The sequence below is a fragment of the Leucobacter luti genome (assembly GCF_004217175.1).
Classification (GTDB): domain Bacteria; phylum Actinomycetota; class Actinomycetes; order Actinomycetales; family Microbacteriaceae; genus Leucobacter; species Leucobacter luti.
The window spans coordinates 56,748-113,444 of sequence record NZ_SHKI01000005.1 but is presented as its reverse complement, the minus strand read 5'-3'; the positions used below and the strand labels follow the sequence as shown (position 1 = coordinate 113,444).

51 protein-coding genes (2 of these 51 running past the window's edge) are annotated in these 56,697 nt (G+C 70.5%); 21 read left to right on the top strand and 30 right to left on the bottom strand.

The window, feature by feature from the left end:
- The 3 genes in view from aroA to bcp are tightly spaced (at most 39 nt apart) and all read left to right on the top strand, a layout consistent with a single transcriptional unit that may run on beyond the window.
- A protein-coding gene (aroA, locus tag EV139_RS09645; protein ID WP_130454132.1) for a 3-phosphoshikimate 1-carboxyvinyltransferase crosses the window boundary here: on the top strand, positions 1-1,314 show its 3' portion. The gene continues 123 nt to the left of window position 1, outside the view; only the last 1,314 of its 1,437 coding nucleotides appear in the window; the start codon falls outside the window, past its left edge; the stop codon is at positions 1,312-1,314.
- On the top strand, positions 1,311-2,372 hold the full coding sequence (rsgA, locus tag EV139_RS09640) for a ribosome small subunit-dependent GTPase A (protein ID WP_130454131.1): 1,062 nt from the start codon (positions 1,311-1,313) through the stop codon (positions 2,370-2,372). The genes aroA and rsgA overlap by 4 nt, the downstream gene beginning before the upstream one ends.
- A 39-nt stretch (positions 2,373-2,411) precedes the next feature.
- Positions 2,412-2,894 carry a thioredoxin-dependent thiol peroxidase gene (bcp, locus tag EV139_RS09635; protein ID WP_130454130.1) on the top strand — a complete coding sequence of 161 codons (483 nt, stop codon included), beginning with the start codon at positions 2,412-2,414 and terminating at the stop codon, positions 2,892-2,894.
- A 93-nt stretch (positions 2,895-2,987) separates the two neighbouring features.
- On the opposite strand, the gene EV139_RS09630 is transcribed toward bcp, so the two are convergent.
- A complete protein-coding gene (locus EV139_RS09630) occupies positions 2,988-3,401 on the bottom strand; it encodes a hypothetical protein (RefSeq protein WP_130454129.1) in 414 nt (137 codons plus the stop codon).
- Positions 3,402-3,595: 194 nt separating this feature from the next.
- Between EV139_RS09630 and EV139_RS09625 the strand changes: the two genes are divergently transcribed.
- Positions 3,596-3,844 carry a WhiB family transcriptional regulator gene (locus EV139_RS09625; protein ID WP_010156721.1) on the top strand — a complete coding sequence of 83 codons (249 nt, stop codon included), beginning with the start codon at positions 3,596-3,598 and terminating at the stop codon, positions 3,842-3,844.
- A gap of 154 nt (positions 3,845-3,998) precedes the next feature.
- Here EV139_RS09625 and argG read toward each other — a convergent pair whose 3' ends face one another.
- From argG to EV139_RS09610, 3 genes are all read right to left on the bottom strand, one after another.
- Positions 3,999-5,420 (bottom strand): argininosuccinate synthase, encoded by a 1,422-nt coding sequence (gene argG / locus EV139_RS09620; RefSeq protein WP_130454128.1) that lies wholly within the window; start codon positions 5,418-5,420, stop codon positions 3,999-4,001.
- Positions 5,421-5,584: 164 nt separating this feature from the next.
- The gene (locus EV139_RS09615; protein ID WP_130454127.1) at positions 5,585-6,610 is read right to left on the bottom strand and encodes a malate dehydrogenase; all 1,026 of its coding nucleotides are present in this window, start codon (positions 6,608-6,610) and stop codon (positions 5,585-5,587) included.
- Entirely contained in the window at positions 6,610-7,449 is an 840-nt protein-coding gene (locus EV139_RS09610) for an aldo/keto reductase (RefSeq protein WP_130454126.1), read from the bottom strand. The genes EV139_RS09615 and EV139_RS09610 overlap by 1 nt, the downstream gene beginning before the upstream one ends.
- Before the next feature lie 86 nt (positions 7,450-7,535).
- Here EV139_RS09610 and hrpA point away from each other — a divergent pair, with 86 nt between their 5' ends.
- Positions 7,536-11,537, top strand: a complete 4,002-nt coding sequence (hrpA, locus tag EV139_RS09605) for an ATP-dependent RNA helicase HrpA (RefSeq protein WP_130454125.1) — start codon at positions 7,536-7,538, stop codon at positions 11,535-11,537.
- On the opposite strand, the gene EV139_RS09600 is transcribed toward hrpA, so the two are convergent.
- Entirely contained in the window at positions 11,534-12,517 is a 984-nt protein-coding gene (locus tag EV139_RS09600; protein WP_198677528.1) for an AsnC family transcriptional regulator, read from the bottom strand. The two genes, hrpA and EV139_RS09600, sit on opposite strands and share 4 nt — an antisense overlap.
- A gap of 111 nt (positions 12,518-12,628) precedes the next feature.
- Between EV139_RS09600 and EV139_RS09595 the strand changes: the two genes are divergently transcribed.
- From EV139_RS09595 to EV139_RS09570, 6 genes are all read left to right on the top strand, one after another.
- Positions 12,629-14,101, top strand: coding sequence for an MFS transporter (locus tag EV139_RS09595; protein ID WP_130454123.1), 1,473 nt, complete (start codon positions 12,629-12,631; stop codon positions 14,099-14,101).
- Positions 14,102-14,205: 104 nt separating this feature from the next.
- The gene (locus EV139_RS09590; protein ID WP_130454122.1) at positions 14,206-15,561 is read left to right on the top strand and encodes an amidohydrolase; all 1,356 of its coding nucleotides are present in this window, start codon (positions 14,206-14,208) and stop codon (positions 15,559-15,561) included.
- 224 nt (positions 15,562-15,785) lie between these two features.
- Positions 15,786-16,172 carry a hypothetical protein gene (locus tag EV139_RS09585; RefSeq protein ID WP_130454121.1) on the top strand — a complete coding sequence of 129 codons (387 nt, stop codon included), beginning with the start codon at positions 15,786-15,788 and terminating at the stop codon, positions 16,170-16,172.
- A 107-nt stretch (positions 16,173-16,279) separates the two neighbouring features.
- Positions 16,280-16,576 (top strand): hypothetical protein, encoded by a 297-nt coding sequence (locus EV139_RS09580; protein WP_130454120.1) that lies wholly within the window; start codon positions 16,280-16,282, stop codon positions 16,574-16,576.
- Positions 16,577-16,701: 125 nt separating this feature from the next.
- Positions 16,702-17,115 carry a methyltransferase family protein gene (locus tag EV139_RS09575; RefSeq protein ID WP_198677527.1) on the top strand — a complete coding sequence of 138 codons (414 nt, stop codon included), beginning with the start codon at positions 16,702-16,704 and terminating at the stop codon, positions 17,113-17,115.
- 132 nt (positions 17,116-17,247) lie between these two features.
- Complete coding sequence (locus EV139_RS09570) at positions 17,248-17,610, top strand: cupin domain-containing protein (protein WP_130454118.1); 363 nt, start codon at positions 17,248-17,250, stop codon at positions 17,608-17,610.
- 232 nt (positions 17,611-17,842) lie between these two features.
- On the opposite strand, the gene EV139_RS09565 is transcribed toward EV139_RS09570, so the two are convergent.
- On the bottom strand, positions 17,843-18,343 hold the full coding sequence (locus EV139_RS09565) for a YflT domain-containing protein (RefSeq protein WP_237464374.1): 501 nt from the start codon (positions 18,341-18,343) through the stop codon (positions 17,843-17,845).
- Positions 18,344-18,400: 57 nt separating this feature from the next.
- The gene (locus EV139_RS09560) at positions 18,401-19,612 is read right to left on the bottom strand and encodes a YncE family protein (protein WP_237464377.1); all 1,212 of its coding nucleotides are present in this window, start codon (positions 19,610-19,612) and stop codon (positions 18,401-18,403) included.
- A gap of 132 nt (positions 19,613-19,744) precedes the next feature.
- Between EV139_RS09560 and EV139_RS09555 the strand changes: the two genes are divergently transcribed.
- Genes EV139_RS09555 through EV139_RS09545 form a run of 3 tightly spaced genes read left to right on the top strand, consistent with a single transcriptional unit; the run spans position 19,745 to position 22,886 of the window.
- Positions 19,745-21,004 carry a magnesium transporter MgtE N-terminal domain-containing protein gene (locus EV139_RS09555; RefSeq protein WP_130454117.1) on the top strand — a complete coding sequence of 420 codons (1,260 nt, stop codon included), beginning with the start codon at positions 19,745-19,747 and terminating at the stop codon, positions 21,002-21,004.
- The gene (locus tag EV139_RS09550; RefSeq protein WP_237464381.1) at positions 21,001-21,726 is read left to right on the top strand and encodes a DUF1003 domain-containing protein; all 726 of its coding nucleotides are present in this window, start codon (positions 21,001-21,003) and stop codon (positions 21,724-21,726) included. Before EV139_RS09555 ends, EV139_RS09550 begins: the two co-directional genes overlap by 4 nt.
- Complete coding sequence (locus tag EV139_RS09545) at positions 21,723-22,886, top strand: P-loop NTPase (RefSeq protein ID WP_130454116.1); 1,164 nt, start codon at positions 21,723-21,725, stop codon at positions 22,884-22,886. Before EV139_RS09550 ends, EV139_RS09545 begins: the two co-directional genes overlap by 4 nt.
- A gap of 74 nt (positions 22,887-22,960) precedes the next feature.
- On the opposite strand, the gene EV139_RS09540 is transcribed toward EV139_RS09545, so the two are convergent.
- Positions 22,961-24,682 (bottom strand): putative bifunctional diguanylate cyclase/phosphodiesterase, encoded by a 1,722-nt coding sequence (locus EV139_RS09540; RefSeq protein ID WP_241989012.1) that lies wholly within the window; start codon positions 24,680-24,682, stop codon positions 22,961-22,963.
- Positions 24,683-24,776: 94 nt separating this feature from the next.
- The gene (locus EV139_RS09535) at positions 24,777-25,151 is read right to left on the bottom strand and encodes a twin-arginine translocase TatA/TatE family subunit (RefSeq protein ID WP_130454115.1); all 375 of its coding nucleotides are present in this window, start codon (positions 25,149-25,151) and stop codon (positions 24,777-24,779) included.
- 182 nt (positions 25,152-25,333) lie between these two features.
- Between EV139_RS09535 and EV139_RS09530 the strand changes: the two genes are divergently transcribed.
- A complete protein-coding gene (locus tag EV139_RS09530; RefSeq protein WP_130454114.1) occupies positions 25,334-25,966 on the top strand; it encodes an O-methyltransferase in 633 nt (210 codons plus the stop codon).
- A 67-nt stretch (positions 25,967-26,033) separates the two neighbouring features.
- Here the strand turns inward: EV139_RS09530 and EV139_RS09525 are convergent, their stop codons facing one another.
- The 3 genes from EV139_RS09525 to dapE all read right to left on the bottom strand — a co-directional run bounded on the left by EV139_RS09525 (position 26,034) and on the right by dapE (position 29,901).
- Entirely contained in the window at positions 26,034-28,145 is a 2,112-nt protein-coding gene (locus tag EV139_RS09525) for an alkaline phosphatase family protein (protein WP_130454113.1), read from the bottom strand.
- Between the two features lie 361 nt (positions 28,146-28,506).
- Entirely contained in the window at positions 28,507-28,680 is a 174-nt protein-coding gene (locus tag EV139_RS09520; RefSeq protein ID WP_130454112.1) for a DUF3117 domain-containing protein, read from the bottom strand.
- An 81-nt stretch (positions 28,681-28,761) separates the two neighbouring features.
- A complete protein-coding gene (gene dapE, locus EV139_RS09515) occupies positions 28,762-29,901 on the bottom strand; it encodes a succinyl-diaminopimelate desuccinylase (RefSeq protein WP_420029110.1) in 1,140 nt (379 codons plus the stop codon).
- 61 nt (positions 29,902-29,962) lie between these two features.
- Here dapE and dapD point away from each other — a divergent pair, with 61 nt between their 5' ends.
- Complete coding sequence (gene dapD, locus EV139_RS09510) at positions 29,963-30,919, top strand: 2,3,4,5-tetrahydropyridine-2,6-dicarboxylate N-succinyltransferase (RefSeq protein WP_130454111.1); 957 nt, start codon at positions 29,963-29,965, stop codon at positions 30,917-30,919.
- A gap of 70 nt (positions 30,920-30,989) precedes the next feature.
- On the opposite strand, the gene EV139_RS15980 is transcribed toward dapD, so the two are convergent.
- The 16 genes from EV139_RS15980 to EV139_RS09430 all read right to left on the bottom strand — a co-directional run bounded on the left by EV139_RS15980 (position 30,990) and on the right by EV139_RS09430 (position 49,412).
- Entirely contained in the window at positions 30,990-33,278 is a 2,289-nt protein-coding gene (locus EV139_RS15980) for a lamin tail domain-containing protein (RefSeq protein WP_130454110.1), read from the bottom strand.
- 92 nt (positions 33,279-33,370) lie between these two features.
- On the bottom strand, positions 33,371-35,041 hold the full coding sequence (locus EV139_RS09500) for a hypothetical protein (RefSeq protein WP_130454109.1): 1,671 nt from the start codon (positions 35,039-35,041) through the stop codon (positions 33,371-33,373).
- Entirely contained in the window at positions 35,023-35,793 is a 771-nt protein-coding gene (locus EV139_RS09495; RefSeq protein ID WP_130454108.1) for an ABC transporter ATP-binding protein, read from the bottom strand. The genes EV139_RS09500 and EV139_RS09495 overlap by 19 nt, the downstream gene beginning before the upstream one ends.
- Before the next feature lie 152 nt (positions 35,794-35,945).
- Positions 35,946-37,244 (bottom strand): citrate synthase, encoded by a 1,299-nt coding sequence (locus tag EV139_RS09490; RefSeq protein ID WP_130454107.1) that lies wholly within the window; start codon positions 37,242-37,244, stop codon positions 35,946-35,948.
- 215 nt (positions 37,245-37,459) lie between these two features.
- Positions 37,460-38,560 (bottom strand): succinyldiaminopimelate transaminase, encoded by a 1,101-nt coding sequence (dapC, locus tag EV139_RS09485; protein ID WP_130454106.1) that lies wholly within the window; start codon positions 38,558-38,560, stop codon positions 37,460-37,462.
- Between the two features lie 5 nt (positions 38,561-38,565).
- The gene (fdxA, locus tag EV139_RS09480; protein ID WP_130454105.1) at positions 38,566-38,886 is read right to left on the bottom strand and encodes a ferredoxin; all 321 of its coding nucleotides are present in this window, start codon (positions 38,884-38,886) and stop codon (positions 38,566-38,568) included.
- A 73-nt stretch (positions 38,887-38,959) separates the two neighbouring features.
- On the bottom strand, positions 38,960-39,619 hold the full coding sequence (locus EV139_RS09475; protein ID WP_130454104.1) for a prepilin peptidase: 660 nt from the start codon (positions 39,617-39,619) through the stop codon (positions 38,960-38,962).
- Entirely contained in the window at positions 39,616-40,518 is a 903-nt protein-coding gene (gene argB / locus EV139_RS09470; protein WP_130454103.1) for an acetylglutamate kinase, read from the bottom strand. Before argB ends, EV139_RS09475 begins: the two co-directional genes overlap by 4 nt.
- 9 nt (positions 40,519-40,527) lie before the next feature.
- The gene (gene argJ / locus EV139_RS09465; protein WP_130454102.1) at positions 40,528-41,700 is read right to left on the bottom strand and encodes a bifunctional glutamate N-acetyltransferase/amino-acid acetyltransferase ArgJ; all 1,173 of its coding nucleotides are present in this window, start codon (positions 41,698-41,700) and stop codon (positions 40,528-40,530) included.
- 59 nt (positions 41,701-41,759) lie between these two features.
- Positions 41,760-42,812: an N-acetyl-gamma-glutamyl-phosphate reductase gene (argC, locus tag EV139_RS09460; protein ID WP_130454101.1), complete on the bottom strand. Its 1,053-nt coding sequence runs from the start codon at positions 42,810-42,812 to the stop codon at positions 41,760-41,762.
- 385 nt (positions 42,813-43,197) lie between these two features.
- Complete coding sequence (locus tag EV139_RS09455; RefSeq protein WP_130454100.1) at positions 43,198-43,989, bottom strand: enoyl-CoA hydratase; 792 nt, start codon at positions 43,987-43,989, stop codon at positions 43,198-43,200.
- A 63-nt stretch (positions 43,990-44,052) separates the two neighbouring features.
- The gene (locus EV139_RS09450) at positions 44,053-45,183 is read right to left on the bottom strand and encodes a bifunctional 2-methylcitrate synthase/citrate synthase (RefSeq protein WP_130454099.1); all 1,131 of its coding nucleotides are present in this window, start codon (positions 45,181-45,183) and stop codon (positions 44,053-44,055) included.
- 77 nt (positions 45,184-45,260) lie between these two features.
- Complete coding sequence (prpB, locus tag EV139_RS09445; protein ID WP_130454098.1) at positions 45,261-46,172, bottom strand: methylisocitrate lyase; 912 nt, start codon at positions 46,170-46,172, stop codon at positions 45,261-45,263.
- Positions 46,172-47,710, bottom strand: coding sequence for an MmgE/PrpD family protein (locus EV139_RS09440; RefSeq protein WP_130454097.1), 1,539 nt, complete (start codon positions 47,708-47,710; stop codon positions 46,172-46,174). The genes prpB and EV139_RS09440 overlap by 1 nt, the downstream gene beginning before the upstream one ends.
- Positions 47,707-48,363 carry a GntR family transcriptional regulator gene (locus tag EV139_RS09435; RefSeq protein ID WP_130454096.1) on the bottom strand — a complete coding sequence of 219 codons (657 nt, stop codon included), beginning with the start codon at positions 48,361-48,363 and terminating at the stop codon, positions 47,707-47,709. Before EV139_RS09435 ends, EV139_RS09440 begins: the two co-directional genes overlap by 4 nt.
- Before the next feature lie 140 nt (positions 48,364-48,503).
- On the bottom strand, positions 48,504-49,412 hold the full coding sequence (locus EV139_RS09430; protein WP_130454095.1) for a VOC family protein: 909 nt from the start codon (positions 49,410-49,412) through the stop codon (positions 48,504-48,506).
- 190 nt (positions 49,413-49,602) lie between these two features.
- Between EV139_RS09430 and EV139_RS09425 the strand changes: the two genes are divergently transcribed.
- Positions 49,603-50,028 (top strand): VOC family protein, encoded by a 426-nt coding sequence (locus EV139_RS09425; protein ID WP_130454094.1) that lies wholly within the window; start codon positions 49,603-49,605, stop codon positions 50,026-50,028.
- A gap of 92 nt (positions 50,029-50,120) precedes the next feature.
- On the opposite strand, the gene pheT is transcribed toward EV139_RS09425, so the two are convergent.
- Both pheT and pheS read right to left on the bottom strand, forming a co-directional pair.
- Positions 50,121-52,700 (bottom strand): phenylalanine--tRNA ligase subunit beta, encoded by a 2,580-nt coding sequence (gene pheT / locus EV139_RS09420; protein ID WP_130454093.1) that lies wholly within the window; start codon positions 52,698-52,700, stop codon positions 50,121-50,123.
- Positions 52,700-53,740: a phenylalanine--tRNA ligase subunit alpha gene (gene pheS / locus EV139_RS09415; protein WP_130454092.1), complete on the bottom strand. Its 1,041-nt coding sequence runs from the start codon at positions 53,738-53,740 to the stop codon at positions 52,700-52,702. Before pheS ends, pheT begins: the two co-directional genes overlap by 1 nt.
- A 100-nt stretch (positions 53,741-53,840) precedes the next feature.
- On the opposite strand from pheS, the gene EV139_RS09410 reads away from it, so the two are divergent.
- From EV139_RS09410 to EV139_RS09395, 4 genes are all read left to right on the top strand, one after another.
- Positions 53,841-54,437: a hypothetical protein gene (locus EV139_RS09410; RefSeq protein WP_237464386.1), complete on the top strand. Its 597-nt coding sequence runs from the start codon at positions 53,841-53,843 to the stop codon at positions 54,435-54,437.
- Between the two features lie 168 nt (positions 54,438-54,605).
- Positions 54,606-55,379, top strand: coding sequence for a copper resistance CopC family protein (locus tag EV139_RS09405; protein WP_130454090.1), 774 nt, complete (start codon positions 54,606-54,608; stop codon positions 55,377-55,379).
- On the top strand, positions 55,376-55,981 hold the full coding sequence (locus EV139_RS09400; protein ID WP_241989011.1) for a copper chaperone PCu(A)C: 606 nt from the start codon (positions 55,376-55,378) through the stop codon (positions 55,979-55,981). Before EV139_RS09405 ends, EV139_RS09400 begins: the two co-directional genes overlap by 4 nt.
- Positions 55,971-56,697: the 5' portion of a Dyp-type peroxidase gene (locus tag EV139_RS09395; protein WP_237464396.1), read on the top strand. It continues 536 nt past the right edge of the window; the window shows 727 of its 1,263 coding nt (coding positions 1-727); it begins with the start codon at positions 55,971-55,973; its stop codon lies beyond the right edge, outside the window. The genes EV139_RS09400 and EV139_RS09395 overlap by 11 nt, the downstream gene beginning before the upstream one ends.

The window sequence follows — 56,697 nt, the reverse complement described above, 5'->3', positions numbered from 1 at the left end:
GCCCTGCCCGGATCGAAGTCACTCACGGGGCGAGAGCTCATTCTCGCGGCCCTGGCCGACGGGCCCGGCACGCTCCGCGCCCCCCTCCACTCGCGCGACTCGGCCCTCATGATCGACGCGCTCCGCGCGCTCGGCACCGAGATCACGGAGCTCCCGAGCGACCGCGTGTTCGGCGGGGACCTGAGGATCACGCCGGCCGCGGAGCTGACGGGGTCCACCAGCATCGGCTGCGGGCTCGCGGGCACCGTTATGCGCTTCGTCCCGCCGCTCGCCGCACTCGCGCTCGGCCCCGTCGCGTTCGACGGCGATCCATATGCGCGCAAGCGCCCCATGCGCCCGCTGCTCGACGCACTGCGCGCCCTCGGCGCAGACATCGCCGACGAGGGGCGCGGCGCGCTCCCGTTCACGGTGCACGGCACGGGCAGCCTGCGCGGCGGCAGAGTCACGCTCGACGCATCGCTCTCCAGCCAGTTCGTGTCGGCGCTGCTGCTGGCAGCCCCCCGCTTCACCGAGGGCGTCCACGTGGTCCACACGGGCGAGCGGGTGCCGAGCGTGCCGCACATCGAGATGACGCTCGCCGCGCTGCGTGCGCGCGGCGTCGATGCCGATTCCCCCGCTCCGGGCGAGTGGCGCGTCGCCCCCGGCCCGATCCGCGCGCTCGACGCCACCATTGAGCCAGACCTCTCGAACGCCGCCCCGTTCCTCGCGGCGGCGCTCGCCGCAGGCGGTTCGGTGACCGTGCCGGAGTGGCCGGCGACGACCACGCAGGTCGGCGACCAGCTGCGCACTCTCCTCCCCGAGTTCGGCGCGCAGCTGACCGTCAGCGCGGATGGCGCAGTGACCGCCACCAGCGACGGCACGATCCGCGGTGTGCGACTCGATATCCCCGAGGCCGGCGAGCTCGCCCCCACCCTGATCGGGCTCGCGGCGCTCGCCGCGCACGGCACCGACGGCACCAACGGCGTAGCCAGCGAGATCACCGGGATCGGCCACATCCGCCACCACGAGACCGATCGGATCGCCGCGCTGGTCGCCGAGATCCGCGGCCTTGGCGGCAGCGCTGAGGAGCTCCCCGACGGCATCAGGATCGCTCCCGCGGCGCTGCACGGCGGTGTCTGGCACAGCTACGCCGACCACCGCATGGCGACCACCGGAGCGCTCATTGGCCTGCGTATCCCCGACGTCGAGGTTGAAGACGTGGCGAGCACCGGCAAGACGCTCCCGCAGTTCCCCGAGCTCTGGCAGCGCATGCTGGGCGGTTGGACGCCGGAGGCGCCCAGCGAGCGCTCGTTCATCCAGGGACTGACGCTGTGAGCTGGCTCACCCCCGACGACGATGACGAGGACGGCCCGTACGGCGAGTACGCGGATCACCGGGTGCGCGAGCGCCCAAACCCGAAGGCGAACCGGCCGCGCACGAAGCGGCGACCGGATCACGACGACGCCGTCATCGGCATGGTCACCGGAGTCGACCGCGGCCGCTACTCGGTCCTCGTCCCCGCCGGTGCGGATCCGGCCGACCCGACTGAGCGCGAGGTGGTCGCCGCGCGCGCTCGTGAGCTGCGCCGCACCCCCATCGTGATTGGCGACCGCGCGCAGCTCGTCGGCGACGCGAGCGGCGAGGAGGGCACCCTCGCCCGCATCGTCGGCATCGAGGAGCGCCGCACCCTGCTGCGCCGCAGTGCAGACGACAGCGACCAGGTCGAGCGGATCATGGTGGCGAACGCCGACCAGATGTTCATCGTGGTCGCCGCCGCGAACCCCGAGCCGCGCGTGCGCCTGGTAGACCGCTACCTCGTCGCCGCGTACGACGCGGGGATTCAGCCGATCATCTGCATCACCAAGGTGGACCTCGCGGACCCCGAGCCGTTTCTCGCGCACTTCGCGGCGCTCGAGGTGCCCGTGTTTCGCTCCGCCCAGGGAGACGAGCCGCTCGCGGATATCCGCGCCGCCCTCGCGGGGAAGACCAGTGTGTTCGTGGGGCACTCGGGGGTCGGCAAGTCGACACTCATCAACGCGCTCGTGCCCGAGGCCGGGCGCGCCACGGGCCACGTCAACGAGGTTACCGGCCGCGGGCGGCACACGTCATCCTCGTCCGTCGCGTTCCGCGCGGCCACCCCTGGCAACCCGGCGGGCGACTCCGGCTGGGTGATCGACACCCCCGGGGTGCGCTCCTTCGGCCTGGGGCACGTGACCAGCGACGGGATCCTGCGCGGCTTCACCGACCTCGCCGAGCTGATCGACCGCTGCCCGCGAGGCTGCACCCACCAGGACGACGCGCCAGACTGCGAGCTCGACGCGGCCATCGCCGACGGCCGGCTCGACGAGCTGGGCGCGATGCGGGTCGAGTCGCTGCGCCGCCTCCTGAAATAGCCCCGGCACCGTGTCGGCGGTGCTCGCTAGGCTGGGCGTATGACTGATCGCGTAATTCTCGAGCCCGGACAGCCCGCCCCCGACTTCGCCCTCCCCGACCAGGACGGCGTCACGCGCAAGCTCGCCGACTATCGCGGCGAGAAGGTGGTGCTGTTCGTGTACCCGCAAGCGATGACCCCGGCGTGCACCACGGAGGCGTGCGAGTTCCAGGAGTCCTCGGCGCCGCTCGCGGCCGCCGGCTACCGCGTGCTCGGCCTCTCTCGCGACGCGGTTGAGCGGCTGCGGCGTTTCGCCGATCGCGACGCGCTTGAGTACCCGCTCCTCAGCGACCCCGACACCGCAGTGCACGTCGCGTACGGCGCCTTTGGAGAGAAAAACAGCTACGGCCGCATCGTCGAGGGCGTGATCCGCTCCACCTTCGTGATCGACGAGGCCGGCAAGATCGAGCACGCGCTCTACAACGTCAAGGCGACCGGGCACGTGGCCCGGGTCTTGAAGCTGCTCGGCGTCGCTGCAGCCTGAGCGCGGCCCGGGGAACCGGGTGCACGGGGCCGCTCGAGCACCCGGTTTCCCGGTGCGCTCGGCTATACGGCGATACCGCGATACGGCTGGGGGCTACTCCCCCGGAACCACCGGGGCGTCCGGGCGCGCGAGCAGTGCCGCCACAAAGCCCGCGAGGGCGAGCACGAGCACCTCAAGTCCGAGCACCGTCTGCGGGCCGAGCAGGCCCTGCAGGATTCCCGTTGCCGCGGCAAACAGCAGCACGTGAATGGTGATCGACGAGCCGCGCACCCAGCCGGGTCGCCCGCGCCACGCACCCCACGCGGTGATGGCGATCCACGCCCACCAGAGCGCCGTGGCGAGCAGCAGGATGACAAGATCACCCAGCGGTTCACCCTGTGCGGCAAAGACCCCCTGCGCGACGTTGATGAGCAGCCACGCACCCCCGATGACTTCAAGCAGCAGAACGAACCGCAGTGCGATCCACCCGATTCGAGTGGGAACATGAGCGGCGGATGACGAGGTCATTTCGGTTCTCTTTCCGGGTAATTGCGAATTGACTATTGATTTGCTTCTACATCCGTGAAACTATATATTTCGTCGAGTTTCGCGCACACCGACGTGAGCATTCTCAGCCACGTATCAGGTAACTATGGCGCGAATTCTAGACTATCCAGTCTCTGGTGATTCGCGCGTGTGCGTCGTACTAAGGAGAAACATAAATGGATTGGCGTGAACAGGCTGCATGTCTCACTGTAGACCCCGAGTTGTTCTTCCCCGTGGGAAACACCGGCCCGGCAGTTGAGCAGATCGAGCGCGCGAAGTCCGTCTGTGCTCGCTGCACCGTCACGGAGATGTGCCTCCAGTACGCCATGGACACCGGGCAGGACTCCGGAGTCTGGGGCGGCCTGAGCGAGGACGAGCGCCGCGCACTCAAGCGCCGCGCTGCACGCGCCCGCCGCGCGTCCTAGGCGCTCCGCAGCAGCACGCACAGAGCCCCGGCACTCCTTCCGAGTGCCGGGGCTCTGTGCGTTCGCGAGACAGCGCAGGAGCGCGCAACCCGCTCCCCCAAAACGCACTGCGGCCCCGCACCCTTCGGGGTGCGGGGCCGCAGTGCTGCGTGGACTAGTCCGTGCCGGCGTCGAACGCGGCGGAGAGGCCGAGCTCGTCGGCGTTCTCGTCGATGCCGGTGACGGCCTCAGCGATTTCGGCAGCGCCGCCCTTCTCGAGCTCGCCAACGAGATCGGCAACCGCGCCGCCGACCATGCCCATCTGCGCGTACTGCTCGAGGCGCTGACGCGAATCGGCGATGTCGAGGTTGCGCATGGTGAGCTGGCCGATCCGGTCCTCGGGGCCAAACGCCGCACCGACGGTCCGCTCCATCGAGAGCTTCTCGGGGTGGTACGAGAGGTTGGGGCCCTCGGTGTTGAGGATCGTGTAGTCGTCGCCGCGGCGCAGGCGGAGGGTGACCTCGCCCGTGATCGCGGAGCCGACCCAGCGCTGCAGCGACTCGCGCAGCATGAGCGACTGCGGGTCGAGCCAGCGGCCCTCGTACATGAGGCGGCCGAGCTTGCGCCCGTCGGTGTGGTAGCTCGCGAGGGTGTCCTCGTTGTGGATCGCGTTGACGAGGCGCTCGTACGTGATGTGCAGCAGCGCCATGCCCGGGGCCTCGTAGATGCCGCGCGACTTCGCCTCGATGATGCGATTCTCGATCTGGTCGGAGACGCCGAGACCGTGGCGGCCACCAATCGCGTTTGCCTCGAAGACGAGCGCGACGGGATCGGAGTACTCAACGCCGTTGATCGCGACCGGGCGGCCGGCCTCGAACCGCACCGACACCTCCTCGGTGGCGACCTCGACGTCGTCGCGCCAGGCGGCAACGCCCATGATCGGCTCAACCACGTCCAGGCCGGCGTTCAAGAACTCGAGCGTCTTCGCCTCGTGCGTCGCACCCCAGATGTTGGCGTCCGTCGAGTACGCCTTCTCGGTGGCGTCGCGGTACGGGTAGCCCCGCTCAACAAGCCACTCGCTCATCTCGTGGCGACCACCGAGCTCGCGCACGAAGTCGGCGTCGAGCCACGGCTTGTAGATCCGCAGCGCCGGGTTCGCCATGAGCCCGTAGCGGTAGAACCGCTCGATGTCGTTGCCCTTGTAGGTGGAACCGTCGCCCCAGATGTCGACGCCGTCCTCCTTCATCGCGCGAACGAGGAGCGTGCCGGTCACGGCGCGGCCGAGCGGCGTCGTGTTGAAGTACGTCTTACCGCCGGAGCGAACGTTGAACGCGCCGGTCTGGAGGGCGACAAAGCCCTCCTCCACGAGGGGACGCTTCGCGTCAACGTGACGGGCGATCTCCGCGCCGTACTCCTTCGCACGATCGGCGACGCCATCGATGTCGGGCTCGTCGTACTGCCCGATATCAGCGGTGTAGGTGCAGGGCACAGCGCCCTTTTCGCGCATCCACGCGACCGCGCACGAGGTGTCGAGACCACCGGAGAAGGCGATGCCGACGCGCTCGCCCACGGGAAGAGAAGAAAGAACCTTGGACATACTCTCTATCTTAGAGCGCGCGGCGGGCCGCCCGCGCCACCCCGGGGACGGACTGGGCGCGGACCCGACCCACGCACGCAGCGCGAGCGCACGGTTTCGGCGGTTCTCACACTTCAGAACCGCCGAAACCGTGCGCTCGCGAGCATCGCGCCCGTGGCCCCGACCTACTCGGCCGGGATGAGCCCCATCTCGGCGACCTGATCGCGTTCGGCGGCGAGCTCCGCCGCGGACGCCGCGATCCGGTGCCGCGAGAACTCATCGAGTTCGAGCCCCTCTACGACCTGCCACGCGCCAGCGACGGCCCGCGCCGGCACGGACGCGAGCAGCCCCTCCGGGATCCCGTAGGCGCCCGTTGATGGCAGGGCCACGGACGTCCACGGCGCCACGCCGGATTCGGCTGCCGGCGGCGTGCCGAGCGACCAGTCCCGCACGTGGTCGATCGCGGCGTTCGCCGCGGACGCGACGGACGAGCCGCCGCGCACCTCGATAATCTCGGCACCGCGGTTCGCCACGCGCTCGATGAACGCTCCACGCCCCCACTCCTCGCCGACCACGTCGAAGGCCGGGCGCCCGGCGATCGTCGCGTGGCTCAGGTCGGGGTACTGCGTGGTCGAGTGATTGCCCCAGATGGTCACGCCGGCGATGTCCGCCACGCGCGCGGCGGCGTGCTCGGCGAGCAGGCCAACCGCCCGGTTGTGGTCGAGGCGGGTCATCGCGGTGAAGCGCTCCGCAGGCACATCGGGAGCGTTGCGCTGCGCGATGAGCGCGTTCGTGTTGGCAGGGTTGCCCACCACCAGCACGCGCACGTCGTCCGCCGCGTGATCGTTGATTGCACGACCCTGCGGCCCGAAGATCGCGCCGTTCGCCGCGAGCAGGTCCGCGCGCTCCATGCCGGCAGTGCGCGGCCGCGAGCCGACCAGCAGCGCCACGTTCGCCCCGTCGAACCCGACCTCGGGCGTGGTGGCGATGTCGATGCTCGCGAGGAGCGGGAACGCCCCATCGACGAGCTCGAGCGCCGCTCCCTCCGCGCCCTTGACGCCCTGCGGGATCTCGAGGAGCCGCAGCGCGACGGGCTGCTCGGGCCCGAACATGGCCCCCGACGCGATCCTGAACAGCGCCGCGTAGCCAATCTGCCCGCCGGCCCCGGTCACCGTGACGGTGATCGGGGTGGGGACTGCCCCGGCGGCCATCAGTTCGCCCCGTATTCGCGCGGATCCGGGCCGTAGTTGCGCCCCGCCTCGAGCGCGGTGACGAACGCGTGCTCGGTCTCGGTGAGCTCGAAGTCGAACAGGTCGGCGTTCTCGAGCATGCGCTCGCGCCGGGTCGTCTTCGGGAAGATGATCGTGCCGTTCTCAATGTGCCAGCGCAGCACCACCTGGGCCAGGCTCTTGCCGTGCGCACGCGCGACCTCGACGAGCCGCGGCTGCGTGAGCAGGTCGCTCTTGCCCTGCGCCAGCGGGCCCCAGGCCTCGATCGCGATGCCGTTGGCCCGGCAGTACGCCGTGAGTTCCTGGCGCTGGTGCTCCGGGTGCAGCTCGATCTGGTTGACGGCGGGGAACTCCCCGGTCGCCTCGATGATGCGAGTGAGGTGCTCCACCTCGTGGTTCGACACTCCGGCCGCGGAGGTGAGGCCGGCCTCGCGCAGGTCGAGCACCTGCTCCCACGCGCTCACGTACGTGTCCTGGCTGGGCACCGGCCAGTGCACCAGGTACAGGTCGACACGGTCGAGGCCGAGCTTCTCCAGGCTGTCTTCGAGCGCCCCGCGGGCGTCGGTTTGGCGATCGTTCCAGAGTTTCGTGGTGACGAAGAGCTCGTCGCGCGGGATCCCGCTCTTCGCGATCGCGGCCCCCACCTCAGCCTCGTTTCCGTAGACCGCGGCGGTGTCGATGTGCCGGTAGCCGACTTCAAGCGCTTCAGAAACGACGCGCTCGGTCTCGCCGGATTCGACGAGGAAGACGCCGAGACCCACCTGCGGGATCTGGGTGCCACCGTTGAGTTCAATGTTCGGGATCGGCAGTGCAGTCGTCATTCAGTTCTCCCTCATCTGGTGATTCAGTTCCGAAGTCTACGCCCGCGTCGCGCAGAGACCGCCGTACCTGAAATACTTGGAGGATTATGTCGAATCCCGCAGTACGCATCGAGTTCCCCGAGGAACTCCCGGTCTCGCAAATGCGGGACGAGATCGCGGAGGCAATCCGTGACCACCAGGTCGTGATCGTTGCGGGCGAGACCGGCTCGGGCAAGACGACGCAGCTCCCCAAGATCGCGCTGACGCTCGGGCGCGAGCGGATCGCGCACACGCAGCCGCGGCGGATCGCCGCGCGCACGATCGCCGAGCGGATCGCCGAGGAGCTCGGGTCCGAGCTCGGCGGCCTGGTCGGCTACCAGGTGCGGTTCACCGACAAGGTCTCGGCGGACACCAAGATCCGCCTGATGACCGACGGCATTCTGCTCAACGCGATCCACCGTGACCGCGACCTCACCGCGTACGACACGATCATCATTGACGAGGCGCACGAGCGCAGCCTCAACATCGACTTCCTGCTCGGCTACCTACGGACGCTGCTCCCCCGCCGCCCGGACCTCAAGGTGATCATCACCTCGGCGACGATCGACCCGGAGTCCTTCGCGAAGCACTTCGCGGACCCGCGCACCGAGGAGCCGGCGCCCATCATCGAGGTGTCCGGACGCACCTACCCGGTCGAGATCAGGTACCGCCCGCTTATTGAGCAGACCGAGGTGCTGGATCCGAAAACCAAGGCCCCGAAGGTGCGCACCGTGGAGCGCGACCTGTTCGACGCGATCGGCGACGCGGTGGACGAGCTCGCGAAAGAGGCACCGGGCGACGTGCTCGTGTTCCTGTCGGGCGAGGCGGAGATCCGCGACGCGGCAGACGCCCTGAACGGGCGGATGCGCGCGCAGAGCCGGGCACACCGCACCGAAATCCTGCCCCTGTACGGCCGCCTCAGCGCCGCCGAGCAGCACCGGGTCTTCGAGCGGCCGCGGGGCCCACAGGCGGGGGCGCGCCGGATCGTGCTCGCCACGAACGTCGCGGAGACCTCGCTCACCGTGCCGGGGATCCGCTACGTGGTCGACGCCGGAACCGCCCGCATCTCGCGCTACAGCGCGCGCAGCAAGGTACAGCGGCTTCCCATCGAGGCAGTCTCGCAGGCGAGCGCAAACCAGCGCTCGGGGCGCTCGGGCCGCACCAGTCCCGGCATCGCAATCCGGCTCTACAGCGAGGACGACTTCACGTCGCGCCCCGAGTACACCGAGCCCGAGATCCGGCGCACGGGCCTCGCCTCAGTGATCCTGCAAATGCTCTCGCTCGGGCTCGGCGACATCGCCGGGTTCCCGTTCCTCACGCCGCCGGATCAGCGCGGGATCGCAGACGGCATTGGGCTCCTCACCGAACTCGGCGCAGTGACCGCGGTGACCGGAGACCGCGGGCGGGGCGGCTCCAAGTCCGGCTCCGGCGGCGCGCGGGGCTCGCGCTCCGGCGGCGGGCGCTCGGGCGCTGGCCGCTCCGGTGCCACTCACGCGATCACAAAGATCGGTCGCGAGCTCTCGCGCCTGCCCATCGAGCCGCGGTTCGCGCGCATGGTGGTCGAGGCACGGCGTCACGAGGTCGTCCCCGAGGTGCTCGCGATCGTGGCAGGGCTCACCATTCAGGACGTGCGCGAGCGTCCGCAGGCCGAGCGCAGTAGGGCCGACGAGCTGCACGGCCGGTTCAACGATCCGCAGGGCGACCTGATGACCCTCCTCAATCTCTGGAACTACCTGCAGAAGGAGCAGCGGGAGCGCTCGTCGAGCGCGTTCAGGCGACTGTGCAAGGCCGAGTATCTCAACTTCCTGCGCGTGCGCGAGTGGATGGATCTGTACCGCCAGATCGCCAGGATCGCGGGCATCAAGCGCGACGAGACCGGGGCGCACGAGACGGCGGGCGGGGCGAGCGAGCCCATCCATCGCTCCGTGCTCGCGGGCCTGCTCTCGCAGCTCGGAGTGCGCGACGACCGGCAGGACCGCAGCGTGCCGCAGGGCCGCGGCGTGGCCGGCGCCGCGCGGCGCAAACCGTCGCAGGAGTACCTCGGCTCGCGCGGTACCCGCTTCGTGCTCTACCCGGGATCCGTGCTCGCAAAGAAGCCGCCCGAGGTGATCATGAGCGTCGAGCTCGTCGAAACCTCGCGCCTCTTCGCGCGGTCGAACGCGGTGGTGGATCCGGCCTGGGCCGAGGAGCTCGCCGGGCCGCTTGCCAAGCGCCAGCTGTCGGAGCCGCGCTGGGAAAAGAACCAGGGCGCCGCAGTCGCCTACGAGCGCGTGACCCTCTACGGGGTCCCGATCGTGGATCGCCGCCGGGTGCAGCTGGCCCGCTACGACGAGGCGCACGCCCGCGAGCTGTTCATCAGGCACGCGCTCGTCGACGGCGAGTGGGACTCCCCGCAGGCGTTCGATCGGGCAAACCGACAGCTGCGCCGCGAGCTTGAGCAGCTTGAGGAGCGCACCCGTCGCCGCGACATCGTCGGCGACGACGACGCGGTGTTCGAGTTCTACGACGCGCGCATCCCCGCCGACGTCACCTCCACGCGCAGCTTTGAGGGCTGGTGGAAGAAACAGCGCGTCACCGACCCAAATTTCCTGCACCTGCGCCGCGCCGACCTGCTGGAGGACGAGACGCAGGAGGCCGACGAGAGCGAGTACCCGCGGCAGTGGCAGCACGGCGACCAGTCGCTCAAGCTCCGCTACCGCTTCGACCCCACCGCCGAAGACGACGGGGTCACGGTCAACGTGCCCTTGCCGCTGCTGCCCCGGCTTGAGGGCGGCGACTTCGAGAAGCTCGTGCCCGGGCTGCGGCAGGAGCTCGTCACCGCGCTCATCAAGACACTGCCGAAGGCGATCCGCAAGCACGTGGTGCCCGCCGCGGACTGGGCGCGCACGCTGCTCAGCGCTGTGGGGCCCCAGCTCGACGCGCCAGTGCCCCCCGGAGCGCAGGCGCCGCAGCTCACCGCGCTGTTGGCGACCGAGATCCGCCGCCGCACGAGCGTGCCGGTCTCACCGAACGACTTCGATCCCGACCGCCTCCCCGCGCACCTCACGCCGACCTTCCGCGTGATCAACGCCCGCGGGCGCACGGTCGGCACCGGGAAAGACCTCGGCGAGCTGAAGGCCGCCCACAAGGACCAGGCCACGCAGGGCGTCGCGAAGGTGGCCGCGGCCGCACTCCCCAAGAGCGAGCTCGAGAAGACCGGGGTGACCACCTGGGACTTCGGCGATCTGCCCCGGCACGTCGACACCGCCTACGCGAAGGGCCGCGCGGGCGGCGCGGGCGTGGTGCGAGCGTACCCGGCAATCCGGGACCGCCGCACGAGCGTCGACCTCGTGCTCGTCGCCGACGAAGCTGAGCAGGCGCGGCTCTCGCGGCGCGGGATCCGGCGGCTCCTCGCGCTCAGCTCGCCGTCGCCGGCCAGCTACATTCGCTCGCACCTGTCAAACCAGGAGAAGCTGCTGCTCGGCGCCGGCCCCTACCGCTCGCTGGACCAGGCGATCGCCGACGTCTCGCTCGCAGTGTCGGATCGCGTGATCCAGCGCCACGCGCCCGATGGCCTGGTGTGGCGGGAGGCAACGTTTGAGGCGATCGCGAACGACTACGCGCGATCGCTGATCGACGACATCTACGCGGCCATCGCGCTCACCGCGCGCGTGCTCGACGGCGTGCGGCTCGCGCGCAAGGCGATCGACGCGGCGAAGTCGATCCAGGTGCTCGGCCAGGTCGCCGACGCGGCGCAGCAGGTGGACGGGCTCGTGTACGAGGGCTTCGTCTCGCGCACCGGCCTCGCCCAGCTGGAGCGACTCCCCGTCTATCTTGAGGCCGTGCAGCTGCGGATGCGCGGGCTCACGGAGAACTCCGGCCGCGACCGCGCCTGGCAGAACGAGGTTGACCGGGTGCGTGAACTGTTCGCGCAGGCGGGCGGCACGATCCCGCTCCCCGACGAGGCACCGCCGCACCTGGTGCGGGCGCGCTGGCTGATCGAGGAGCTGCGCGTGAGCCTGTTCGCGCAGCAGCTGCGCACGGCGGAGCCGGTGTCGGCGCAGCGCATCCAAAAGGTGCTCGCGGGTTAGCGCGGGGCCGCTTCGAAGCCGTTCACCTCGCGCCCGAGGTGCTTGTAGAGCCGCAGCATCGTCATGCGATCCTTCACCTCTGCCTCGGGGATGAGCTGTGACACCGAGATTTCGGCGGCCAGCAGGCCAATCCGGTTCTTCGCCCCGACCGCCAGAATCACGTTGGCCGGCCCGGTCGACACCGCCGCGAACTGCACGGCGTTGAGGGTGATCACCTTGTCGAGCGCGCCGGCGACCCGCGGGGCTGGCAGCTGCAGGAACAGCCAGTTCACGGCCGGATACAGCGTGAATCGCTCGGACATGTCCGTGCGCAGCTGCAGGAGCCCATCGAGTCGCAACCTGGCGAGCGCGTCCGCGGCGCGCTGGGCGCTCACGCCCACCCGCTCCCCGAGCTCTCCCACCGGCATGCGCACGTTCGTCTGCAGCGCCTGGCGGATCGCGAGGGCCAGGCGCGGGTCGACCCGCTTGGCCGCGCCGGCACGCGGCGGCCTGATAGGTGGGATGCTGCGCACCTGCGCGTCGCTGAGTACCTGCAGCGTCCAGTCAGACCCCTCACGCGCGACCTGGCTGATCAGGTGCGAGCGGACCCCGCGCACCTGCGGCACCTCGGAGATCCGCTCCAGGAGGAAGGCGGCAAGCTCGTCCTCATCCTCCGCGAGGAGCGTGACGAACAGATCGCACGCGCCCGTTGCGAGCTCGATCGACGCGACGCCCGGCAGGGCCGCAATCGCCCGCGCGGCGTCGAGCACCTGCCCGGGATGACTGTCCACCTCGATGAGCGCCATCGCATCGAGCTGGGAGACGCCCTGCATGGCGGTGAACCACGCAGCGCCGCCCTCCTCGATCCGCTGCCAGCGTCGCGCAAGCGTGTGGGCGTCTGCCCCGAGCACTGCGGCGAGCGCCGTCCAGCGCACCCGCGGCTCGATCTGCAGCGCGTGAATAATCTGGAAATCGAGCGCATCCAGCGTGATTTCAGTCATTGAGCCCATTCCTCATGCAGTTTTTCGGCAGTTTCAACGAAAACTTGCCGACTCTGTCAGAGTACCGACTCGTCACCATTCACGCTTGCATCACGAGAGATTTCAGAACACATGACCACTGACAACGCCGTCACCGTTGCCGCGAGGCAGGGCGTCGACCGCCTCCTCGTCCCCACGTTCATCGCTATCGAACTCTTCGCCGGACTGATCCAGGGCTGGATCATGCCGCTGCTGGGAGAGATCGCCCAGTTCCACGGGGTTCCCGCCGGTTCGATCAGCCTCTACTTCATGATCACGATGCTCTCATCGGCGATGAGCGTACCGTTCCTGTCGATGCTCGCCGACCGCTTCGGGAAGCGCCGCCTGCTCGTGATCGCGGTGCTCCTCACCGCCGTGGGCACCGCGATGATCGCGTTCGCCCCCTCGTTCGCGTTCGTGCTCATCGGCTCTGCCGTCCAGGGGCCCGTCGCCGCGCTGCTCCCGATCGAAATGGGGATCCTGAAGCAGCAGCGCCCCGAGAACGCGAAGCGGATCGTCAGCGCCCTCGTGGGAACACTCACCTTCGGCGTCGCCCTCGGTAGCCTCTGCAGCGGTGTGCTCATGGACGCGACCGGCGACCTGGCGCTCACACAGGCGATCCCGGCGATCCCGCTGTTCCTGCTCGGCGCCGCCGTGATGTTCTGCCTGCCCCGCGACGCCGGCAACCGCACCAGCAGCGTCGACTGGACCGGCGCGGTGCTGTTTAGTGCGTCGCTCGGCGCGCTCATGTACGGGCTCACCGCCGGCACCGAGCTCGGCTGGCTGCACCCGGGCACGATCGCCGCGCTCCTGGGCGGCGTGATCGGCAGCGTGGTGTTCGTGCTTGTCGAGTCGCGTGCGGCCTCACCGCTGCTCGATTTCACCGTGCTGCGCCGCGTCAAGCTCGGCGTCCCCATGATCCTCGGCTTCCTCGTCGCCCTCACCGCGTTCGGCATCTCAACACCCACCACGCTCTACCTCACGGCGGACCCGACGGTTGTCGGCTACGGCACCGGGCTGAGCGCCGGAACCGCCGGGCTCCTCGTATCCGTCATCTTCCTCAGCTCGAGTCTTGGCGCGTTCCTCGCACCCGTGGCCGTGCGCTTGCTCGGCACGGCGTGGGCGATCTCGGTTGCCACGCTCATCTCCGCGGGTTCGCTGCTCGCCCTCATCACCGCGCCCACCTCACCCGTCGTCGTCACGATCCTGCTCGCGATCAACTCGCTGATGTCGTGGGTCGCCCTGGGGATCCTGCCCGGGGTCATCGTGGCGCGCGCACCGCTGAGCGTCGCGACCACCCTGTCGGGCCTCTACAACTGCCTCCGCTCGCTCGGCGGGTCCGTGGCCGGCGCCGTGGTGGCAGCGGTGATGGCCACGCTCGTGCTCGCGCAATCGGACGCCGACGCGGTGGCCGTGCCCGCGCTCAGCTCGTTCCAGGTGATCTGGGGCGTGTTCGCCGGGTGTCTCATCGCCTCGGCGGTGCTGGCCCTGCTGCTCGCCCGCAGCCGCTCGAATCGCACCGAGGCGATCATCACCGCGTCGCCCGAGCCGCTCGCCACCCGCTAACCCCCTGTCGGGTGGGCACGGCCGCTCGCACGGCCGCTCGCGCCCGTGTCCACACCCACACCCACGCCGACACCGACACCGACACCGATCCAGAAAGCAGCACGATGTCCCCCGCTTCAGCCAACACTCCCCCCGCGCACACCCTCGCACCCGCCGCCGCCACGCCGGCTGCCGCTGCCGCTGCCGCCACCGGCGCCGCGGCAACCGCGACCACCGGGCCCGCGGGCTCGGCGTCGCCGCTCCAGCTTCTGGCGGAGCACACCATCCGCGCGGCGGAGCAGGAACTGCTGGCCCTGAGCCACGCAATCGGCGCCGACCCGGAGCTCGGCTTCGAGGAGCACCGGGCGGCGGCGCGCGTGGCCGCGGCGCTCGAGGCTGCGGGGTTCAGCGTGACGGTGGGCGCCTACGGGCTGCCCACCGCCATTGAGGCGACGTACGGTGCGGGCCCCGTCACGATCACGGTGGTCGGCGAGTACGACGCCCTGCCGGGCGTGGGCCACGCGTGCGGGCACAACATCATCGCTGCCGCGGGGGTGGGCGCGGCACTCGGGCTGCGGGCCGTGGCCGAGCAGCTCGGGTGCCGGATCGTGTTCCTCGGCACCCCCGCCGAGGAGAACGGCGGGGGCAAGGTGATCATGCTTGAGCGCGGGGCCTGGGACGAGTCAACCTTCTCCCTCATGATCCACGCCGCGGACAGCGGCCAGATCCGGACCGTCGGGGGCAGCAGCCAGGCGCTCGACTACATCGAGGTCACCTTCCGCGGGAGGCCCTCGCACGCCGCGTTCGCCCCGCACCAGGGGATCAACGCGGGCAACGCGGTCACCCTCACCGAGGTGGGGATCGGCCTGCTGCGCCAGCAGCTGCCCGCCGACGTGATCGTCTCCTCGATCTCGGTGAGCGGCTCCGCGGTCAACGTGATTCCGGAGCTCGCCACGATCCAGCTCGAGACCCGCGGCAATTCAGCGGTGAGCTGGGCGACCGCAAAGGCGCGCGTGCGACAGGTGGTCGCGGGTGCTGCGCTCGCCACCGGCTGCGAGTACGAGATCACCGAGCCCACGCCGGGGTACGCGCCGCTGGCGCAGGACCCGGATCTCGCGGAGTTCTTTGATGCGGCGCTCGCCGAGCTGCGCGGCGACTCCGTGGCGAGCTGGGGCCCGGGCATGACCGCCGGATCCACCGACATGGGCGACGTATCCCAGTACCTGCCGGCGATCCACCCGATGGTCGCGCTCGACGGCACCGACGCGATGCCGCACCAGCACGCGTTCGCGGCCGCAGCGCAGTCCCCCGCCGGGGACGTTGCCGTGCTGCGCGGGGCGATCGGGCTCGCGCGCGCGGCGGTCGCGGCGCTCGAGGACGACGGCGTGCGCGAGCGGCTCATCGAGGCGCAGCGCGCGCGCGCACCGCACCCGCGCGGCGTTTGGGCCGACGCGCCGCTCCCCTGCGGCACCGCGGGCTGAGCCGGCGCGGCGGTGCGGTGCGGCGGTGCGGCGGCGCGGCGGTGCGGTGGTACCCACGAGCGGCGGGTTCACCGATGAGTGTGCGGGTTCCTTCGGATTGGAAGCCGCACGCTCGTGGACGAAGCCGCACGCTCGTGAGCCGGGGCGGGGCGGGCACGCTCGCAGCACCCCGAAGCGCCGGAGCGCACGAAGCCACCAGCACCCGCTGGCGCTACGATGACTCCATGCCGCGCATCAACGCCACTGACCTCGTCGATGTGCTGGTGTACGCCGCCGTGCTTGCCATCTTCGCGGAGCTCTTCCCGGAGGTCATCAGCGAGTCATTCCTGGTGTCGCTCCTCACAGCCGTCGTGCTGAAGGTGGTGCTCGAGATCGTGATCCGCCTCAAGTCCGCCGTTGTCGCGCGCTTGAAGGGTGCGGATAGCGCCCGCGTTCGTGTTGTCTCCGTCCTCTGCCTGATCGGCGTGGGGGCCGGCAGCAAGGCGCTCATCCTGTGGCTCACTGACCTGGTGTTCGGCGACGCCGTCTACCTGGGTGGGTTCTTTGCCGTCACGCTCCTGGTGGTCTCGCTGATCGCCGCGCGCGCGGGAGTTCGCCGCATCATTCAGTGAGGGCCCACGGCACACACCGCACCTCGAAAATGCGGGTTCTCGTCAATTTATGGACATCATGTAATATTCGATGAAGCCACTGCATGCCCACCAGAAGAGATGAGCCAATGACGAACTCGAACCAGGCCGAGGCACTCCCCACCGGAGCGTCACGAAGCGCGCTCATTGCGGGCCTCATCAGCGTGGTGACGATCCTCGCGTTCATCTTCGCAAACACCGGGGCAACCATGCTGTTCATCGCCGCTGTCTCGGGTATCGCGGCCGTTGTGTTCGGCATCATCGCGATCAGGAAGCGCGCATTCGTGGGTGTCGCCGTCACGGGGCTCGTTCTTGGCGCTCTCGGGGCGATCGTTTCGGTCGGCATCCTGGTGTTCACGCTCGTGTTCATCGGCGTATTCGGCTAGCTTCACGCGTCGCGATCTGCCAGCCGCCGGTCGCCCGGTGGCCAGACCGGGCCCTAGCGCTCGCCCCGCTCGCCCCGCTCGCCGCTAGTGTCGTCATCATGACCAGAAGAGTTCCGCCCGTCGCAGTGGCAGCCATCGCAGCCGCCGCTCAGGTCGCAGTGTCACCAGGGAAACGTCCGACCAGATTCTCAGTGGCGGCGGCTGGAGTGATCGCCGTTCCCGCCCTGTATCTCCTGGTGGGGTCCGTGGTCCGCTTTCGGAAGCACCGAACGACTGTCGACCCACGAGCGGCCGCCGAGGCAACCTCGCTCGTGACCGGCGGCCCGAATGCCTGGTCGAGGAACCCGATGTATGCGGGAATGCTGGGGCTGCTGGTCGCCCACAGTGTGGCGCGGAGGTCAGCCGTGGCGGCGCTTCCCGCTGCCGGGTTCGCGGTGTGGATCGATCGCGCTCAGATTCCGCCGGAGGAGCAGCACCTTGAGGCTCGGTTTGGCGCCCGCTACGTGGCGTATACGCGGCGGGTGCGCCGCTGGATCTGACTTCACCGCGCCCGTCCATGCCGAGCATGCGCGAGCGGCAGCGCGGCACCACATGAAACCTGACGTAGTACCCCGTTCGCGAGCGTCAGATTTCACTAGCATCGCTAGGGCATACAACTGAAAGGTGCCCACATGACGTACTTCCCCGAGACGCAGCTCGCAACCCTCGCCGAGATCGAACCGGCACAATACGGTCGCATCTCCAAGCGCACGGCGTCGCTGAACGGCGTCGAAGTCACCGAGGTGACGTTCCATGTCGGTTCCAAGTGGTCCGAGGACCTCAAGGGGTACGCCGGCACTGAGCTGTGTGAGCTCCCCCACGTCGCGTATGTCATCGCTGGGGTTCTCGGCGTCGAGGACCAGTCGGGCAAGATCACGGAGTTCGCGGCTGGGGATGCGATGCTCCTGCCGCCGGGACACGATGCGTGGGCCGTGGGCGACGTCGACTGCAAGTTTGTGGAGTTCTCGCGCGGGAACGACTACTACGCCGCCTAGGCGCTGATCCGCTGCGCCGCCGGTTGGGCCGCCTCGCTCGCGAGAGCGCGCGCCGCAGGCATTGCGACGGCCTTCCCGGCGACGACCCACGAGCGGCGGATTCGTCGACGAGCGTGCGGCTCCACACCGGTCGCGAAGCCGCACACTGGTGACGGAGCCGCACGCTCGTGCGCGGGCATAGCGACATTGAGCCGCACGCTCGTGCGCGGGCGTAGCGCCGTTGAGCCGCGCGCTACTTCTGCACGGCCTCCGTGAGTACGCGCCGCGCCTCGTGGACGAGCTCGGGCTCGGTGACCAGGTCGTACCGGGTGGCGACCATCTGCATCACCGACGAGAAGTCGCGGCGGTTGCGGTTCATCGCGTAGGACAGCACGCCGAAGAGCATGCCGAAGCCCGCGCCGATCACGACGGCGGCGAGGAACACCCCGAGGATCGCCGTGTTGTCGGGCTGGAAGATGAACAGCAGCAGGCCGAGGAAGAGACCGAGGTACGCGCCGGAGAGCGCGCCCATGAGCGCGATGCGGCCGTAGGTCAGGCGGCCGGTGACCCGCTCAACGCTGCGGACGTCGTTGCCCACGATGCTGATCTGCTGCACCGGGAAGCTCGCGCGGGCGAGCACGTCGACGGCGTGCTTGGCGTCCTCGTAGCGGTCGTAGGTGGAGACAATATCGCCCTTCGGGATCTCCGGCATCAGCGGGACGCGGGAGGGTGAAATGGATCTCGGTGTGCTCATACCCTGATTCTTCCACTCCGCGCCCCCCGGCGCACTCACCTTTCGCGCGGGGCTGACTTATGCGGCCGGGTAGCTCACGATCGCCTGCGGGTAGCCGGACACGGGCAGCTCGCGCGTGGCGAGCCCGTCGAGCGCGACGAGGGTCACGCCGTCCCAGCCCTCGTTCCGCGTGTTTCCGCCGGCCACCGCCGCGTATTCAGCCCCCGCTGCATCGCGCCAGGGAGCGACGGTCTCGTGCGGGAGCGCGAGCGGCACGACCTCCTCGGCCCCGGTCTCGACGTTCAGGATTGACAGGTTCGGCGTGCCGTCCGCCGAACCGAACGCCCCGGTGCCAACGGTGAGCAGCCGATCGCCGGCGAGCGCGGTGCCGTGCGCGTGCGAGTTCGCGGCACTCGCGATCGTGGTCTGCTCGCCGGTGCGCGGATCGAGGCGCACCACGGTTTGGCCCTGGTACGGCAGCAGGATCGCTCCGTCGGAGGTGACGGCGCCGTAGTGCGGTTTCTCCCAGGACGCGAGCCCGCCCTCGGTGCCGAACGGGGCGACCTGGTGCGTGGTGGGCTGCAGGGTTGCGGCGTCGACGACGGTGACGGTGAAGCTGTCGTGGTCGACGGTCGCTGCCCACGACCCGTCCGGGGCCACGAGCACGTCGAACGGCCGCGCGCCCACCGGGACGCTCCCGACGACGGTCTGGCTGGCGGTGTCGAACACCTCGAGCACGAAACTGCCGTCGCCCGGCGTCACGGCAACGTACACCCGTGAGCCGTCCGGCGCCACGGCGAGGCCGAGCCCGCCGGGCCGGTACTCCCCCGATTCGATGCGCTGCGCCGGGTGCGCGTACGGTAGGAGAGCGCTGAGCTCGCCCGCGGCCGGGTCGACGACCGCGAGCCCCTCGGCCGTTGCCGCGTAGGCGGTCGTCTTGCCGTCTGGGTCGGTGTGCGTGCCAACGCCCCAGGGGGCGGCCCCGACGCGGATCTGCCGCACCGCCTCGCCGTCCGGCTGCGCCGGATCAATGACCGCGAGCGAATCGGTGTGCGCGAGCGACGCCAGGAGCAGCTGCGGCTCCGGTTCGGGCTCCGCGGGCGGCGCCGCGGTGGCTGGCGCGCTCTGGCTCGGCGTCGCGGTCGGCTCGGCGGCCGTCGGCTCCGGCGCGCAGCCGGCGAGACCGAGGGTGAGCACACCGAGCAGAGCGAGGAGTACGGCGGCGCGCGGCCGCCGCCGCGGGCGCACGAGCGCGGTGGCCGCGCCGGTATGAACAGTGGATCGAGCCATACCCGCAAGTCTGCACGAGGCTCCCTGACCGGAAGCTGCCTGGCGTGCGCCGCGTGCGCCAGGCGTTTAATTCACGGGCCGACCAGGGAAGGTTCACCCCAATCAGTCACCTCAGCGCGGTACCGTAGGGGAGTGAGGACATCGAGGGTATTTGTGGGGCGGCTCGCGGGGCGCAGCGTGTTCGATCCGGCGGGTGACCGGATCGGCAAGGTGCGCGACGTGCTCGTGGTGTTCCGCACCGCTGCCGCGCCGCGCGTAGTCGGCCTGATCGTCGAGATTCCGGGCAAGCGCCGCGTCTTCGTGCCGATCGGCCGCGTCACCTCGATCGGCTCGGGCCAGGTCATCACGACCGGCCTGATCAACGTGCGCCGCTTCCAGCAGCGCGGCGGCGAGACCCGCATGATCGCCGAGCTGATCGGGCGCGACGTGCAGCTCGCCGCAGACCCCCCGGGCGCACCGCCCCAGACCGCGCGGATCGAGGACGCGGCAATCGAACAGGCACGCTCGGGCGAGTGGCTGGTCTCCGAGGTGTTCGTGCGACTGCCGAAGCCCGCCGCGCCGTTCAGCCGCGGCGACGCGCGCACCGTGCGCTGGTCGGACGTGCGGCTTCCGGCGGCCGGCGCGCAGTCTGCGGAGCTGCTCATCCAGACCATGGTCGATCTCAAACCGGCCGACCTCGCCGAGGCGCTGCTCGAGCTGCCGTCCGCCCGCATGTTCGAGGTGGTCGGCGAGCTCCCGGACGAGCGGGTCGCCGACGCCCTCGAAGAGATGTCGGAGTCCGATCAGCTGGCGCTCCTGGCAAACCTCCGCCCGGATCGCACGGCCGATGTGCTCGACCGCATGGAGCCGGACGACGCGGCCGACCTCATCTCGGCGCTGCCCGCGGCGAAGGGCGCCGAGCTGCTCGACCTCATGGAGCCCGAGGAGGCGGAGGACGTGCGCCGGCTGCTCGTCTACGACGCCGACACCGCCGGCGGCCTGATGAGTCCCTCACCGATCGTGCTCTCGGCGGAGTCGAGCGTGGCGGAGGGGCTCGCCATGATTCGGCGCGCCGAAATCCCGCCGGCGATGGCCTCCGCCGTGTACGTGACGCACCCGCCGTACGAGACCCCGACCGGCGAGTATCTCGGCATGGCCCACTTCCAGCGCATGCTCCGCTTCCCACCCCACGAGCGCCTCAGCTCGCTGATCGACACCGAGATCGAGCCGGTCACCGTGCTCGCGAGCGCGGCCGAGGTGTCGCGCCGACTCGCGAGCTACGACATGGTCGCGCTCCCCGTGGTCGACACGCAGAACCGACTCGTTGGCGTGGTGACCGTCGACGACGTGCTCGATCACCTCCTGCCCGACGACTGGCGGCACGCGGACGACGACGCGGAGATCCGGCCATGAGCCTCTTCAGACGCAACAACACCGGCCTCGACTCGCCGCTTGCGATGGGCTCCCGCGCACCGCGTCGCGCGGGAGGCGATGGGCCGCGCGTGAGCGGCAGCGAGCGGTTCGGCCGCTGGACCGAGGGCATCGCGCGCGGCATGGGGACGCCGTGGTTCCTGCTGTTCCTCACGTTCTTCTGCATCGCGTGGCTCGCGTTCAACACGGTCGGCCCGGAGGAGCTGCGCTTCGACTCCGCTGCCCTCGGGTTCACGGCGCTGACGTTGATCCTGTCGCTCCAAGCCTCGTACGCCGCCCCGATGATCCTGCTGGCGCAGAACCGCCAGGACGATCGCGACCGCGTGCAGATCGAACAGGACCGGCAGCGCGCTGAGCGCGCGCTCGCCGATACCGAGTTTCTGGCCCGCGAGGTGGTGGCCCTGCGCCTCGCGATGAAGGATCTGCCGGATCGCGATTTTCTGCGCGCTGAGCTGCGCTCGCTGCTCGCCGAGCTCGAATCGAGCGCGCCGGACCCCGAGCTCCCGCCGACGCCGGAACTCACGCACACTCCGGAGCTCACGCGCTCGTCCGGGTCCGCGCCCGCAGCGGAACCCGCGCCCGCCCCGCGACAGTCCCGGCGGGCACCGCACGCGCCCCCGGGTTCCGCGGCCGGGAATACAAACGCACCCGACAGCGTCGAAGCTCACGAAGCAATTCGCACCGAGGAGGACGACCGAGCATGACCGAGCGCGAGACCGCTGCTGGCCCCGAGCTGGCGGTGTGGGCCGCTCTTGACCGTGTGCGGGACCCCGAGATCCTGCGTCCGATCACGGAGCTCGGCATGGTCGAAGACGTGAGCGTTGACGCGGCGGGCCACGCCGAGGTGTCGATCCTGCTCACGATTGCCGGCTGCCCCGCGGCGCGGCGCATCGAGGCGGACACCCTCGCCGCCGCTGAGAGTGCGCCGGCTGTGGCCTCGGCGCACGTGACGGTCGGGGTGATGTCGCCCGCCAAGCGGCGCGCGTTCACCGAGCGGGTGCGCGGTCCCGGCGGCGTGCGTCCGCAGCAGTTCGGCCCGGACTCACTGACCCGGGTGATCACCGTCACCAGTGGCAAGGGCGGCGTGGGCAAGTCATCCCTCACCGCTGGCCTCGCGGTCGCGCTCGCGGATCAGGGACTCTCCGTTGGCCTCATCGATGCCGACGTCTTCGGATTCTCGATCCCGGGTATTCTGGGGCTCAGCCGCGACGGCGCCGTCACGCAGCCGACCCGGGTGGACGACATGATCCTGCCGCCCGTGGCACACGGCGTGAAAGTGATTTCGATCGGCATGTTCCTCGGCGACGCGGATCCGCGCACCACGGCCGTGTCCTGGCGCGGCCCGATGCTGCACCGCACGATCGAGCAGTTCCTGCGCGACGTGTGGTTCGGTGACCTCGACGTGCTGCTCCTCGATCTCCCGCCCGGGACCGGGGACATCGCGATCAGCGTGGGGCAGCTGCTCCCGAACGCCGAGGTGCTCGTGGTGACGACCCCGCAGGAGGCCGCCGCCGACGTCGCCGTGCGCAGCGCACTCGTGGCTCGGCAGACCGGGCAACGCGTGATCGGCGTGGTCGAGAACATGGCGGGGCTCACCCAGCCCGACGGCAGCGTGATCGACGTCTTCGGCTCAGGCGGCGGGGCGCTCGTCGCCGCTCGCCTGAGCGATGAGGAGCACGGCGACGTGCCGCTCCTCGGGAGCGTGCCGCTCAGCCCAACCTTCCGCGAGCGGGGCGACGCGGGCGACCCGGCGGTGCTCTCGGATCCGGCCGATCCGGCCGCGGCGGCCGTCATCAGCGTGGCCAGGGCGATCGCGGCGCGCGGGCGCGGGCTCGCCGGCCGCGCGCTCGGCCTCAGCGTCTAGGCTGGCAGCCGATCGGGGCTGCGCCATCCGCGCGGCGCCGCACAACACGCGAGCCGCCGCGCGCAGCACGCGCGCTATGCCCCGACGAGCAACTCACTGATGGGGCGCGGGTGCCCAAAAAGGAACCCCTGGAACGCGTCGACCCCGAGATCGCGCAGTTTCTCGAACTGATCCTCGGTTTCCACCCCCTCGGCCACCACCTGCAGGTTGAAGGTGCGGCCGAGACGCACGATCGCCAGCGCGATCGCGGCGGCCTGCGGGTCCTCGACAATCGAGGAGACAAACGAGCGGTCGATCTTGATCTGCTGCACCGGCAGCTGCTGCAGGTAGCTCAGCGAGGAGTAGCCGGTTCCGAAATCGTCGAGCGACGACTTCACGCCCTCCGTGCGCAGCATCCCCAAGAGCCCGACGGTGCGATCGATGTCGGTGTGGAGCACGCTCTCGGTGAGCTCGAAAGTGAGCCGGCCCGGGCGCACCCCGTAGCGCTCAATGATCTCGCGAACGCGCTCGCCAAACCCGTCGGCGCGCAGCTGCCGCTCGCTCAGGTTGACCGAGAGCGTGAGGTCGGAACGCGCTGGGTCGCGGCTCCACTCAGCAAGCACCCGGCACGCTTCCTCAAGCACCCAGTCGCCAATCTCCACGATTACGCCGGTTTGCTCGGCGAGCGGAATAAAGTCGTCCGGAGCGACGGTGCCGAGCACGCTGCTAAACCAGCGGATCAGGCTTTCCTCTCCGATAATGCTGCGCTCGCGGTTGACAATCGGTTGCGAGAACAGGTGCAGTTCGCCCTTCTCGATCCCGCGGTGGAGCTCGGAGATGAGCCGCACGCGGTCCTGGGCCTCGTTGAGCATGCGCTGTTGGAAGTGCTGTACCCGGCGCTGGCCGCCCTCGCGTCGGGCGCGCTTGCGGGCGATCTCGGAGCACTTGACCACCTCGTGCGGGTCGTCGGTGACAATGAACTCGTTGGCGGGGCAGCCCGGCGCTGTCACGTGGGCAGCGAGATCCGGCGTGGTCCAGAGCACGTACCCGACGCTCGCGGAAACATCGACCACCACCCCCGAGCCGAGCTCGACGGGGCCGCACAGCTCCGCGAGCACGCGCTCAATGAGATCGAGGCACGCGGCCTCGGCCGCGCGGCAGTCCGAGCCGAGATTCGGCAGAATAATCCCGAACGTGTTGGAGCCGATCCTGCCTAGGCGCGCGCCGTGTGTCTCAACGCGCTGCAGCCGTCGCGCGGCCTCGACGAGGAGCCGGTCGCCCGTCTCAAAGCCGAACGCGTCGTTGACCACGGACAGCTCATCCGCACTCACCGTCACGAACGCGCTGAAGCTTCCAGCGGCGCCCGGGGCGATCGTCGCCTGAATCGTGCCGAGGATCGATTCCCGGTTCGCGAGCCCCGTCACCGAGTCGAAGTACGCGAGCGTACGCACCTGTTCTTCCGCGATGTGCCGCTGCGTCTCCTCGCTGCGGATCGACACGTAGCGCGCCGGCTTGCCGCGCTCGTCGAGCAGCGGGATGATCATGGTGTCGACCCAGTACTCGTCACCGTCTTTGGTGCGATTACAGATCTCGTTCTTCCACACCTCGCCACGGCCAATCACGCGCCACATCTCCTTGAAGAACTCTTTCGGGTGGTACCCGGAATTGACGATCGCGTGGGTCTGGCCGAGAAGCTCCTCGCGCGAGTAGCGTGAGGTCTCGCAGAAGCGGTCGTTGACGTGGGTAAGCACACCGCGGCGATCGGTGATGGCGATGATCGAGGTCGTGTCGAGGGCGTACATGATCTCATCAAGCACCTGCTGCGGAGGGTTGTGCTGCGAATTCAGCGGCCGGTCCCACTCCCCGTCAGCGCCCCGATCGACCCGGGGTGTCACGCGATTTCCCCCGCGCTCATGTTGCCTCCTCGTCGAAGAAGAGCCCACCCTCCGGGAGTCCCGCGGCCGCGGCCACGGACGCGCGCCGGGCGGCGGACTCCGCAACTCTGGTGCGGCGCGCCTCGGCGTGCGCCTCGCGCTCATCCTCGACCAGGGCGTCGCGGATGATCCGTCGCGGGTCGTACTGTCGCGGATCGAGCTGACGCCAGTCGACCTCGTCGAACTCCGGCCCCATCTCGTCCTTGAGCCGATCCTTCGCGCCGTCGGCCATGCGTTTGATGCTGCGCACCAGCTCACCAAGCTTCTTCGCGTACACCGGCAGGCGCTCTGGACCCAGCACAAACAGGGCGATCACCATGATCACCAGGATCTTGTCGATTGTGAGTCCCATTGCAGACCATCGTAGCGCTCGCCGCACACCAAGGGGTGGAACACGTGTCTACAAAATCGTGCCGTGCTCGCGTGGGAGCTGCCGGGTCGCCTCCCACTGGCTCTACGCTAGGGAGAGCGCGCGAGCGGGGTCACCGGGAACACCGGAGTTCCGGATCGACGCGCATCACTTCGGAGGGAATCGTGAGCAAGCTCGAACGCAACTGGCAGTATGCCGAACAGTACCCGGGCGAGACCGAAGCGCTCGTCCGTGCGCGCCGGCTCTCCCTCGAACTCGGGATCGAACCGGTCAGCCGCTCAATCGGTGCGCAGCTCTCGGGGCTGGCCGTGCTCACCCGCGCGCAAGCGATCTGCGAGGTGGGCACCGGCGTCGGCGTCAGCGGACTCTCGCTGCTCCGGCACGCGCCGGAGGCGACGCTCACCACGATCGAGATCGAACCCGAGCACCTGCGCGAGGCGCGGGCGGTCTTCGCAGAGGCGGGGATTCCGGCAGCGCGGCTGCGCACCATCGAGGGCGACGCGCGGCACGTGATGCCCCGCCTCAACCTTGCCTCGTACGATCTGGTGCTCCTCAACGCGGACCCGACACAGCTGCTTGAGCACTTCGAGTACGCGCTCGGCATCGTGCGCCAGGGCGGCTGCATCGTGGTCCCCGGAGCGTTCGCCCACGGCCGCGTGCCGGATCCCGCCGCGCGCGACGCCGAGACCCAGGCGGTGCGCGATCTCCTCACGCTGGTCGCCGAGTCCCCGGCGATTGCACCGATGCTCTCCCCCGCGGGCGACGGACTTCTGACGCTGGTGCGCCTCGACGGCTAGCGTCACCACCACACCGGCACACGTCGCCCCGCGCCTCGCATCCGAGGCGCGGGGCGACGTGGTTCACCTACTCGGTGCGAGACGCGGCGACGCGATGGCGGCGCAGCCGCACCGCCAATACCGTCCCCGCGCCAACGAGTACCGCGGCGAGCGCGCTCCAGAGCAGCGCGACCGGGGCCGGGTCGCCGCCGGTGACCGCGAGCTTGGCGCCGTTCGTCGCACCCGCGGGCGTGGCGTCCGGGTGCTGCCCGGATTCGACGTCCGGAGCGGTCCCCCCGTCAGTGCCGGGCGTGGTCCCGGGGTCGGTACCCGGATCGGTGCCCGGATCAGTGCCCGGATCAGTGCCCGGATCAGTGCCCGGTCCGACTGCGGCGGTCACTGTCAGCGCGTGCGTCACCTCTGCACCGTCCGCCCGGAGCACCGCGAGGGTGTGCTCGCCGGCGGCGGTATCCGCGGGGATCTGCAGCTCCTGAGCGAACGCGCCAGACGCGTCCGCGGTGAGAGCGCCGAGCGATCGGGGCGTGGAGCGGAGTTCCACGGCGAGGCTCTCCCCCGCGGCAAACCCTGTCCCCGTGACGGTCACCGCGCCGCCCGCGGCGACAGCGGGCGCCGAGAGTGTGAGCGTTGCGGGCACCGCGGGAGCGTCTGGCTGGCTGAACCGCACCTGGTCGATCACCCAGAACGCGCTGTTGTTGCCCGAGTACGAGAACTGCAGGCTTATGGTGCGCGGCAGCGCCCCCGCCGCCGTGCGCGGCAGCTCGACCGCGACCCGCTCGATCGCGTTCACGGGGTTCTCGCGGGTACCGTCGGCCTGGTACTCAACCAGTTTCTGGCGGGGCAGGCCGGACTCCTCGTCAAAGGTGGCCCACACGGTGGCGCCCTGCGGACCGTCAACAGCGTAGTCGGAGACGAACGAGACATCGGCCGTCGCCGCCCCGTTCAGCTCGTAGGCGGGGCTCACGAGCGTCGAGTCGAACGTGTTGCCACCGCGCGGGCTCACGTCCGCCCACTCGTCGGAATCGGCGACCGCAAATACGTCGCGCGAGCGCACGTTGTTCTCGCGGTGCTGGCCGAGCTCCACGTTTGAGAAGAAGTCGTCGGTCATGAAGGTCCACCCCCGAAATTCGGGCGCGCCCCCCGTGGGCATCCGCGAGTTGTCGATCTCCCAGCCCGCCGGCGCCACGTCGGTCCAGCCGAGCAGTTGGCCCGGCCCCGTCTCGTTCACCGCGGTGCGCAGCTGCGGGCGCAGTGCGTCGAAATCGTCGGCAACGAGGTCGGTGACGGCGGCACCGTCGAGTTCCCAAGCCGCGTCGCGGGCGATGCCGGTGTGCGCGAGAACCGTTGGGGCGATGTCCGAAATGCGCACGTCGTGACGCACGGTACCCGGCGCGAACTCCGCTCCCTGTGCAATCACGTAGGTCTTGCGTTCGAGCTTCGTCGCCCCGCCGTGCCCGCCGCCCGGGGTGTGCCCGTGGTCGGAAGTCACGAGAATCAGCCAGTCTTCCGCCGCGTAGCCTGCCCGCGCCTGCACGGCGGCGACCATCTGCCCGATCTGTGCGTCCGCGACGGCGAGCGCGTCGCGGTAGGCGGCGGAGCTCGACCCGGACGCGTGCCCGTCCCCGTCCACCTCGTCGAGGTGCACGAACACGTCGTCGGTCTCGGGGCGCTGCAGCTCCGCGACCGCCCGCGCGGTCGTGTCGACGTCGCCGGCGCCCTGCACGCGCAGGTCAACGCCGGATCCGAAGATCGTGGTCGAGATCGGACCCCAGGTGCCGATCACCGCCGTACCGCGCGCGGGCGCCGCGGCCTCAATCCGGCTCAGGTAGTCGGGGTACTGCGCAAACATCGGCGCAGTGAAGTTGTTGTCCGATACCCCGTGCTTGTCGGGCCAGACGCCGGTCGCGATCGTTGACCAGCCAGGTCCGTACACGGTGGGGGCCATCGGGTTGCCGGGCAGGTTGCTCGCGGCGGTGAGGCCGCCGGCCTGCAGCGCCTGGACGTTTGGCATTGCGGCGCCGGCCATGGCGTCGAACGCGGCCCCGTCAACGCCGATTACGAGGGTCTTCGGCGCGGCGGCCGGCTCGGTCGTTGCCTGTGCAGCGGGTGCGATTCCGGCGCAGACGCCGGTCACCCCCAGCGCGACGGCGCCAACGGCGGCCGCGATTGCGTGTTTCCTCACGGTGAGTCACTCCAAGGTGTCTAGAGAAGTTGTGGACGGGTGCCGCCCGTCCGGGCCGCACCGTCTTCAAGTCTCCGAGCGCGCGCCTCCACTCGCGGGGACACGCGTCGCCGTCACGCAGCTTTCGCCGCGGGGTCACACGCCGTTCAGTTGTCCACACAACTCCGGATCGGGCTGCGCCCCTGCGTCGGCCTGGGGCGGGCGAGGTAGGCAGTTCGCGCCTTCGCCACCCGGCGCCGGACCCCGGGTGCTGAGAGCCGGGCGCCGCCCGCGGGCCGCCGAGCCCAGACGCACGAAACCCCGCACCTCTCGAGAGAGGGGCGGGGTTGCTGTGGTATTTCGGGGTGTGGTCTGCGAACGGCTACTTGCCGTCGAGCACACCAGCGAGCACGTCTCGCAGTTCCGCCGCTTCCTGGTCATTGACCGACACGACGAGACGTCCGCCGCCCTCGAGCGGTACCCGCACGACGATCAGCCTGCTTTCACGTACCGCCTCCATGGGTCCATCCCCAGTCCTCGGTTTCATTGCAGCCATGACGCCTCCTCGCATAGTTTGGTGGTTCAGGCCCATTTTATCGTGCTTCGGCGGAGCAAACCGAATCGCGAGGACGCGACGTTACTTCGCGAGCGGTTCTTGAGCCGCGGAAAGCCAGGCGCGCAGCGCCGAAAAGCTCGATTCGATCTGGCCCACGGGGACCCGCTCGTCGTCGGCGTGAGCGAGCAGGGCGTTGCCTGGACCGAAGTTCACGGCGGGGATTCCGAGCGCGGAAAACCGCGACACGTCGGTCCAGCCGAGCTTCGCGGTGGGCTCCTGCCCCACCGCGGCTACGAAGCGCTGCGCGAGGGGCGCGTCGAGGCCGGGCCGCGCGCCGGGCGACAGGTCCACGATTTCAACGGCGTCCGCGTCGACGAAGAAGTCGCGCACGAACGCGACGGCCTCGTCGGCGGATCGGCTCGGCGCAAAGCGGTAGTTCACCTCGATGCAGCAGCGGTCCGGGATCACGTTCCCGGCGACGCCCCCGTCGATGCGCACGGCGTTGAGCCCCTCGCGGTATTCGAGTCCATCGACGACCACGCGCTCCGCTTCGTATGCCGCGAGACGCGCGAGCAGCGCCCCGGCCCGGTGGATTGCGTTGACCCCCATCCAGCTCCGCGCGGAGTGCGCGCGCGTACCGTGCAGCTCGACCCGTGCGCGGAGCGTCCCGTTGCAGCCGCCCTCGATCGTGCCGTTCGACGGCTCGCCCAGAATCGCGAAGTCGGCGGCGAACAGCTCGGGGTGGTTGCGCATCGCGCGGCCGAGCCCGCTCAGATCTGACGCCACCTCCTCGTGGTCGTACCAGACCCAGGTCACGTCGACGGCGGGGGCCACGAGCTCCACCGCGAGCGCGAGCTGCACGGCCACACCGGCCTTCATATCGACGGTGCCGCGCCCCCAGATCACGGCGGCGCCGGTCTCCGGGTCGGTCTCGTCGCGCACGGGCAGATTGTTGTTGATGGGCACGGTGTCGAGGTGCCCGGCGATCGCGACGCGGCGGTCGCGCCCCAGCTCGGTGCGGGCGATGATCGTGTCGCCGTCGCGCGTGATCGCCAGGTGCGGGGCGTGACGGCGCAGCATCGCCTCAACTTCGTCGGCGATCGCGCGCTCGTCGCCGGACACCGAGTGGATGTTGCACAGCTGCCGGGTCAGTTCAACCGGGCCCGCTGCGGGGTCGAGGATCGGGTCGGATGCGCTGGCCGGGGTCTCCTGAATACTCACCCGACCAGCCTACGGCGTGCGGGCGACCGGCGGCACTTCGGGCACCGGTACGATTGCAGGCATGACTGACACTCGTTACGCCTGGGCCGCCGGAATCGCCACGCTCGCCGCCGCCGGCACCACCCTTGACGCTTGGTTCCCCGCCCCCGCGCTGGGTCGCCGCCCGGACGACCGCGATCCGTGGATTGCCCCGGCCGAGCTCGCTGGCCTCACCGGCGCCGACGAGGTGCGCGGCGTCGAGCTGCGCTTCGTCAACGTTGAGATCGATCTCGACGCGGCACCCGCCTCCACCGAGGACGCGTACCTGCGCCTCCACCTGCTCTCGCACTGCCTCGCGCTTCCCAACTCGCTGAATCTCGACGGGATCTTTGGCCTCCTGCCAAACATCGCGTGGACCACGGCGGGGCCCATGCAGCCCGAGGCATACGCGGCCCGGCTGCCGCTGCTCAAGCGCGCCGGCGTCACCGCGGTGGGCATCGACAAGTTCCCCCGGCTCACCGACTACGTGGTTCCGGCCGGAGTTCGCATCGCCGATGCGTCGCGGGTCCGTCTCGGCGCGCACCTCGCGCCGGGCACAACCGTGATGCACGAGGGCTTCATTAACTTCAACGCTGGCACGCTCGGCGCGTCGATGGTGGAGGGCCGAATCTCGCAGGGCGTTGTGGTGGGCAACGGCTCCGACATCGGTGGCGGCGCCTCGATCATGGGCACGCTCTCGGGCGGCGGCACGCAGCGGATCACGATCGGCGAGCGGGCGCTGCTCGGCGCAAACTCGGGGATCGGGATCTCCCTGGGCGACGACAGCGTCGTCGAGGCCGGCCTGTACGTGACCGCCGGCACGAAGGTGATCCTGCCGCAGGGCACCGCGGACTCGGCGGGCGAGGCAGTGGAGGTGAAGGCGCTGGACCTCTCCGGCGTGCCCAAGCTCCTGTTCCGCCGCAACTCGCGCACGGGTGCGGTCGAGGTGCTCCCGCGCGAGGGCTCCGGCATCGTGCTCAACGAGGCGCTGCACGCCTAGCACTCACCACAGACGCCTCGGGGCGGTGCGGGATCTCTCCCGCACCGCCCCGAGGCGTCTGTGCGCGGCGCTACTCCCCGACCACGTGAATTCGGGAGGTGTCGGCGGCCGAGGCCCGCGCCCCGCGCCGCCCGAACACGATCGCGGCGCCACCCACGAGCGTGAGGACCGCGGCCGCGAGCATGCCAAGACCCTCGGCACTGGCGCCCGTCATTGCGAGCGCCGCCGGTGCCGTACTGGGGTCCCCAGCGGCCGCGGGCCGCGTGGCCGGATCCGGCACGGCGACGCCGCCGGGTTCGCCCCCGACCCCACCGTCGGTGCCACCGTCGGTACCGCCGTCGGTGCCTCCATCGGTACCGCCACCGGGGATCTCCGCGGCAGCCACGTTCAGCGCACCAACGTGCAGGGCTGCGGTCTGCACCCCGTCCGTGAACCACCACGCCGGGCGGGTGTCCGGGGTCACCGCGGCGCGAGCCGCGCCACCACCGACCGTGGCGGCGGCACCGGGATCAGCAGCGGCCTGGGCCGCGGTCGCCGTCAGCTCGGCCGGGGCCGTGGCGAAGCCCTCGTTGTTGGTGTTCGGGAGGCCCTCCGGGCGGGCGTAGTGCGTCACCTCGGGGCTCTCGGTGCCGTTCAGCGTGATGAACGCCGAGGCGCCGTCACAGCCGTCGTCGCAGACCGCCCAGAGGCCGCCCAGCACGGTGTCGTAGTCGAGGGCCATCACCCCGGGCAGCCCGGGCTTCACTTCGGCCACGCGCTGTGCGGTGCCGTCCGAGTTGAGCGCAAACGCAAACACCTGGCCGCCGTCCTCAACCGCGACGAAGAACAGGCCGTCACCGTGGAGCGGGTAGGCGGCCGGATCGTAGCCGGCGCCCGTGTTCGCGTCGACGAGTTTCCCGGCGAGATCCGCGTCCGCAACCCACTCCACCGCCTCGATGCCCAGGTTTGCACTGACCTGCGGCAGCAGTGCGGTGAGGTCCCACTCGGTGCTCGCCACCACGTCGGGCCCCGGTGCCGTCGGGTCGATCTGCAGTACAACGTTGAAGTTGACGCCCTTCGCGCTGTTATCGCGTTCCGAGGCGAGGTACACGAAGCCGTCGTTTGCGGCGGTGATGCCCTCGGTGTCCGGCCCGGCCGCGCCCGGGTTCCCCGCGTCCTTCGCGAACCGCGCGCGCTTGCCCGCCGCCCAGCCGTCCGCGAACGTCGCCGTCCCGTCCGCCGCGACGTCGAGTTTCCAGAACCGGCCCTCGCCGTTGTCCACGGCCCACAGCACCACTCCCTCGGCGGTCACCTCCGTGTCGAGGCCGGAGCTGTCCTCCAGGAACATCTGGGTGGTGTCCACGGCCGTCGCGGCGGCCGGTCCCGGCCACACGCTCGTGAGCAGCGGCGGCTGTTCCACACCACCGCCGTCGTCCGTAGCGCACTGGTTTGCCGCGCCCGGGGTCGGGTGGGCCAGCACGAACGGTCCGGTGCCGGGCTGGCAGCGCGCGAGCGTCGCCTTCGCCGCGTCACCGTCGATCATCGCGTGACCGCTCCAAGCGCCGGTGTCGTCGATGAGCGCCCCGGCCGGGTCGAAGAGCCGGATCTGGTCGGCGCTGCCGATGCCGATCGCCTCGCGGAACAGGCCGGTGGCCTCGCCGATCAGGCCCACCGAGTTCTCGTCAACAACGAGGTACTCTCCCGCCGCGATCACACTGCCGGCCGGAAAGCGCCAGCTGTGGTCGTCTGAATTGTCGCGCAGCTCGTAGCCAGCGATATCGAGCGGCTCGGCGCCCGTGTTCACCAGCTCGACCCAGTCGGCGGGCTGCGAGTCGACCTCGCTCAAGCGCAGCGCGGCCGCGGCGCCCGGAAGCGCGTCGAACACGTTCGGGGCGCCCTTCGTTGCTTCCCGGGTGTCGCGCCACTCCCCGGCCGCGGTGAGCCCGAGCGTGGTCGTGGCGTGCGGCCCCCAGCTCACCGAGTCGAGCAGCTCGCCCGCAGCGCTGAACAGCCGCACCGCGTCGTCCTTGCCGAGCCCGAAATCGAAGTCGCCCACCCCGGCCGCGTCGAGCTCGTCGAGCACGAGGAAGGCGCCCGGCGAGACCACGGTGCCCGCGGGGAACACGAACGCGTGCCCGTCGTCGCTGTCTTTCACCACCACGCCCGAGAGATCGGCCGGGGCGGCGCCAGCGTTCTCCAGCTCGATCCAGTCGCCCGGAACGCCGCCGCTCGACTCGACCTCGGTGATGCGGATGCCGGCGGCCGGATCCCCCGAGTCTCCCGGTGCCGCGACGGCGGCGGTGAGTGGCCCAAGGGCCAGGCAGCTTGCGCCGATCGCGCCAGCGGCGAGAACTGCAAGCGGACGGTGTGGTCTGGGCAACGTGGCTCCTTCGAAACTGGTGTGTGCGTCAATCGCACCAGTTCCAGGTGGCCGCCGTGCTGCGGCGAGGTGTCCGGGAGGTGTCGCTGCGGCTACGCCTGCGCGTGCACGCGCGCCAGCAGGTCGGGAGCCTTCCGGTCGAAGATCGCCGCACCCCACCGTACGCCGCCCCAGAAGACGAGCGCTCCGGTGAGGATCCCCACCCCGAGCGTGGTCCAGATCCACACCGGGTCGTTCGTCACCCCCGCCGCGACGGCGAAGCCGGCGGTGGGCAGCGACAGCACGAACAGCGAGCCGTACGACCCGGCCATGCCCACGAGGCTCAGCATCCCGGCCCCGGGCTTTGACACGAACGGGTTCTCGCCAGACTGCGGCACGGGCATCACGAACAGCGCGGAGCAGACACTCGACACCCCGAACCCGCCGAGCGTCACGGCGGCCGTGAGCCCGAGGAGCGTGGGCAGCTGGTCGAAGCGGCCGACGATCGCGGTCGTCACGATCGCGACGAGCAGGATCAGCGGGACCCCGACGATCGCGTTCGCCCACACTCGGCCGAGCCGGTCGTCGATGCCGCGCACGCCGCGCAGGACGTGCGTGGTGAACGCGGTGCCATCGTAGGACACGTCCGTGAAGGTGCTGAGCGAGATCAGCACGGCCACCAGGATGGTGGACGCCGGGAGCATGATGGGCAGCCCCGAACTCCCCGAGACGAAGCCGAACACCACCGGCATCACGATCACCACGATCAGGCTCTGCAGGTAGCGGGGGTCGCGCAGCCAGTAGGTGAGCGCCCGCGCAGCGATCGCACCTCGCGGGGAGGCCGGGAATCGGGCGAACCAGCCGGTGCCGGCGCGCACCTTCGTCTGCGACCCGGCGCCGGCCGCGCCGAGTGCACCGAGGTAGAGAGGGCGCCACACGAGGAACAGCGCCACGACCGTCGCGAGCGCGATGACGAGCTTCGCGAGCGCGGGAGGCCAGGCGCCCGCCGCGAGATCCGCGGGCACCGACCACACGGCGCCGAGCGGGGTCCACGAGAGCGCGTTCGCGACCGCCGGGAGCCGCTCCGCGAGCGTCGCCACCCCGGCGCCGATCCCCGCCATCAGGGGCCCCACCAGCACGAGCACGAGGATCACGAGGCCACCGATCACCTCGCGGAATCTGCGGCTTCCGGTGACCCGGGTGAGCGCGGTGACCATGAGCTGGCACGCGAGCACGCAGGTGATCGCTGCCACGGGCGCGAGCAGGATGGCTGCGATCACCGCGGGCGCCGAGCGGAACCACACCGCCGCGGTCGCCGCCGAGACGATGAGCGTCACGATCCCGGGCACGCCGAGGAGGCTGGCGGTCGCGATGCCCGCGAGCTGCGTCGCCGGACTGAGCGGGAGCATCACGAGCCGGGCCGGGTCGAGCGTGCGGTCCATGCCGGACGCGACGATTGGCCCGAGCATCCAGCCGACGATGAGCAGCGCCCCGCCGAGGATCAGCACCGTGCGGGCGAGCTCTGGCTCGGCGAAGGACAGCCCGACCAGGCCGAAGAACACCCCAACGAGCACGCCGACCCCGTACAGGGCGCCAAGAATGGCGCCGACGAGCTGCCACGGGTGCCGGCTCAGCGTATTCCAGAGCACTCTGAATCGCAGCTTCACGAGCACCCGGATCCGCTCAAGTGGTCCGGTGCGGGGCCGGGCCCCGGCCCCCTCGCCGGGAAGCACACCGGGGAGGCCGGCCGGCTGGGCACCGGGGGTCAGGAGTGGTTCAGCCATGTCGGCCCCTCCAAGTGCTGGCGCCCGCCAACGAGTTCGACGAAGCGATCCTCAAGCGTTGACCCGCCCCGCACCTCGTCCACCGTGCCCGCGGCGAGCACCCGACCCGACGCGATCACCGCGACGTGGTCGCACATGCGCTGCACCAGGTCCATCGAGTGGCTCGAGACGATCACGGTGCCACCGCCGCGCACGAACCCCTGCAGGATGTCGCGGATGTTTGCGGCGGAGACCGGGTCAACCGATTCGAACGGTTCGTCGAGCACGAGCAGTCGGGGCGCGTGCACGAGCGCGCAGGCGAGCGCGATCTTCTTGGTCATCCCGGCCGAGTAGTCGACCACGAGCGTGGTGCCGGCGTCGCGCAGATCAAGCATGGTGAGGAGATCGGCGCAGCGGCGCGCCACCGTCTCGGCGTCGAGGCCCGCGAGCAGGCCGGTGTAGGTGATGAGCTGCTCCCCGGTGAGCCGGTCGAACAGCTTCACGCCGTCTGCGAGCACCCCCACGAGCTGCTTCGCCTCCGTCGGGTGCTCCCACACGTCGATGCCTGAAATCAGCGCCTGGCCGAACTCGGGCCGGAGCAGTCCGGTCGCCATCGACAGGGTGGTCGTCTTCCCCGCACCGTTGGGCCCCACAAGGCCGTAGCAGGAGCCCGTTGGGATGGTCAGCGAGATGCCATTGACGGCGATCTTGTCGCCGAACCGTTTGGCGAGTCCTCGGAGTTCGAGGGCGGGCGGGATCGTGGCAGGTTCCATGAAGCTAGCCTAACCGCGTCCCCCGCGTCGATGCATCCGCCCGGCAGAGTCCGCGCGGGCCGAAACGACAAGTGCCGTGCCCGCAACCGAGTGGCTGCGTACACGGCACGTTCGCGAGTGCTCGGGGGCGCGGGGCTCGCGGCCCCGGACACCTAGCGGTTCAGGTGACGCTCGGGCGAGCCGATGTACAGCTGCTGCGGGCGACCGATCTTGGTCTGCGGATCCTCGCGGGCCTCGCGCCACTGCGCAATCCAGCCGGGGAGCCGGCCGATTGCGAACAGCACCGTGAACATCCGCGTGGGGAAGCCCATCGCCTTGTAGATCACGCCGGTGTAGAAGTCGACGTTGGGGTAGAGCTTGCGCTCCTTGAAGTAGTCGTCCTCGAGCGCGATCTGCTCGAGCTCGCGGGCGAGGCCGAGCAGCGGGTCGTTGACACCCAGCTCCTCGAGCACCTTCCCGGCGCTCTCACTCACGATGCGAGCGCGCGGGTCGTAGTTCTTGTACACGCGGTGCCCAAAGCCCATCAGCTTCACGCCGTCTTCCTTGCGCTTCACCTTTTCGACGAAGGTCTCCACGCTCTGGCCCGAGTCGCGGATCTGCGCGAGCATGTCGAGGACCGCCTCGTTCGCGCCGCCGTGCAGCGGACCCGAGAGCGCGTTGATCCCGGCCGAAATCGACGAGAACATGTTGGCACCGGTGGACCCCACGAGACGCACGGTCGAGGTGGAGGCGTTCTGCTCGTGATCCGCGTGCAGAATCAGCAGCTTGTCGAGCGCGTCGACGAGCACCGGGTTCATCTCGTACTTCTCGGCCTTGTTGCCGAAGTTCAAGCGGAGGAAGTTCTCAACGAAGCTCAGGTTGTTGTCGGGGTACAGGAAGGCCTGCCCCACCGACTTCTTGTGCGCGTACGCGGCGAGCACGGGCAGCTTCGCGAGCAGACGGATCGTGTTCACCTCGACGAACTCCGGGTCCGTCGTGTCGAGCGAGCTCTCGTAGTAGGTCGACATCGTCTGCAGTCCGCCCGAGAGCACCGCCATCGGGTGCGCGGTGTGCGGCACGCCCTCGAAGTAGTAGCGCATGTCCTCGTGGAGCAGCGTGTGCCGGCGGATCTCCTCGTCGAACGCCCCGAGGGCGTCAGCGCTCGGCAGCTCGCCGTAAATTAGCAGGTAGGCCACCTCAAGGAACGTCGAGTGCTGCGCGAGCTCCTCGATCGGGTAGCCGCGGTAGCGCAGGATCCCAGCATCGCCATCGATGTAGGTGATCGCTGACTTCGTCGACGCGGTGTTGACGAAGCCGTAGTCGAGCGCTGTGTAGCCGCTCTGCTTCGTGAGGGTGCTCACGTCGATCGCGGCGTGGCCGTCCACGGCATCGCGGATCGGAAACTCTGCGGAGCCACCGGGGAACGTCAGTTTTGCTGAGGCCGCGCCCTGGCCCTGAGTCGATTCGTTCACGTCGTCTCCTCGTGGGGTCTCATACTGACAAAGCGTCGGGTGCGACGCCGCCATTCCTACACCTTATCGGCTCCGTTCGGAGCCCGAGCACCGCGCGAGGATTCGCGCACGCACACCTCAGAATATATCTTGACGTCGAGCAAAAAGTCGATTCGGCCGGGCGCGGTGCGGGCATTTGAGCCCCTCGCTCGGCGTCAGGGTGCGCCCCGATCAGGCTATGCGGCGGCCAAACGACGCGCGGCGGTGGCGATATCCGCGTCGCTCGCGGTGAGCGCCAACCGCACATGCTGCGGCGAGTGATCCCCGTAGAACTGGCCGGGGCCCACGACGATCCCGCGCCGCGCAAACTCCGCAACGCTGTCCCACGCGTCCTCGCCGCGCGTGGCCCACAGGTACAGCCCCGCGGCGCTGCCCTCGATCCGGAACCCGGCCGCTTCAAGCGCCGGTCGCAGCACCTCGCGCCGGGCTCGGTACCGCTCCCGCTGCTCGGTCACGTGAGTCTCGTCGGCGAGCGCCGCGATCATCGCCGCCTGCACCGGCGCGGGGAGCATCAGCCCGGCGTGCTTGCGCACGGTGAGCAGCCGCTCAACAAGATCCGGATCACCCGCGATGAAGGCTGCACGGTAGCCGGCGAGGTTCGACTGTTTGCTGAGCGAGTACACGCTGAGCACGTCGCGGTGGTCCTCGCCCACCACCGCCGGGTCGAGAATCGACGGGATCCGCTCGGCATCCCACGGCGCGTCCCAGCCGAACTCGGCGTAGCACTCGTCCCCGGCGATCACGGCGTCGAGCTCCCTGGCCCGCGCCACCGCGGCGCGCAGCCACGCGGCGTCGTGGACGCGACCATCGGGGTTTGACGGCGAGTTGACCCACACCAGGCGGGTGTGCGCGGGCCAGTCGGCCGGGTCGTCTGCGGCGACCGCGTCGGCCCCCACCAGCGCGGCACCCATCGCGTAGCTCGGGTATGCAATGCGCGGGAAGACCACTGCCTCCCCCGCGCCGATGCCGAGCAGGAACGGGAGCAGCGCGACGAGCTCCTTGGAGCCCACCGTGGGGAGCACCGCCTCGGGGGCGACGCGCACGCCGCGGCGGCGCGCGAACCACTCGGCAATCGCCTCGCGCAGGCGCGGTGACCCGGCGGTCGCCGGATACGCGTGCGCGTCGGTCGCTGCGGCGAGCGCCTCACGCACCCCGGCCGGGCTCGGATCGACGGGCGAACCAACTGACAGGTTCACCGCGCCCTCCGGGTGCTCTGCCGCGGCCGCCGCGTACGGCGCCATCGCGTCCCACGGGTAATCGGGCAGCGGCCCGCGCATCGCGGCTACTCGCCCTGCGGCGGGAGCGCCGCGATGATCGGGTGGTCGAAGTCGTAGACTCCCACCTTCGCGGCTCCGCCCGGGGAGCCGATCTCGTCGAAGAAGTCGACGTTGGCGCGGTAGTAGTCGGACCACTCGGCGGGGAGGTCGTCCTCGTAGTAGATCGCCTCGACGGGGCAGACCGGCTCGCAGGCGCCGCAGTCGACGCACTCGTCGGGGTGGATGTAGAGCGATCGTTCGCCCTCGTAGATGCAGTCGACGGGACACTCGTCAACGCAGGCGCGGTCCTTCACGTCGACGCACGGAAGCGCGATCACATACGTCACGACCCCCACCTTTCACTCTGCAGTTCGGACAGGAACCAGTCTACCGTCGGGGCCCTGGGTGCTTCGCACCGGCTCACCCGAAAGGCGCAAAGCCGGGCGGGTGCGGCGCGCCGGCCACCGCTCCGACCCAGCTCGCGAAGAGGAGCGGCGGCCCAAATCCGATGTCGCTGTCGCGGCGCGCGTGCGCGACAGCCACGCCGACGAGCGCGCTCGCAGCGAGTCCGCACGCAAACGCCAGCAGCCAGGGCCCCGCACCGGCCGCCGCGGGGACGAACACGGAGAGCGGCACCAGCTTCACGTCGCCGGCGCCGAGCGCCCCGGGACGCCACACCCAGAGCGCTGCGAAGAGGCACAGCGCCGCCGCCGCCGCGGCGAGTGCCATGAGGAGGCGGCGCGGCTCCCCCGGCAGCACCAGCGAGCCGGCGAGCGGCGCAGCCACCGTCACGCTGGCCCAGCCCACGACCGGGTTTGGCAGCCGCCGATCTCTGAGATCGGTGAGGCTGAGCCACACTGTCCAGCCACCGTAGCTCGCGAACGCGGCAAGTCCCGCGACCTGAGCGAGCGCGGTGAGCGCGCACCGCGGGGCCCCTGGGCCACCGGGAGTGTCTGCCCCACCGAGCCCGGTAGCCGCCGCGAGCAGCGCGCCCGCGGCCGCCCCGCCAATGATCCAGCGCCGCTGCCCCGGGGTCAGGGCAACGGCCTCGGCCCTGAGCCCGCGCGGGCGCAGGGTCACTGCACCACTTCGGTGCCAATCCCCCGCTCGGTGAAGATCTCGAGCAGCACAGAGTGCGGCTCTCGGCCGTCGATGATTGCGGCCTTCGAGACGCCGCCCTGCACGGCGTCGAGGCAGGCGCGCATCTTCGGGATCATGCCCGATTCGAGGGTGGGGAGCAGCTCCTCGAGCTCGGCCGCGCTGATCGACGACACGAGCGAGTCGCGGTTGGGCCAGTCGGCGTAGAGCCCCGCCACGTCCGTGAGGATGACGAGCTTCTCTGCACCGAGCGCTGCGGCGAGCGCCCCGGCTGCCGCGTCGGCGTTCACGTTGAGCGAGTCGCCCGGCCGATCCACGTCGGGGGCAATCGACGATACGACGGGGATGAGTCCGGCTTCGAGGAGGGCGAGCACGGGCTCCACGCGCACGTCGACGACGTCGCCGACGAGCCCGAGGTCGACGAGTTCTCCGTCGACCTCAACGGGCGGGCGGCGGCGGCCAACGAACAGCCCGGCGTCCTCCCCCGTCGTGCCCGCGGCGAGCGGGCCGTGCGCGTTGATCTCGTCGACGAGCTCGGGGTTCACCTTGCCGGTGAGCACCATGCGCACCACGTCCATCGTCTCCGGTGTTGTGACGCGGTACCCACCCTTGAATTCGCTCTCGATGCCGAGTCGCGCGAGCATCGCGTTGATCTGCGGCCCGCCCCCGTGCACCACGACGGGGCGGATGCCCGTGTGGCGGAGGTAGACGACGTCGGCGGCGAACGCGCGCAGCAGCTCGTCGTCGACCATCGCATTGCCACCGAACTTGATCACCATGATGGCGTCACGGAATTTCTTGAGCCATGGCAGCGATTCGATGAGAACCTGCGCTTTCTCTGCGGCGTGCGTGTGATCGAGGATTTCGGTCGTGGTGGTCACCTGTGCCGCCTAGCTCGAGTACGCGCTGTTCTCGTGCACGTAGTCGTGCGTGAGATCGTTGGTGCGGATGGTCGCCGTGTACTCGCCTGCGAACAGCTCGATCTCCACGTGCGTGCGTCGCGGTGTGAGGTCGCAGTCGGTGACGGGTCGGTCTGGGGCGCCCGCGTGGCAGAGGCGCACGCCGTTGAACGACACGTCAACCTGGTACGGGTCGAACGCGGCGTCGGTGGTGCCGATCGCGGCGAGCACGCGGCCCCAGTTCGGGTCGTTGCCGAAGATGGCAGCCTTGAACAGGTTGTTGCGCGCGACCGAGCGGCCAACGTCGACGGCGTCGGCGGTGCTCGCGGCGCCGCGGACCTCGATGTCGATGTCGTGGCTCGCGCCCTCGGCATCGGCCTGCAGCTGCGCCGCGAGGCTGTCGCACACGCCCGCGAGGGCGGCCGCGAACTCTGCCTCGTCGGGGGTGACGCCGGAGGCGCCACTCGCGAGCAGCGTGACCTGATCGTTCGTGGACATGCAGCCGTCGGAGTCGAGTCGGTCGAAGCTCGGGGCGGTCGCGCCGCGCAGCGCGCGGTCGAGCGCCTCGCCGTCGAGCAGCGCGTCGGTGGTGATCACCACGAGCATCGTCGCGAGCCCGGGCGCGAGCATGCCGGCGCCCTTCGCCATTGCGCCGATGCTCCAGCCGGCACCCGCGTGCACGGCCGTCTTCTCAACCGAGTCGGTTGTGAGGATCGCGGCCGGCGCCGTGGTGTCGGTGGCGCTGAGCTGCGCGAACAGCCCGGGCACCCCGCCGACCACCTTGTCGCGGAACGCCTGGTCGCCGGTGCCGATAAGGCCCGTCGAGCAGACGAGGATCTCTTCGGCGTCCGTCGCGTCGCCCGCCGCGGTGAGCGCTGCGGCCACGGCCTCGGCGGTGAGCCGGGTGGTGTCGTAGCCGAAGTCTCCGGTGAAGCAGTTCGCCCCGCCTGAGTTCAGAATGACCGCGCGCGCAGCGCCGCCGTCCTGGACCACCTTGCGGCTCCACAGGATCGGGTTCGCCTGCGCTCGGTTGCTCGTGAAGACCACGGCGCTCGCCGGGGTCGGCCCGTCGTTGACGACGAGCGCCAGGTCGGGCTTGCCGGTGCTCTTCAGGCCTACGGCGATCCCCGCGGAACGGAATCCGGCGGGAGTGGTGACGGTCACGGTGTCTCCTTGGTGCGGTGGGTGTGTCGGTGTGTGAGTGAGTGGGGCCGTGGCTCGGCTTAGGGAGCGACGCCGTCGACGCTGAGGCCCGTGCGCTCGGGCAGACCGAGCGAGATGTTTGCCGACTGGATCGCTGCGCCGGCCGTACCCTTCGCGAGGTTGTCGAGGGCGGCGACGACCACCACGCGGCCCGCGGCCTCGTCGATCGCAACGCCCATGAGGCAGGTGTTTGCGCCAACGGTGTCTGCGGTGCGCGGGTAGACCCCCTCGGGCAGCACGTGCACGAACGGCTCGTCTGCGTACGCGTCTTCCCAGGCGGCGCGCACCTCGGCCGCGGTGACGCCCGGCGCGATGCGCGCGGTCGAGGTGGCGAGGATGCCTCGGCTCATTGGCACGAGCACGGGCGTGAAGCTGATCGTGACGGGTGCCTGCGCTCCCGCACCGCGCAGCGCCTGCTGAATCTCGGGGATGTGCCGGTGCGTGCCGCCGACCGCGTACGGGTTCGCGGTGCCCATGAGCTCGGCCCCCAACAGGTGCGTCTTCGCGGCCTTCCCCGCACCGGACGGGCCCACGGCGAGCACCGAGACGAGGTCGCTCGGCTCGATGACGCCGGCCGCGATACCGGGCGCGAGCGACAGCGCGACCGTGGAGGCGTTGCAGCCGGGCGCCGCGATCCGGCTCGCCCCGACGAGCGCGTCGCGCTGCTTAGCGCCGGCCGCGCCGACGAGCAGCTCGGGCACGCCGTACGTCCACGCCTCGTGGTGCTCCCCACCGTAGAACGCTGCCCAGTCTGCGGCGTCAGTGAGGCGGTGGTCGGCGCCACAGTCGACCGCGAGGCGCACATCGGTGAGCTGCGCCGTGAGCGCCCCGGACGCCCCGTGCGGCAGCGCGAAGAACACCACGTCGTGCCCGTCGAGCACCTCGGGGGTGGTCTCGCGCAGCGTGAGGTGCGCCAGGGAGCGCAGGTGCGGCTGCGTGGCGATGAGCGGCTGGCCGGCGCTCGAGTGCCCCGTCACCGTGCGCACCTCGAACTCCGGGTGCGCGGCGAGCAGCCGCAGCAGCTCACCCCCGGCGTATCCTGAGGCTCCCGCAACCGCCACGCTGTACGTCATCGACGCTCCTTTACTCTGCGAACTTCTCTATTCTGGCACCTCACGAACCCAGGTGTGACCGTTATCCACAGGCGTGTGCCCCGCGCAGGGCTGCTCCCCAGGCCGAGTCGCCGGGGTGCACGAGGCGCGAGCGCGGCGCAAGCGCGACGCAGGCGCGGCGACTTCGGCGGGCACACCGCGCCGAGCTCGCGCAGGAGATTCGAGCTCAGGCGGACCCACTCGCGGGAATTCCTCCTGCGCGAGCTCGGATCTCCTGCGCGAATTCGACCCCGGGCGCGGGCACCCTCACCCCCGTGCGGCCGCAGGGGCGCGCACGGGCTCAATACCCCCCCCCGGGCGCGGGAACGCGCCGGCAGGAAAGCCCCGAGCGCCGCGGCGCCCGCCCCTAGCGGTGCGTGAAGTTCGGCTCGCGCTTCTCGGTGAAGGCGCGCATGCCCTCCTTCTGGTCCTCGGTCGCGAACGCGGCGGCGAACGCGCGACGCTCGAAGCGGAGCCCCTCCGAGAGCGGCATCTCCTGGGCGGCCTGCAGCGCATCCTTCGCGGCGTACAGGGCGGGCAGCGACTTCGCCGCGATCGTCGCGGCGACCTGCGCGGTCTCGTCAAGGAGTTCGGCCGCGGGGATCACGCGCGACACGAGCCCCGAGCGTTCGGCCTCGTCGGCGCGCATCATCCGCCCGGTGAGCACCAGCTCGGCGGCCTTGTACGAGCCGATTGCGCGCGGCAGTCGCTGCGAGCCGCCGAACCCGGGCAGCACCCCCAGGTTGATCTCGGGCTGGCCAAACTTCGCCGTGTCGGCGGCGAGAATGATGTCGCACATCATCGCGAGCTCGCAGCCCCCGCCGAGGGCGAAGCCGGCCACGGCGGCGACCACGGGCGTGCGCATCCGCTCGAAGCCACCCCACCCGGGAAACGGTCCGCCGACGGCCATCTCGGCGTAGCTGTGGTCCGCCATCTCCTTGATGTCCGCTCCCGCAGCGAACGCCCGCTCGGACCCGGTGATCACGATGCAGCCGATCTCGGGCGACGCGTCGAACGCGAGCGCTGCGTCGATCAGCTCGCGCACGAGCACCGAGTTGAGCGCGTTGAGCGCCTCGGGGCGGTTCAGCGTGATCCAGCCGACGCGGCCGCGCACCTCGCTCAGAATGGTGGTGTACTCGGCACTCGTCTGCTCAGTCATCGTCGATCCTCTCGCTCGGGTCCGCTGAGCCCTCGCCCAGTGTGTGTCCTACGCTACCGCGCGTCACAGGCCGGGAACGTGGCGCTCGTCAACCCCGGAGTACGCCGACAGCGGGCGGATCAGCGCGTTCGCCGCCGCCTGCTCCATGATGTGCGCGGTCCATCCCGTCACCCGCGCGGCCACGAACAGCGGGGTGAAGATCTCGGTGTCGAAGCCGAGCAGGTGGTAGGCGGGGCCGGACGGGTAGTCGAGGTTTGGGTAGATACCCTTGCGCGCCACGAACTCGGACTCGAGCGCCGCGTACAGTGCAGCGAGGTCGGTGCGCCCGCTCTCGTCAAGCAGCACCTCGAGCGCGGCGTGCATGGTGGGCACCCGCGAGTCGCCGTGCTTGTAGACGCGGTGTCCAAACCCCATGATCTTCCGCTTCTCGGCGAGCGCCCGGTCGAGCCACGGGACCACGTTCGCGGCGGTGCCCACCTCCTCGAAGATGTGCATCACCGCTTCGTTGGCGCCGCCGTGCAGGGGTCCCTTGAGCGCACCGATTGCACCCACTACTGCCGAGTACAGGTCGGAGGTGGTCGAGGCGATCACCCGGGCGGTGAAGGTCGAAGCGTTGAACGAGTGCTCCGCGTAGAGCACGAGCGAGACGCGGAACACGTCGACGGCCGCGTCGGAGGGCAGCTCGCCGAATGTCATCCACAGGAAGTTGCGTGAGTAGTCGAGGTCGGCGCGCGGCGGGATCGGCGCGAGCCCGCGGCGCCGGCGCTGCACGGCCGCGATGATGGTGGGCAACTGCGCAAAAAGGAGCGCGGACCGGTCGAGGTCGAGCTGCGGATCCGTCCACCCGCCCGGCTCGTGCAGGGTGTCGTCGAGGGTGCCGAGCTGGCTCACCGCGGTGCGGACGATGTCCATCGGGTGCGCGTCGGGCGGCATCGTCTCGAGCACCGCGACGGTGCTGGGCGCGAGCGCGCGCTGCGCGCGCTCCAGGCGCTCGAAATCGGCGAGCTGCGCGGCGGTGGGCAACTCGCCGTGCCAGAGCAGGTAGGCCACGGCCTCGAACGGCTGGGTGGCCGCGAGCTCCTGCACGGGGTAGCCGCGGTAGAGCAGGCTGTTCGACTCCGGGTTCACCTTCGAGATCGCCGTGACGTCGGCGACCACTCCGGCGAGGCCCTTCTTCACTTCTGATGCTGACATGTGCGCTCCTTTGCGACGGCGATGGCGGGGAACTGCTGGGGGTGAGTGGTGCGGCGGCGCGGACGCAGCCAGGACCGCTAGCGCTCGACCTCGAAGTTGAACACGCTCGTGTCGAAGCGGTTGTACTCCTCGTAGTCGATGAGCTCGTAGAGGTCGGCGCGGTGCTGCATCTCGCCGAGCTTGCCGGTGAGGTGTCCCACCTCGTTCAGCTCGTCGAGCGCGCGACCGGTCGCACCCATCGCGATCCGGAGCATCGACACTGGCCAGATCACGATGTTCACACCGATGTCGGCGAGCTGCTGCGAGGAGAACAACTCGCTCTTGCCAAACTCGGTCATGTTCGCGAGGATCGGCACGTCGAGCGCCTCGCGCATCGCGGCGAACTCCTCGAGCGTGCGCATTGCCTCCGGGAAGATCGCGTCGGCTCCAGCGTCGACGAGCGCTTTGGCCCGGTCAACGGCGAGCCGCAGTCCGGCGTCCCCGGGCTCGGTCGCGCGAATGTCGGTGCGCGCCATGACGAGGAAGTTGGGGTCGCGGCGCGCGTCGACGGCGGCGCGGATCCGCTTGAGCGCGGTGCCCTCGTCAACGACGGCCTTCCCGTCGAGGTGGCCGCAGCGCTTGGGGTTGACCTGGTCCTCGATGTGGGCCCCGGCGAGCCCGGCGTCCTCGAGCGTCTGGATCGTGCGCGCCACGTTCATCGGCTCGCCGAACCCGGTGTCGGCGTCCACGATCGCGGGCAGCTCGGTCATCCGCGCGATCTGCTGTGCGCGGGTCGCCACCTCGGTGAGCGTGGTGAGCCCGATGTCTGGCAGCCCCAGGTCGGCCGAGAGCACGGCACCCGAGATATACACGCCATCGAAGCCCTTGCGCTCGATGAGCCGAGCTGAGAGCGGGTTGAACGCGCCGGGGAAGCGCAGCAGCTCACCACTCGCGAGGCGCTCGCGGAACTGGCGGCGCTTGTCGGCCGGCGTGGTCTGCGCGTACAGCATTAGAACAGTCCCTTCGGTGCGGCGGCGAGGTCGATCACGCCCGGGAGCGCGACGATGTTGAGCTCGCGCACCTCGGCGGGGGTGAGCTCGGGCAGGCGCTGCACGAGCTCCAGGAAGCGCTCGATCTCGGCGGGCGCGAGCACTGGCTCCGCGAGCAGCCGGAACTTCGCGATGTAGTTGTCGCGCGCGAACGGCCGCGCTCCGAGCGGGTGCGCGTCGGCCACGGCGATCTCGTCGACGAGCGTGGTGCCGTCGGCGAGCTCGATCTCCACGCGTCCGCCGAACGCCTTCTCGTCGGGATCCTCGGAGTGGTAGCGCCGCGTCCACTCGGCGTCTTCAGCCGTGGTCACCTTGTGCCACAGGGCGACGGTGTCCGGGCGGCCCGCGCGCTCCGGGGTGTACGAGTCGACGTGGTGCCAGCCGCCGTCCTGGAGCGCGACCGCGAAGATGTACGGGATCGAGTGATCGAGCGTCTCGCGCGATGCCGTGGGATCGTACTTCTGCGGGTCGTTCGCACCCGAACCGATCACGTAGTGCGTGTGGTGGCTCGTGTGCAGCACGATCTTGGCGATGCGTGCCGGGTCCGCGAGCTCGGGCCGCTCGCCGTGCAGCTTACGGGCAAGGTCGATCCAGGCCTGCGCCTGGTACTCGGCCGAGTGCTCCTTGGTGTAGCTGTCGAGGATGGCGCGCTTTGCCTCGCCCGGCGCGGGGAGCGGCACCTCGTACGCCGCGTCAGGGCCGTCGAGCAGCCAGGCGATCACGCCGTCCTCCCCCTCGTAGATGGGGCTCGGCGAGGTCTGGCCGCGCATGGCGCGGTCGACTGCCTCGACCGCCATCTTGCCGGCGAACGCGGGAGCGTGCGCCTTCCACGTCGAAATCTCACCCTTGCGGCTCTGCCGCGTCGCGGTGGTCGTGTGGAGGCCCTGCGCCACGGCCTGGGAGATGGTCTCGGCGTCGAGACCGAGCAGCGTGCCAATGCCGGCGGCGGCCGATGGGCCGATGTGGGCGACGTGATCGATCTTGTGCTTGTGCAGGCAGATCGCGCGCACGAGGTCCATCTGGATCTCGTAGCCCGTCGCGATCCCGCGCACGAGTGCGCGACCGTCGGCGCCAACGTGCTGCGCCACCGCGAGGATCGGCGGAATGTTGTCGCCCGGGTGGGAGTACTCGGCGGCGAGGAATGTGTCGTGGTAATCGAGCTCGCGCACGGCCACACCGTTGGCCCAGGCCGCCCACTCCGGGCTGGTGCGGGCGCTCGCGTCAGCGGTGCCGTCAATGCCAAACACCGAAGCGCCGTCGCCGCCGGTGGAGACCGGGTGCGCGAGGGCCTGCGCGCGGGCCGCGACGATCGGGCCGCGGGTGAGCGATGCCGCGGCAACCGACGCGTTGTCGATCACGCGGTTGATGATCATGTCGATCACCGCCGGCTCGACCGCGACGGGATCGACTGCGACCTCCGCGATCTTCCAGGCGAGCTGCTCGGTGCGGGGCAGCTCTTCGTCGCTGCGGTAGACACGGACGTGGTGGGTGACGGTCATTGCGGTCCTTCCGTCGGGGTTGCGTGCTCGATCGAGGAGAGGATCGAGGTGAGGGCGTGGTGCAGGTGAACGTGGGTGGCGTGCGCCGCGAGCTCCGGATCGCCGGCCGCGATCGCCTCGGCGATGAGCGCGTGCTCGGCCACCGAGTCACGGAGACGCCCGGCGTTGTCGCGGGCGATGCGGCGAGCGCGTGCGAGGTGGGCGCGGATCGGGCGGAGCGCCTGGGTGAGGTAGACGTTGTCGACCGCCACGTCGAGGGCCGCGTCGAAGCGGGCGATCAGCGCGTAGTAGTCGTCGGCGGCGCGGCTCCCAGACTCGGGGTGCGCGGCGCGGAACTCTGCGGCGAGTTCGCCGAACGCCACTGCGTCGCCGCGTGCCGCCGCGAGCCTGGCCGCGGTCTCTTCAAGGGCGCGGCGCGTTTCGAAGAGCGCGCGAATATCGCCGCCGTCAAACCCCGCGACCACGAGCACGCGCGGGGACTGCTGGCGCACGAGGCCGTCGGCCACGAGTCGGCCGATTGCCTCGCGCATTGGCGTGCGGCTCACCCCGAGTCGCGCCGCCTGCGCGGCCTCGCCAATCACGGCTCCGGGGGCGAGCGCGCCGCCCTGGATCTCCTCAACGAGGGACTCGTATGCCCGATCGCTCGCGCGCATGGGTGCTCCTTCCGAACACCCTCAGCGTATACATACGACACCACATCGGCAACAAGATTCGTGAAATTGCCCTTTTATGTATACATTTGCCGAATCAAACGCGCGGTGCCCGGGGCGGCACGCGGGGGCCCGCGGCGTCCCTAGAAGTCCGCGATGACCAGCTTCTTCATCTGCAGCATGTGGGCGAACGCGTCGGGCCGCGCCATGAGCTCCCCCATGTTCTCGGGCACGATCTGCCAGCTCACTCCGAACCGATCGGCGAGCCAGCCACACTGCTCCGCCTCGGGAACCGCGGAGAGCGCGTCCCACAGCCGGTCGATCTCTCCCTGGTCTCGGCACTGCACCTCGAGCGATACCCCGCAGGTGAAGGACTCGTCCTGAGTCACTCCGGAGTCCATCGCCGCGAACCACTGATCGCCGATCCGGAACTCCCCGAACATGAGCGCGTCGGCCGTCGCGGGCCCGGTCGGCTCGCCGTAGGGGACGCGGACGCCGGGCGCGGCTCCCGGGAAGACCCGGGTGTAGAAGTCGATCGCCTCGCGCGCGCGGTTCTGCGCGGCAGCCCCGAACAGTAGCGACGGGATCACAAACGGGCGCGGATCCCCCGTGGGATCGGTCAGCATGACCTGCCAGTTCACCCCGAAGCGATCCGCCACCCACCCGTAGCGGGCACTGAACGGGTACTCCCCGAGCGGCATGAGCACCTCGCCGCCATCGGCGAGCGCCGCCCACGTGGCGTCGAGCTGAGCGCGGGCCGCGATGGCGCCGCCCGCGTAGTTCAGCGGGTCGAAGTTCAGCATGAGTGAGATCGACCGGTTCGGCGAGAATTCGTCGCCCGCGTTCACCAGGGTGAGGCGGTACCCGGCCACGCTCACCGCGACCGTGAGCGGTTTCCCCGCGAGCGGCTCCTGAAACGGGAGCAGGTCCGTTTCCGGGTAGCGCGACTCGATCTCGGAGGTTGTGTCCGGCAGCGCAGCGGCGTAAAACTCACCGGCCTCGGCTGCGGTACCAACGCACCAGATGTTCGGAACAATTCGCTGCTGCACCATGATGCAACCCCCTTCTGGCGGCAACCCGCCGCACCGCCGAGCGGCCGCGCTGTCCCCAGTATCCGCCAGGGCGGGCACCGGCCACAACCAGGAGTTTTCCTGGTGACAGACGCGCGGGGAAGGCGCAGAATGTGGGTGACGGGGGCCTCCGGAGCCCACGCGTGCAGTACCACACCGACGAGGGACACCGATGACGATCAGACTGAACCCGTATCTCAACTTCCACGGCACCGCGCGCGAGGCGCTCACCTTCTACGAGTCGGTGCTCGGCGGCAGCCTCAACATCATGACCTACGCGTCCATCCCCGGGATGATGGGCGCCGACGACGAGGGCGAGAAGGTGATGCACGGCCAGCTCGACACCGACGACGGGCTCACGCTCATGGCCGCGGACCTCCCCGCGTCGATGTCGGGCTCCCCCGACGCCTCAGCCGGCGGCGTCTCGGTGACGCTCTCCGGCGATCAGAGCGCGCGCATCCGCGCCGCCTGGGACGGGCTGTCCGCGGGCGGAACCACCGTAGAGCCGTTCGCCGAGGCGCCGTGGGGCGACACCTTTGGCATGCTCGTCGACCGCTTCGGCGTGCCCTGGATGATCAGCCTCGAGCGCGCGGCATAGCGCGAGGGCCGCGGGTCACCGGGATTCGGCGGCCCACGGCCCTCACTCGTGCGCGCGGCGCGAACCGGCGGGCGCTCGTCGCGCTCGCCGCGCTAGTCGCGGAGCTTCGCGTCGAACGCGAGCTCCGCGGCGGCGACGCCCAGGAGCTTCGCCGCGCTCGCCTCCTCGGCCTTCAGCGTGCGATCGGTCGCCCGGAAGCGCAGCGCGAAGGTGAGCGCCTTCTGCCCCTCGGGGATCCCGGTGCCGCGGTAGTCGTCGACGATGCGGGCGCCCTCGAGCAGCTCGCCGGCGCCCGCGGTGACCACCGCGAGCACGTCGCCGGCCGGAATATCGGCGCCGACCACGAGCGTGAGGTCCTGCGTCGCCGCCGGGTAGGTCGAGAGCGGGTGCGTCTCGGGTTCCCGCGGCGCCAGCTCGATGAGGCGGTCGAGATCGAGCTCAAAGGCCGCCACGCGGCCGGGCAGGTGGTACTCGGCCACGAGCTCGGGCAGGAGTTCGCCCGCGACGCCGACGGGCTCGAGGCCGTCGTCAACGCGCACACTGAGCTCGGCGGTGCGGCCCGGGTGGAACGCGCGATGCGCGCCCTGCGTCACGACCAGCTCGGCCGAGACCGCGCCGGCGACGATGCGGGCCGCATCGAGCGCGTCGGCCCAATCGATTGCGCGCGCTGCCTCGCCGGCCTGCTTCGCGACGGCGTCACCGATCAGCAGGCCGGCCGCGCGGCGCGGCTGCGCGGGGACCGAGCCATAGAGCTCGTCGAGCGTCTCGGACGCCGGCTTCTCGGCGAGCGGCGGAACCTCAGCCGTCCCGAGTTCGGGGCGCGGCTCGAACACGGCACCGAACTCGACGAGCGCGAGATCCGTGAGCCCGCGTGAGACATTGCGCTGCGCCGCAGTCACGAGGCCGGCGAGCAGCGAGCGGCGCATGAACGGCGCCTCGCCGTCGAGCGGGTTCGCGAGCTTCACGGCGGCAACGGGACCGGCCTGCGCGGCGTCGCCCTGCGCCACGCCGTCGATCACCGGCACCACCGGCTCGGCGCCAGCACCGAAATCGTCGAGCTGCGCGCGGGTCACGAACGGGTAGCTCTGCACCTCGTCGAGCCCCGCGGCCGTGACCACGTTCGCCGCGCGACGGCGCAGGCGCTGCGCGCGGGTGAGACCGCGCCCGGGCGGGGCAACGGGCAGCACCGACGGAATCCGGTCGTACCCGACCACGCGAGCGACCTCCTCCACGAGGTCGGCGGGGCGCGTGAGGTCGGAGCGCCAGCTAGGCGGGGTGACCACGAGTTCGCCGGCCGCGCCGTCAGTAACGGTGCAGCCGATCATCTCGATCGCCGTGCGCGCCTCGGCGTCGGTGTAATCGGCACCCATCAGGCCATTGACACGCGCGAGCGGCAACCGAATCTCCGGCGCGTCCCACGGCGCGACAAGCTCTGCGCCCAGCTCGTCGGCGGTGCCGCCGGCGAGCTCAACGAGCAGATCGACCATGCGCTGCGCCGCGGCGCGCGCGACCAGCGGGTCGACCCCGCGCTCGAAGCGCTTTGAGGCCTCGCTCGGCAGCTTGTGGCGCCGCGAGGTGCGCGCGATCGACACCGAGTCGAACGTGGCCGCCTCGATGAGCACGTCGGAGGTGGTCTCGGTGACCTTCGTCGATTCGCCGCCCATCACACCGGCCAGGCCGACAACGCCCGATCCGTCAGTGATCACCAGGTCTTCGACGTGGAGCTTGCGCTCGGCCCCGTCGAGGGTGAGCAGCGTCTCTCCCGGCGCCGCGCGGCGCACGGTGATGCCGCCGTCGAGCTTCGCGAGGTCGTAGGCGTGCAGCGGCTGCCCCAGCTCGAGCATCACGTAGTTCGAGATGTCGACCTCGAGCGAGAGGCTGCGAATCCCGGCCAGCTGCAGGCGGGCCACCATCCAGGCGGGGGTGGGCCGCGACTGGTCGATGCCGCGCACCGTGCGGGCGATGAACCCGGTGGCACCGGCGCGGCCGCGGATCGGCTCGCGGTCGTCGAGCACCACGGGGAAGCCGGATCCTGTCGCGGGCGTGACCGCAGCCGCGGGATCGCTGAACGCGGCCCCGGTGGAGTGCGATACCTCGCGAGCGACGCCGCGGATCGAGAACGCGTAGCCGCGATCCGGAGTCACGTTGATCTCAACGGCGGACTGGTCGAGGCCGAGCAATGCCTTCGCGTCGGCGCCCGGCTCCGCGTCGATCCCGAAGCGGGAGAGCACAATGATGCCGTCGTGGTCGTCGCCGAGGGTGAGCTCGCGCGCCGAGGCGATCATGCCGTCGGACACGTGGCCGTAGGTCTTGCGGGCCGAGATCTCGAACCCGCCGGGCAGCACAGCGCCCGGCAGGCTCACGACGACGCGGTCGCCAGCCTCGAAGTTGTGCGCACCGCAGACGATGCCGCGCACGTCGGCGCCGCCGTCGGCCGCCTGCTGCCCCTCGGGCGCAACGCGCACCTGGCACCAGTTGACGGTCTTGCCGTTTGAGTGTTCCTCGGGCTCGCGCGACAGCACCTCGCCGACCACCACGGGGCCGGACACGTCGAAGCGGCGGATGTCCTCTTCCTCGAAGCCGACGCGCACCAAATCGGCGTGCACCTGCTCGGGGGTAACACTCTCGGGGAGCTCGACGAACTCGCCGAGCCAGCTGAGTGGAACGCGCATTAGACCAGTCCTCCGAACTGACGGTTGAAGCGGACGTCGCCCTCGACCATGTCTCTCATGTCATTGATGTCGTGGCGGAACTGCAGCGTCCGCTCGATGCCCATTCCGAAGGCAAAGCCCTGGAACTCGTCGGGATCGATACCCGCGGCGGCGAGCACCCGCGGGTCGACCATGCCGCAGCCGCCCCACTCGACCCAGCGCGCGCCGCCCTTGGCGTTCGGCTGCCACACGTCCATCTCGGCGGAGGGCTCTGTGAACGGGAAGAAGTTCGGCCGCAACCGGATCTCGGCCTCGGCACCGAACATCTGGCGCGCGAAGTGCTCAAGCGTGCCGCGCAGGTGCGCCATCGTGAGACCGCGATCGATCGCGATGCCCTCGATCTGGTGGAACACGGGGGTGTGCGTCGCGTCGAGCTCGTCGGTGCGGTAGACGCGGCCGGGCGCCACGACGTACACGGGCAGCTCGCGCTCAAGGAGCGAGCGGATCTGCACGGGCGAGGTGTGCGTGCGCAGCAGCAGGTGCCGCTCGGCGGGCTCCACGAAGAAGGTGTCCTGCATTGCGCGCGCCGGGTGATCCGGGTCAAAGCCGAGCGCGTCGAAGTTAAACCACTCGTGCTCGACCTCGGGGCCCTCCGCGATCTCCCAGCCCATCGCGATGAAGATGTCGCCGGCTTCCTCCTGCAGCTGCGCGAGTGGGTGGCGTGAGCCCGCCCGCTGTCGCGTCGGCGCCGCGGTCACGTCGACCGTTTCGGCAACGAGCCGCGCAGCGGCCTCCTGCTCGGCGAGCTCGGCCTCGCGGGCTTTAAACGCGCCCTCGACGCGGCCACGGGCCTGCCCCATGAGCTTGCCGGTCGCGGCCTTCTCGTCTTTGGGCACGCTCCGCATGCTGGCGTTGAGCTGCGCGAGTGCGGAGCCCTCCCCGGCGTGCTCGGTACGGGCGGTTTTCAGCTCGGCGACGGAGTCGGCTGCGGCGAACGCGGTCAGCGCCGCCTCGACGGCCGCGTCGGCGGCTTCCTGGGTGATCGGATTGAGGTCTGACACGGAGATTGAGTCTACCCTGTGCGTCACACCCGGCGCTGCCGTTTAGACTTGAGACATGCTGAGCCCGCGACATTCTGCGCGCGCTCATTCGGACGCCCGGATGAGTCGCGGCGTTCGCGTGTTCCGCGGCGCGCTCGGCGCACTGGTCGTCACGCTGCTCGCGGCGGGCTCGCACAGCATCGCCGGCGGGGTCATCACCCTCGCGTCCGTGGTCGCCACCGTGATCGTGACACTGCCGATCTGCGTGGCGCTCGCCGGGCGCGTTGGCTCCCTCTGGCGGCTCACCGCCGCCGTTGCCACCGCCCAGTTCCTCTACCACTGGATGTTCGCCGGCCTGGGGCTCGTCACCGACCCGGCAGCGAGCGGCGGCATTGCGCAGGCACCGCACGCGGCACACCTCGCCGCACTACAGGGCTTCTCCCCCGCACTTGCCGACGCCGGCTCCGCCGACGCCGCGATGTGGCTCGGACACGCGCTCGCCGCGTGCCTCACGATCGCGCTGCTCCACCGCGGCGAGCGCGCGTTTGTCGCGCTCCGGCGCGCCCTGCGCCGCGTGGTTGCCGAGCACCAGATTCAGGTCCCGGTCCCGCTCGCACGCCCGGCTGCGCTGCCGAACACACCCGCGGCGGTGTCGCTGCGAGACCGACTCCTCGCCGCGTCGGCGATGAGCCGGCGCGGTCCGCCGCGCTGCGCCTGAGCGCGCTCCGCGCCCTCCCATCACGCTTCAGCTGTTCAGCTTTTCGCGCCCGCACACCCGTGCGGGTGCTGCGCGCACCCGCGCGCAGCACCCTCGGCGCACCCCGGGCACCCTGCCCCGGGGCCACTTCACCCCGGCACACGCCGGGTCACACCTTTGAGGACACACATGTCTCGCACTGCACACGCACGCACGTCCGACCAGTCGGCCGCGCCGCGCCGCTTCACCCGGGTCGCAGCGATCGCGCTGCTCGCCGGCGCCGCCACTCTCGGCGTCGCTGCGCCCGCGCTCGCCCACGACGAGCTCATCAACACGCAACTGGTCGTCGACGACGCGGCAAACGCCGTCACCGGCTTCGAACTCACGTTCAGCAACAGCATCATCGAGGTCGGCACCGAGATCGTGGTGACCGACGCCGACGGCACAGACGTCACCGGCGGCGTCCCCGAGATCGCGGGGCCCGTGGTCACCCAGCCGCTCGCGAAGGATCTTCCCGCCGGCGAGTATGCCGCCGCCTGGCGGGTCGTCTCCAGCGACGGGCACCCCATCGAGGGTGCATTCGGCATCACGGTGCCCGCCGGCGGCGCCGCGAACGCGGCAATCGTCGAGGCGGATCAGCGCCTTGAGGACGCCGAGCACGAGGCTGAGGGCGACCACGACCACGCAGCCGAGGGCGACCACGACCACGCGGACGACGACGCCGCGCACGACCACGACGCTGCGGGCGCCGCGGACGACACGAAGGCCGCGTCGGGCATGCCCGTTGGCGGCATCATCGCCGCGGTCATCGGTGGTGTGGTCGTCATCGCCGGCGGCGTGACCGCCGCGATCGTCGGCAACCGCCGCCGCGCGCAGGGCATGGCCAAGGACATTGCCGCCGCGCAGGCACCCACCGCACAGAACCACACCGACACCGCTTCGACCGAGGGAGACCAGAAGTGATCACCACCACAGCACCCGCACCCCTGCGCCCCACCCGACGCCTCCTCGCGCTCTCCGGCGCGGCTCTCGCCGCCGGACTGCTCCTCACCGGCTGCTCCACCACCCCCGCGACCTCCGACACGAACGGCGCAGCGCAGGAGACCTCGGCCGCCACTGCGGCAAGCTCGTTCGAGATCGTCGACGGCTGGGCGAAGGCCGGCGACGGCATGACCGGCGTCTTTGGCTCGCTCACCAACTCGGGAGACAGCGATCTCACGCTCACGAGCGTCGCGAGCCCCGCTGCGGCGATGGTTGAGCTGCACGAGACCGTCGTCTCGGGCGGCAGCTCGGTCATGCGCGAGGTCGACGGCGGCTTCGTGATTCCCGCGGGCGGCAGCTTCGAGCTCGAGCCCGGCGGCAACCACATCATGTTCATGGATCTCCCCAAGCCGCTGCTCGCCGGCGACGAGGTCGAACTGACCCTCACCTTCGACGACGGCTCAACCGTTGAGACGAGCGTGCTCGTGAAGGACTACGACGGCGCGCAGGAGAACTACGAGGACATCGAAGACTCCGACGGCGGATCACACGGCGACATGTCGAGTGATGAGCATGCCGGATAACACGGCACCAGCATCGTCGCCCGAGGCCCGCGAAACGCGGCGCTTCGGGCGGCGGGCCCTGCTCACTGGCGGCGCTGCGGGCGCCGGGCTCGGCGCCGCACTCGGGATCGGCGCCGCGCTTGGGATCGGCGCGCTGCGCGATCCGGTGACCGCTGAGCCCGCGCCGTCCGAGTTCGGCGACGAGGTGATCCCCTGCCACGGCGCGCACCAGGCCGGGGTCGTCACCGCCCCGGCGGCCCACGTGCGCTTCATTGCGTACACGCTCAAACCGGAGACGGACCGCGACGCGCTGCGGCGCATGTTCCGGATCCTGACGGGTGACGTCGAGGGCCTCACCTCGGGCGCCGCCCCGCTCGCCGACTCGGAACCGGAGCTTGCCGCGCGCCCCGCGCGGCTCACCGTGACGGTGGGCGTGGGACCCGGCCTCGTGGAACGGGTCGACGCGGCACAGCGCCCGGAGTGGCTTGCCCCGCTCCCCGCGTTCAGCCGCGACCAGCTCGACGGGGCGCACGACGGCGGTGACCTGCTGCTCCTGCTCCAGGCCGACGACACACTGCCGCTCGCGCACGCGGCGCGCATGCTGCACCGCGACCTGCGCAGTTTTGCGGATCACGCCTGGACCCAGCAGGGGTTCCGGCAGGCCCGCGACTCCGAGGCCGCCGGCACCACCATGCGCAACCTCATGGGGCAGGTCGACGGGACGGTCAACCCCGCAC

Coding starts and splice junctions, on each gene's coding strand:
- EV139_RS09500 (WP_130454109.1), bottom strand. CDS start 35,041: ATGGCTGAACCACTCCTGACCCCCGGTGCCCAGCCGGCCGGCCTCCCC.
- EV139_RS09440 (WP_130454097.1), bottom strand. CDS start 47,710: ATGACCGTCACCCACCACGTCCGTGTCTACCGCAGCGACGAAGAGCTG.
- EV139_RS09630 (WP_130454129.1), bottom strand. CDS start 3,401: ATGACCTCGTCATCCGCCGCTCATGTTCCCACTCGAATCGGGTGGATC.
- hrpA (WP_130454125.1), top strand. CDS start 7,536: ATGTCGAATCCCGCAGTACGCATCGAGTTCCCCGAGGAACTCCCGGTC.
- EV139_RS09615 (WP_130454127.1), bottom strand. CDS start 6,610: ATGGCCGCCGGGGCAGTCCCCACCCCGATCACCGTCACGGTGACCGGG.
- EV139_RS09610 (WP_130454126.1), bottom strand. CDS start 7,449: ATGACGACTGCACTGCCGATCCCGAACATTGAACTCAACGGTGGCACC.
- dapD (WP_130454111.1), top strand. CDS start 29,963: ATGACTGACACTCGTTACGCCTGGGCCGCCGGAATCGCCACGCTCGCC.
- EV139_RS09565 (WP_237464374.1), bottom strand. CDS start 18,343: ATGAGCACACCGAGATCCATTTCACCCTCCCGCGTCCCGCTGATGCCG.
- pheT (WP_130454093.1), bottom strand. CDS start 52,700: ATGCGCGTTCCACTCAGCTGGCTCGGCGAGTTCGTCGAGCTCCCCGAG.
- EV139_RS09435 (WP_130454096.1), bottom strand. CDS start 48,363: ATGCGCGCGAGCGATCGGGCATACGAGTCCCTCGTTGAGGAGATCCAG.
- dapC (WP_130454106.1), bottom strand. CDS start 38,560: ATGCGCGGGCCGCTGCCCGATTACCCGTGGGACGCGATGGCGCCGTAC.
- prpB (WP_130454098.1), bottom strand. CDS start 46,172: ATGCTGTACGCGCAGACCACGCCGGCCGACAAGCGCCGCCAGTTCCGC.
- argG (WP_130454128.1), bottom strand. CDS start 5,420: ATGTCCAAGGTTCTTTCTTCTCTTCCCGTGGGCGAGCGCGTCGGCATC.
- EV139_RS09585 (WP_130454121.1), top strand. CDS start 15,786: ATGCCGCGCATCAACGCCACTGACCTCGTCGATGTGCTGGTGTACGCC.
- EV139_RS09535 (WP_130454115.1), bottom strand. CDS start 25,151: ATGGGACTCACAATCGACAAGATCCTGGTGATCATGGTGATCGCCCTG.
- argC (WP_130454101.1), bottom strand. CDS start 42,812: ATGACGTACAGCGTGGCGGTTGCGGGAGCCTCAGGATACGCCGGGGGT.
- EV139_RS09405 (WP_130454090.1), top strand. CDS start 54,606: ATGTCTCGCACTGCACACGCACGCACGTCCGACCAGTCGGCCGCGCCG.
- EV139_RS09495 (WP_130454108.1), bottom strand. CDS start 35,793: ATGGAACCTGCCACGATCCCGCCCGCCCTCGAACTCCGAGGACTCGCC.
- EV139_RS09545 (WP_130454116.1), top strand. CDS start 21,723: ATGACCGAGCGCGAGACCGCTGCTGGCCCCGAGCTGGCGGTGTGGGCC.
- EV139_RS09595 (WP_130454123.1), top strand. CDS start 12,629: ATGACCACTGACAACGCCGTCACCGTTGCCGCGAGGCAGGGCGTCGAC.
- EV139_RS09625 (WP_010156721.1), top strand. CDS start 3,596: ATGGATTGGCGTGAACAGGCTGCATGTCTCACTGTAGACCCCGAGTTG.
- EV139_RS09450 (WP_130454099.1), bottom strand. CDS start 45,183: ATGTCAGCATCAGAAGTGAAGAAGGGCCTCGCCGGAGTGGTCGCCGAC.
- EV139_RS09410 (WP_237464386.1), top strand. CDS start 53,841: ATGAGTCGCGGCGTTCGCGTGTTCCGCGGCGCGCTCGGCGCACTGGTC.
- EV139_RS09590 (WP_130454122.1), top strand. CDS start 14,206: ATGTCCCCCGCTTCAGCCAACACTCCCCCCGCGCACACCCTCGCACCC.
- EV139_RS09430 (WP_130454095.1), bottom strand. CDS start 49,412: ATGGTGCAGCAGCGAATTGTTCCGAACATCTGGTGCGTTGGTACCGCA.
- EV139_RS09550 (WP_237464381.1), top strand. CDS start 21,001: ATGAGCCTCTTCAGACGCAACAACACCGGCCTCGACTCGCCGCTTGCG.
- EV139_RS09580 (WP_130454120.1), top strand. CDS start 16,280: ATGACGAACTCGAACCAGGCCGAGGCACTCCCCACCGGAGCGTCACGA.
- EV139_RS09570 (WP_130454118.1), top strand. CDS start 17,248: ATGACGTACTTCCCCGAGACGCAGCTCGCAACCCTCGCCGAGATCGAA.
- EV139_RS09425 (WP_130454094.1), top strand. CDS start 49,603: ATGACGATCAGACTGAACCCGTATCTCAACTTCCACGGCACCGCGCGC.
- EV139_RS09560 (WP_237464377.1), bottom strand. CDS start 19,612: ATGGCTCGATCCACTGTTCATACCGGCGCGGCCACCGCGCTCGTGCGC.
- EV139_RS09455 (WP_130454100.1), bottom strand. CDS start 43,989: ATGACTGAGCAGACGAGTGCCGAGTACACCACCATTCTGAGCGAGGTG.
- EV139_RS09520 (WP_130454112.1), bottom strand. CDS start 28,680: ATGGCTGCAATGAAACCGAGGACTGGGGATGGACCCATGGAGGCGGTA.
- bcp (WP_130454130.1), top strand. CDS start 2,412: ATGACTGATCGCGTAATTCTCGAGCCCGGACAGCCCGCCCCCGACTTC.
- EV139_RS09600 (WP_198677528.1), bottom strand. CDS start 12,517: ATGACTGAAATCACGCTGGATGCGCTCGATTTCCAGATTATTCACGCG.